Origin of the sequence: Pseudomonas sp. CG7, from assembly GCF_023701885.1 — a bacterium.
GTDB classification, from domain to species: Bacteria; Pseudomonadota; Gammaproteobacteria; order Pseudomonadales; family Pseudomonadaceae; genus Aquipseudomonas; species Aquipseudomonas zanjanensis.
The window spans coordinates 1-43,088 of record NZ_JABAEE010000061.1; the positions used below are offsets into that span (position 1 = coordinate 1).

38 protein-coding genes are annotated in these 43,088 nt (G+C 61.1%); 10 read left to right on the forward strand and 28 right to left on the reverse strand.

What is annotated here, in order from left to right; translation table 11 throughout:
• Positions 1–313: 313 nt before the first annotated feature.
• The 8 genes from HGO40_RS22030 to HGO40_RS22065 all read right to left on the reverse strand — a co-directional run bounded on the left by HGO40_RS22030 (position 314) and on the right by HGO40_RS22065 (position 6,663).
• Positions 314–1,351 carry an AI-2E family transporter gene (locus tag HGO40_RS22030; protein WP_186708104.1) on the reverse strand — a complete coding sequence of 346 codons (1,038 nt, stop codon included), beginning with the start codon at positions 1,349–1,351 and terminating at the stop codon, positions 314–316.
• 64 nt (positions 1,352–1,415) lie between these two features.
• The gene (locus HGO40_RS22035; RefSeq protein WP_250964733.1) at positions 1,416–2,234 is read right to left on the reverse strand and encodes a DUF4892 domain-containing protein; all 819 of its coding nucleotides are present in this window, start codon (positions 2,232–2,234) and stop codon (positions 1,416–1,418) included.
• 129 nt (positions 2,235–2,363) lie between these two features.
• The gene (locus HGO40_RS22040) at positions 2,364–3,215 is read right to left on the reverse strand and encodes an alpha/beta hydrolase (protein WP_250964734.1); all 852 of its coding nucleotides are present in this window, start codon (positions 3,213–3,215) and stop codon (positions 2,364–2,366) included.
• Positions 3,212–4,006, reverse strand: coding sequence for an alpha/beta fold hydrolase (locus HGO40_RS22045; protein ID WP_057451981.1), 795 nt, complete (start codon positions 4,004–4,006; stop codon positions 3,212–3,214). Before HGO40_RS22045 ends, HGO40_RS22040 begins: the two co-directional genes overlap by 4 nt.
• A gap of 274 nt (positions 4,007–4,280) precedes the next feature.
• Positions 4,281–4,724 carry a hotdog fold thioesterase gene (locus HGO40_RS22050; protein ID WP_186708110.1) on the reverse strand — a complete coding sequence of 148 codons (444 nt, stop codon included), beginning with the start codon at positions 4,722–4,724 and terminating at the stop codon, positions 4,281–4,283.
• 96 nt (positions 4,725–4,820) lie between these two features.
• A complete protein-coding gene (gene sixA / locus HGO40_RS22055) occupies positions 4,821–5,264 on the reverse strand; it encodes a phosphohistidine phosphatase SixA (RefSeq protein WP_250964735.1) in 444 nt (147 codons plus the stop codon).
• The gene (locus tag HGO40_RS22060) at positions 5,261–5,608 is read right to left on the reverse strand and encodes a DUF4389 domain-containing protein (protein ID WP_046063632.1); all 348 of its coding nucleotides are present in this window, start codon (positions 5,606–5,608) and stop codon (positions 5,261–5,263) included. Before HGO40_RS22060 ends, sixA begins: the two co-directional genes overlap by 4 nt.
• A 29-nt stretch (positions 5,609–5,637) precedes the next feature.
• On the reverse strand, positions 5,638–6,663 hold the full coding sequence (locus HGO40_RS22065; RefSeq protein WP_250964736.1) for an NAD(P)H-dependent glycerol-3-phosphate dehydrogenase: 1,026 nt from the start codon (positions 6,661–6,663) through the stop codon (positions 5,638–5,640).
• A gap of 199 nt (positions 6,664–6,862) precedes the next feature.
• On the opposite strand from HGO40_RS22065, the gene HGO40_RS22070 reads away from it, so the two are divergent.
• The 5 genes from HGO40_RS22070 (at position 6,863) to fabB (ending at position 13,819) form a co-directional block, all read left to right on the forward strand.
• Positions 6,863–8,986 (forward strand): TonB-dependent receptor plug domain-containing protein, encoded by a 2,124-nt coding sequence (locus HGO40_RS22070; protein ID WP_250964737.1) that lies wholly within the window; start codon positions 6,863–6,865, stop codon positions 8,984–8,986.
• Positions 8,987–9,919 (forward strand): ABC transporter substrate-binding protein, encoded by a 933-nt coding sequence (locus HGO40_RS22075; RefSeq protein ID WP_250964738.1) that lies wholly within the window; start codon positions 8,987–8,989, stop codon positions 9,917–9,919. It begins immediately after the preceding gene.
• Positions 9,916–11,823: an ATP-binding protein gene (locus tag HGO40_RS22080; protein WP_250964739.1), complete on the forward strand. Its 1,908-nt coding sequence runs from the start codon at positions 9,916–9,918 to the stop codon at positions 11,821–11,823. Before HGO40_RS22075 ends, HGO40_RS22080 begins: the two co-directional genes overlap by 4 nt.
• A gap of 248 nt (positions 11,824–12,071) precedes the next feature.
• Positions 12,072–12,587 carry a 3-hydroxyacyl-[acyl-carrier-protein] dehydratase FabA gene (fabA, locus tag HGO40_RS22085; RefSeq protein ID WP_250964740.1) on the forward strand — a complete coding sequence of 172 codons (516 nt, stop codon included), beginning with the start codon at positions 12,072–12,074 and terminating at the stop codon, positions 12,585–12,587.
• A gap of 11 nt (positions 12,588–12,598) precedes the next feature.
• Positions 12,599–13,819 (forward strand): beta-ketoacyl-ACP synthase I, encoded by a 1,221-nt coding sequence (gene fabB, locus HGO40_RS22090; RefSeq protein WP_250964741.1) that lies wholly within the window; start codon positions 12,599–12,601, stop codon positions 13,817–13,819.
• Between the two features lie 281 nt (positions 13,820–14,100).
• Here the strand turns inward: fabB and HGO40_RS22095 are convergent, their stop codons facing one another.
• Together HGO40_RS22095 and HGO40_RS22100 are read right to left on the reverse strand one after the other, a co-directional pair.
• Positions 14,101–14,565 (reverse strand): DUF3859 domain-containing protein, encoded by a 465-nt coding sequence (locus HGO40_RS22095; RefSeq protein ID WP_018610122.1) that lies wholly within the window; start codon positions 14,563–14,565, stop codon positions 14,101–14,103.
• Positions 14,566–14,839: 274 nt separating this feature from the next.
• Entirely contained in the window at positions 14,840–15,856 is a 1,017-nt protein-coding gene (locus tag HGO40_RS22100; RefSeq protein ID WP_250964756.1) for an amidohydrolase family protein, read from the reverse strand.
• Positions 15,857–15,976: 120 nt separating this feature from the next.
• Here HGO40_RS22100 and HGO40_RS22105 point away from each other — a divergent pair, with 120 nt between their 5' ends.
• Positions 15,977–16,837 carry a pirin family protein gene (locus HGO40_RS22105; RefSeq protein ID WP_250964757.1) on the forward strand — a complete coding sequence of 287 codons (861 nt, stop codon included), beginning with the start codon at positions 15,977–15,979 and terminating at the stop codon, positions 16,835–16,837.
• A 125-nt stretch (positions 16,838–16,962) separates the two neighbouring features.
• Here HGO40_RS22105 and HGO40_RS22110 read toward each other — a convergent pair whose 3' ends face one another.
• From HGO40_RS22110 to HGO40_RS22125, 4 genes are all read right to left on the reverse strand, one after another.
• Positions 16,963–17,691: a dienelactone hydrolase family protein gene (locus tag HGO40_RS22110; RefSeq protein WP_250964742.1), complete on the reverse strand. Its 729-nt coding sequence runs from the start codon at positions 17,689–17,691 to the stop codon at positions 16,963–16,965.
• A 146-nt stretch (positions 17,692–17,837) separates the two neighbouring features.
• Positions 17,838–19,742: a molecular chaperone HtpG gene (htpG, locus tag HGO40_RS22115; protein ID WP_250964743.1), complete on the reverse strand. Its 1,905-nt coding sequence runs from the start codon at positions 19,740–19,742 to the stop codon at positions 17,838–17,840.
• 87 nt (positions 19,743–19,829) lie between these two features.
• A complete protein-coding gene (locus tag HGO40_RS22120; protein WP_250964744.1) occupies positions 19,830–20,291 on the reverse strand; it encodes a PaaI family thioesterase in 462 nt (153 codons plus the stop codon).
• Positions 20,288–20,764 (reverse strand): PaaI family thioesterase, encoded by a 477-nt coding sequence (locus HGO40_RS22125; protein WP_250964758.1) that lies wholly within the window; start codon positions 20,762–20,764, stop codon positions 20,288–20,290. The genes HGO40_RS22120 and HGO40_RS22125 overlap by 4 nt, the downstream gene beginning before the upstream one ends.
• A 157-nt stretch (positions 20,765–20,921) precedes the next feature.
• Here HGO40_RS22125 and HGO40_RS22130 point away from each other — a divergent pair, with 157 nt between their 5' ends.
• Positions 20,922–21,176 carry a hypothetical protein gene (locus HGO40_RS22130; protein ID WP_250964745.1) on the forward strand — a complete coding sequence of 85 codons (255 nt, stop codon included), beginning with the start codon at positions 20,922–20,924 and terminating at the stop codon, positions 21,174–21,176.
• Positions 21,177–21,249: 73 nt separating this feature from the next.
• Here HGO40_RS22130 and HGO40_RS22135 read toward each other — a convergent pair whose 3' ends face one another.
• The 11 genes from HGO40_RS22135 to sdhC all read right to left on the reverse strand — a co-directional run bounded on the left by HGO40_RS22135 (position 21,250) and on the right by sdhC (position 35,331).
• Entirely contained in the window at positions 21,250–21,987 is a 738-nt protein-coding gene (locus HGO40_RS22135; protein WP_250964746.1) for a DUF599 domain-containing protein, read from the reverse strand.
• A 285-nt stretch (positions 21,988–22,272) separates the two neighbouring features.
• Positions 22,273–23,586, reverse strand: coding sequence for a branched-chain amino acid transport system II carrier protein (brnQ, locus tag HGO40_RS22140; protein ID WP_250964747.1), 1,314 nt, complete (start codon positions 23,584–23,586; stop codon positions 22,273–22,275).
• Positions 23,587–23,945: 359 nt separating this feature from the next.
• Positions 23,946–24,830, reverse strand: a complete 885-nt coding sequence (gene sucD / locus HGO40_RS22145; RefSeq protein WP_014339581.1) for a succinate--CoA ligase subunit alpha — start codon at positions 24,828–24,830, stop codon at positions 23,946–23,948.
• Complete coding sequence (gene sucC, locus HGO40_RS22150; protein ID WP_003179235.1) at positions 24,830–25,996, reverse strand: ADP-forming succinate--CoA ligase subunit beta; 1,167 nt, start codon at positions 25,994–25,996, stop codon at positions 24,830–24,832. Before sucC ends, sucD begins: the two co-directional genes overlap by 1 nt.
• A 196-nt stretch (positions 25,997–26,192) precedes the next feature.
• Entirely contained in the window at positions 26,193–27,629 is a 1,437-nt protein-coding gene (gene lpdA / locus HGO40_RS22155; protein WP_250964748.1) for a dihydrolipoyl dehydrogenase, read from the reverse strand.
• A 111-nt stretch (positions 27,630–27,740) separates the two neighbouring features.
• Entirely contained in the window at positions 27,741–28,964 is a 1,224-nt protein-coding gene (gene odhB, locus HGO40_RS22160) for a 2-oxoglutarate dehydrogenase complex dihydrolipoyllysine-residue succinyltransferase (RefSeq protein WP_250964749.1), read from the reverse strand.
• Positions 28,965–29,008: 44 nt separating this feature from the next.
• Positions 29,009–31,840: a 2-oxoglutarate dehydrogenase E1 component gene (locus HGO40_RS22165; protein WP_250964750.1), complete on the reverse strand. Its 2,832-nt coding sequence runs from the start codon at positions 31,838–31,840 to the stop codon at positions 29,009–29,011.
• Positions 31,841–32,102: 262 nt separating this feature from the next.
• A complete protein-coding gene (locus HGO40_RS22170; protein ID WP_207964740.1) occupies positions 32,103–32,807 on the reverse strand; it encodes a succinate dehydrogenase iron-sulfur subunit in 705 nt (234 codons plus the stop codon).
• Positions 32,808–32,818: 11 nt separating this feature from the next.
• Positions 32,819–34,591 carry a succinate dehydrogenase flavoprotein subunit gene (gene sdhA / locus HGO40_RS22175; RefSeq protein WP_053123969.1) on the reverse strand — a complete coding sequence of 591 codons (1,773 nt, stop codon included), beginning with the start codon at positions 34,589–34,591 and terminating at the stop codon, positions 32,819–32,821.
• Positions 34,592–34,594: 3 nt separating this feature from the next.
• Entirely contained in the window at positions 34,595–34,963 is a 369-nt protein-coding gene (sdhD, locus tag HGO40_RS22180; RefSeq protein ID WP_030138327.1) for a succinate dehydrogenase, hydrophobic membrane anchor protein, read from the reverse strand.
• The gene (sdhC, locus tag HGO40_RS22185; RefSeq protein WP_003179220.1) at positions 34,957–35,331 is read right to left on the reverse strand and encodes a succinate dehydrogenase, cytochrome b556 subunit; all 375 of its coding nucleotides are present in this window, start codon (positions 35,329–35,331) and stop codon (positions 34,957–34,959) included. Before sdhC ends, sdhD begins: the two co-directional genes overlap by 7 nt.
• A gap of 365 nt (positions 35,332–35,696) precedes the next feature.
• Here sdhC and gltA point away from each other — a divergent pair, with 365 nt between their 5' ends.
• Positions 35,697–36,986 (forward strand): citrate synthase, encoded by a 1,290-nt coding sequence (gltA, locus tag HGO40_RS22190; protein ID WP_003204440.1) that lies wholly within the window; start codon positions 35,697–35,699, stop codon positions 36,984–36,986.
• Positions 36,987–37,273: 287 nt separating this feature from the next.
• Here gltA and HGO40_RS22195 read toward each other — a convergent pair whose 3' ends face one another.
• From HGO40_RS22195 to HGO40_RS22205, 3 genes are all read right to left on the reverse strand, one after another.
• Positions 37,274–38,932 carry a cation acetate symporter gene (locus tag HGO40_RS22195; RefSeq protein WP_250964751.1) on the reverse strand — a complete coding sequence of 553 codons (1,659 nt, stop codon included), beginning with the start codon at positions 38,930–38,932 and terminating at the stop codon, positions 37,274–37,276.
• Complete coding sequence (locus HGO40_RS22200) at positions 38,929–39,240, reverse strand: DUF485 domain-containing protein (RefSeq protein WP_250964752.1); 312 nt, start codon at positions 39,238–39,240, stop codon at positions 38,929–38,931. Before HGO40_RS22200 ends, HGO40_RS22195 begins: the two co-directional genes overlap by 4 nt.
• A gap of 317 nt (positions 39,241–39,557) precedes the next feature.
• On the reverse strand, positions 39,558–40,412 hold the full coding sequence (locus HGO40_RS22205; RefSeq protein ID WP_250964753.1) for a glycine betaine ABC transporter substrate-binding protein: 855 nt from the start codon (positions 40,410–40,412) through the stop codon (positions 39,558–39,560).
• Positions 40,413–40,835: 423 nt separating this feature from the next.
• Between HGO40_RS22205 and mlaY the strand changes: the two genes are divergently transcribed.
• Positions 40,836–42,134: a lipid asymmetry maintenance lipase MlaY gene (gene mlaY / locus HGO40_RS22210; protein WP_250964754.1), complete on the forward strand. Its 1,299-nt coding sequence runs from the start codon at positions 40,836–40,838 to the stop codon at positions 42,132–42,134.
• Positions 42,127–42,915 (forward strand): MlaA family lipoprotein, encoded by a 789-nt coding sequence (locus HGO40_RS22215; RefSeq protein ID WP_250964755.1) that lies wholly within the window; start codon positions 42,127–42,129, stop codon positions 42,913–42,915. The genes mlaY and HGO40_RS22215 overlap by 8 nt, the downstream gene beginning before the upstream one ends.
• The last annotated feature ends 173 nt before the right edge of the window (positions 42,916–43,088 follow it).

Below are 43,088 nucleotides of genomic sequence, written 5' to 3' on the forward strand. Positions count from 1 at the left end.
TCGCGAAGGGGCCCGGACAGTCAATATCAATGTTGACTGACATACCGCTATCGCGAGCAAGCTCGCTCCCACAGGGGTTGGGGTTGATCTGGAGGCTTTGTGGAGCTTGATGGGTCGGCATTGATCTGGAGGCTTTGTAAAGCCTGATGGGTCGGCGATCACCCTGTGGCGAGGGAGCTTGCTCCCGCTGGGCTGCGCAGCAGCCCTGAAACCAGGCACTGCGGAGTGTCAGGCTGACCGAGGTAATGGTTTGGGGTCGCTTCGCAACCCAGCGGGAGCAAGCTCCCTCGCCACAAGGTACTCGACACTCAAACTACCGCGCCTGGCTTTTGCTCCAGTCCGTCAACAGGCTGTACGCCACCGCCAGCAGGGTCGGGCCGATGAACAGGCCGATGAAACCGAAGGCGATCAACCCGCCAAACACCCCCAGCAACACAATGACCAGGGGCAAGTTGCCGCCACGGCTGATCAGGTAGGGTTTGAGCACGTTGTCCACGCCACTGATGATGAACGTGCCCCAGATGCCGAGGAACACCGCCATGCCGTATTCGCCCTTCCACGCCAGCCACGCCGTGGCGGGGATCCAGACCAGGGGTGGGCCCATGGGAATCAGGCTCAGCAGGAACGTGACGATCCCCAGCACCAGTGCTCCCGGCACCCCGGCGATCAGGAAGCCGATCAGCGCCAGCACGGCCTGGGCCGCCGCAGTGCCGATCACGCCGTTGACCACCCGTTGCACCGTACCGGCCACCAATTCGATGTAGTAACCGGCACGGTCGCCGATCAGACGCTCCAGCAGCCCATGGACGAACACCGCCAGCCGTGGGCCATCGCGATAGAAAAAGAACACGAACACGATGCTCAGGGTCAGCTCGAGTATGCCGCCGCCAATCTGCGCACTGCGCGCCAGCAGCCAGTTACCGACTTGTCCCAGGTACGGCCTGATGGACACCATCATGGCCGCGCCCTGCTGGTCGATGCTGTTCCAGATGCCAACCAGCCGCCCGCCCACCAACGGCACGCCGGCCAGCCAGTCGGGCGCTTCCGGCAAGCCATCGACTTGTGCGTCCTTGATGAACGCAGTGGCATCGCGCACGTGGTCGGCGAGGTTGAAACCCAGCCACACCAGCGGCACCGCCACCAACAGCATCCAACCCACCGTCAGCAACGCCGCCGCCAGGGATTCGCGGCCATTGACCCAGCGGGTCAGCAGGCGCATCAACGGCCAACTGGCGAACGCCAGCACCGCGCCCCAGAACAGCGCCGACCAGAACGGCGCCATGACCCAGAGGCTTGCGCCGAACAACACCAGGAGCAGGATCTGCACCAACAGCCGATCGTTATTGAGCATGTAGGGTCTCGAAAAAATGAACAGGACCGAGACAGCGGCGTGAAACCCGCTGCCCCGACACAGCTTAGCGCAGCAGTTCCAGGCGCAAGCCCGCCGCCTCGCCGCTGGCGGCCTCCATGCGCGCCGCCCGGACCCCCTGGCCCGCCAGTGCCTCACGCCAGTCCTCGGCCCGGGGACCGGCGATACTGACCCGCAGGCCCGTGTCCAGGTTCAGCGCCCGGGACAACAGGCGCAACCAGGTGTCGTCCGGCTCACCGGCAAGACGCGGCAAGTCCAGGACCCCGGTGTCCTTGAGCTGGCGCAACAGCGTGGCCGATGTCGGCAGCAAGTCCCCCAGCGCTGCGTTCGCCTCGAACTGCTCGACATGCAGGTAGGCCTTGCGATTGCCGCGAGTGATGGAATAAAGCGCGATCAGCGTGTTGTCCGCCGGCGGCGCCAGGCGCAGCAGCAGGAAAGCCTGGCCGTTGTCGGCGCCGTAGAGCTTGGCATTGCCGAAGACGTCGTTGGCCCACAGGCTGCTTTCGCCACAATCGCGGGCCTGGCACCAGAACAACAGCTCGGCGCCCTGTTTCTGCAACGCTTCGCGAGCCGCGGTAAAGGCCTGGGTGGCGGAATGTTCCGGCGGCAGTTCATAAGTGACCGACGTGACATTCCCACGGGCATCGACCTGGCCGTCAAAGCGCAACTGGCCGCTGATCTTGCGGATCGAGCCCATGGGGTAGACGCGGTCCAGGTCGCTGCCTTGCCGGTAATCGACGATCTGGGCATCGGGCATGCGCGGCACGCGTTCCAGGTCGCGACTGCCCGGCACATCGACGGCGAACGACGCCGGGCTGAGGCAGGCCAGCGCCAGCAGGACGAGTGAGTAAACGGATAATTTCATCGGATCGGCTTGGCCTGGGACGCGTGAACGCAACGGGCGTCGTCGATGCACTGCGAAGCTGGCAAACAGAGGTCTGTCATGGTTGTCTCCTTTTCAACCCGCCCAGCCTCGACAGTTGCCCGGCGCAAGTCAAGGAACGGTGAAGAACCGATTGAAACAGTCTGCTACAAGCCCGGCACCGACCTCGTCGTTCAGGTGCAAATGATGGCCACCGGGCAACTGCTCATGACTGAAGGGTAGACGCTCCAGCAGCTCCGGGTGTTGGCCAAGCATGCCGTCGGCCGCCACCACCAGATGCGCCGGACAAGCGACCCGGGCAACGAACGCCATGGCCTGCTCTTCGGTCAGGCGCAGGGGCGATGGCAGGGTCAGGCGGTTGTCGGTGCGCCAGGTGTACCCCCCCGGCACCGGCATCAGGCCGCGCTGGGCCAGCAACTCGGCAGCCTCACGGCTGACCGCCACCAGCCCCTTCATGCGCGCTTCGATGGCCCGGTCGAGGGTTTTGTAGACCGGCTTGCGTTTTTGCTGCAACTCCAACTGGGCTTGCAGGGCCATGCCCATGCGTTCGGCCGCGTTATCGCCTTTGGCGGTCGGAGGAATCACCCCGTCGATCAGCCCCAGGTGCGTCACCCGTTCCGGCAGGGAACCGGCCAGCACCAGCGACACGATAGCGCCCATGGAATGCCCCAACAGGGCGAAGCGCTTCAAGCCCAGTTGTTCGGACACTTGCAGCACATCGTGGGCGTAGTCCCACAAGGCATAGCCGGCACCCGGCGGCCGGTGCCCGGAATGACCGTGGCCGGCCATGTCCAGGGCGATCACCCGCAGCCCTTCGAGCCTGGGCGCCAGACGGGCGAAGCTGTTGGCGTTGTCCAGCCAACCGTGCAGGGCAATCACCGGCAGCCCGTCTTCCGGGCCGAACAAGTGAGCCGCCAGTTCGATGTGAGGCAGGCTCAGGCGGACCTCTTCGACCACACTCATGCGCTGCGCCCTTCCCAACGCTGGAAGAGGTTCTTGAGCAGGTTCGCCGTGTCTTGTGGACGTTCGAGGGGGAACATGTGACCGCCGGGCATGCTCAGGGATTCGCCATGGAGCATGCGTCCCACCGAACGGGTGTGATGGCGCATCACCACGCGACTCTGCCGGCCGCGCACCACGGCCAATGGCACCTTGAGCTTACGGGGCCGACCCGGGCTGGTGTGCGGCACGCCGCGGTAAATGCTGATTTCCGTGGCCGGGTCGAAGCGCAGCCGCAGCCGGTCGCCGACTTGTTGCAGGCCGTGTTGCAGGTAGGCGTCGAAGCAATCCGGGTCAAAACCGCGAAACAGTGTCTTGCCGGCAAAATACTGCCGGGCCGACGCCAGGTCGGCAAACTCCTCGCGCCGTCCCAGGGTCCGGCCGGCCGGGGTCAGGCGATCGATGAACCCCAGGCGCTTGGCCGCCAGGATGACCCACTGGTCGGTACGGGTCAGCACTGGCGAATCGAGCATGACCACGCCGCGATACAGCTCGGGGCAGCGCAACGCCGCGTGCAGGTGCAGCACGCCGCCCAGGGAGTGGCCGACGCCCCACACTGGCGCCGGTTGCTGTTCCAGGTGATGGATCAGTTCGTCCACCAGGTTGTGCCAGTTGTCGTCTACCGGAAAGCGCGGGTCATGGCCGTGCAATTCCAAATGCGCGACCTGGTACTGCGGCGCCAGCGCGGCGAATAACTTGCCGTAGGTGGCCGAGGGAAAACCATTGGCGTGGGCGAAAAAAATCTGTTGCGACATGACAGCCGATCCATTGGAGAACTGCGGCAGATTGTCCGCAGAACCCGACGGCGCGGCAATGACCGTAACTGACAGGAATGATGACAGTCGGGCTTGGGCTATGGGGTTGTATGAGCGATGAAACCTGTGGCGAGGGAGCTTGCTCCCGCTGGGCCGCGAAGAGGCCCCCAAAACATCTGCCTGATAAACCGCAGCGCCTGGTCTTGGGCCTGCTGCGCAGTCCAGCGGGAGCACGCTCCCTCGCCACAAGGGCCTTTCACCCGCCATAAGGGTTTCAACGCGCCGGTGGTTGCTCACCCAGCGGCACCACGGCCATGGTCAGGCGCGACACGCAATTGAGCTTGCCCTCGTCATTGACCAGGCGAATGTCCCAGACCTGGGTGGTACGGCCCAGGTGAACCATCCGGGCCGTGGCCGTTACCCGTCCGCTGCGCACGCCGCGCAGGTGGTTGGCATTGATCTCCAGGCCGACGCAATAGAACTTGCTGGCATCCACACACAGGTAGGCGGCCATGGACCCGACCGTTTCGGCCAGGACCACCGAAGCACCGCCATGCAACAGGCCGAACGGCTGGTGGGTACGCTGATCGACCACCATGCTGGCGGTCAGGGACTCGTCGTCGAACGATTCGAAACGGATATCCAGCACTTCGCTGATGGTGTTTTTACCGGCGGCGTTCAGTTGCTCGATGTTGGGGGTGGTGCGCCATAGACTCATCGCTGCCCTTCCTTTTTGGTTTTTATTACATTCAATCCTGCACAGCACTGAAGGAGCAAGGCTTGCCCGCGACGCAGAGCTGGGGTGGATCAGGTATTACAGGCGCTTGAGGCTCATCGCCCCGGCCAGCGGCATATCGCCTTCCAGCTCGGCCAGCCCAGCCGTTTGCACTTGCGCGGGCTGTTGCAGGTGGCCGTGCTGCAGGAGGCCCAGCAGGCTGCCCACCAACGGGTTGTGGCTGACCAGCAGCACATCGTCCTGGTCCTCCAGATGCCTTAGCACCTCCGTCGGCCGGGTCTCCGGCGTGAGCCAATCGACGGTAATCAGTTCAGGTTCGAAACCCAGTGCTTCGCGCACCAGTTGCGCGGTCTGCTGGGCACGCACATAAGGGCTGGCATAGATGGCCCGCAATGGCTCACCCATCAACCGGCCGGCACTGAGCAACACTTCCTCGCGGCCATGCACCGTCAAGACCCGCTCCGGATCGGGACGCACACCATGAGGCTCTGCCTCTCCGTGACGCAATACCCACAATTTCATAGCTTCGGCTCCTCGTCCCGGACTGGGTGCGGCGCCGGCGCCACGGCGTGAGGCGCTTCACCTTCCGGCGTGCGTGGAGTCGGCCAGTCCGCGAACGGCCAGGGCTTCTGGTCGCTGTGAAAGGTGCCAAAACGGCCGATCTGCGCCAGGAACTGGCTCAGGCTGTCACCGAAATTCATCAGGCTCGCGCTGGGCGCGCCGTAGATCAGCCGATAGATCAATTGCACCAGCACCACGGCGCCGAGGATGAATTGCGCCACCTGCCAGACCAGCAGGTAAATCACCATCCACAGCACACGCAGCAGGATGGATTCGTATTGGGGTTGCCCTTGCGGATCGTTCATGGCTCGCTCCTGCTTGCGTCAATAGCGGTTCAGTTGAAACCGCTGGTGGAAATGAAATCAACGTCGGTCTTCGGTTCACCACGCATCAACAGCTCGATCACCTGTTCAAGCGTGCGCCCTTCGAACAGGATCGCGTGCAGCCCGGCGACCAGCGGCATGTACACCCCTGCCTCCTGGGACTTGGCCTTGAGTACCTTGAGGGTATTGACCCCTTCGGCCACTTCACCCAGGCGCGACACAGCCTCATCAAGGCTCAAGCCTTGGCCAAGGGCAAAGCCGACCTGATAGTTGCGACTCTTGGGCGAGGAACAGGTGACGATCAGGTCGCCCACCCCGGCCAACCCCAGGAAGGTCATCGGGTTGGCGCCCTGGCTGACGGCGAAGCGGGTCATTTCCGCCAGCGCGCGGGTGATCAGCATGCTCTTGGTGTTCTCGCCCATGTCCAGCGCCACCGCCATGCCGGCGATGATGGCATAGACGTTCTTCAGTGCACCGCCCAACTCCACTCCATAACGGTCAGCACTGGCGTAGACCCGAAAGGTGCGGCCATGGAGCGCGGCCTGGACCTGTTGGCACAGTTGCTCATCCTCACTGGCGACCACCGTGGCGGTCAGCGCGTGCTCGGCGATTTCCCGCGCCAGGTTCGGGCCGGAAATCACACCGATCCGCGCCTTGGGGGCGATTTCTTCGAGAATTTCGCTCATCAGCTTGAAGGTCTGGGCTTCGATGCCCTTGGTCAGGCTCACCAACAGTTTGCCGCTCAGGCGCTCGGCATGGGGTGCCAACACCGAACGCAAGGCGCTGGACGGCAAGGCGACGAAGAACAGGTCGCTACCCTCCAGCGTGGCCTGCAAGTCAGTCACCGGCACCACTTCCGGGCGGATCTTGATGCCCTTGAGGTAACGTGGGTTCTCGCGGTTGACCCGGATGGCCTCGGCCTGTTCCGGGTCACGCATCCACTGGCGCACCGGGTGGCCATTCTCGGCCAGCAGGTTAGCCACGGCGGTACCGAAACTCCCGCCCCCCAGGACCGCAATCGGGCGCTGTTCAGTCATATGCAATCCGTTCATCCATACCAAGTGGCAATGCGGGGCATTATACGGAGCGGCCGGATGGCGACCAGCCCCGGCAACAATTACCGCCAGCTGTAGGAAGCTGACCACCAATTCCTAGGAAAATGCTGTCAACGTGAATGGAAAAGTCGTTCAGCTCAGTTAACATGCCCGTCATCCGTCCATTCTCATAGGCTGTGCCGTGTCCGTTGGCCCTTCCCGCTCAGGTTCGTCCCTGCTCTTGGCACTGATCATCAGCCCGCCAGTGCTGGCCGACGACTTGTTCGTCGACAGCCAGCCCCTGCCCCAGGTACTGACGGCCACGCGCCTGAAGCAATCGCCGGCGGCGGTGCCAGGCAGCATGACCGTGCTCGACAGCGAGCTGATCAAGGCCAGCGGCGCCCGGGACATCAGCGAATTGCTGCGCCTGGTACCGGGCATGATGGTCGGCAACATCACCGGCAACCAGGCCGCCGTGAACTACCACGGCACCAACGCCAGCGAAGCGCGGCGCATGCAAGTGCTGATCGACGGCCGCTCGGTGTACCGCGCCGGCCTGGCCACCGTGGACTGGAGCGATATTCCGGTGGCCATGGAAGACATCGAGCGGATCGAAGTCTTCCGCGGCCCCAACACCGTCAGCTATGGCGCCAACGCGCTGATGGCGGTGGTCAACATCATCACCCGCGCCCCGGCCGACAGCCATGGCACCCGGTTGAAAATCACCCGGGGCCAGCGTGGCATCAGTGACTGGTACGCCAGCCAGGGCAGCGGCTGGGAAGGCGGCGACCTGCGGTTGTCGCTGTCCGGCCAGGAGGACGATGGCTTTGACAGCGACCGCAACGGTGCCGACTACCGCGACAGCCGCCGCCTGAATCGCTTCAATCTGTCCGTCAGCCAGACCCTGGACGAACGGCAGAGCATCGACTGGCAATTGAACGCCAAGGACGGGACCAACCAGCGACCTTATACCTACCGTCCTGTGTTCGCCGGGATTACCGCCGCTGGGGATAATTCCGACGTCATCGCCAAGGACTATGCCGGCTCACTGCGCTGGAACCTGGACCTGAATCCCGATCACAGCCTTTATGTACAGGGCTCGATCCAGCACTGGGATCGCCAACAGACCTGGCGCGCCTGTGACGCCGAGGTGTCTTTCAGCCCGCAACTGACCGACCTGTGGCAGCTCAACCCCAACTATGCCGAGAAGCTGGCGCGCAATATCCCCAGCTATACCAGCATCGGCGCGCCACCCGGCACGCCACGGGAACAGGCGTTGGCCAATCAGGTGCTCGATCAGTGGCGCAACGGCGCCTCGCGGACCCTGTGCGGCGATATCGACCAGAGCGCCCGGGAATCGCGCTACGACCTGGAGATCCAGGACACCCTGAGCCTGTCCGACAGCCTGCGACTGGTCACCGGCGCCAATTATCGCTACGACCGGGCCGACTCGGAGACGTACTTCAACGGCACCCTGGACGACACCACCTGGCGCCTGTTCGGCCAGCTCGAATGGCGGGCTACCGAGCATTGGCTGTTGCAGGGTGGCGCGATGTTCGAGGACACCCGCCTGACCGGCAGCTCGCTGACCCCGCGGGTCGCGGTCAACTACCTGATCACGCCGCGCCACGGCCTGCGGGCGGTGTACTCCGAAGCCGTGCGCTCGCCGGACATGTTCGAGAACAACGTCAACTGGAGCTACCAGGTCACCAACCTGCAGCCTGCCGCCTTCGGCCAGAACAGTGCCCGTTATTTCGTCCGGACCCGCGGCCCGGGCAACCTGGAGCAAGAGCACATGCGCTCTCGGGAACTGGGCTACAACGGTTATTTCGTGGACGTGGGCTTGGCGGTCGACGTGAAGCTGTTCCATGACGAAATCACCGGCATGATCAGCGAGCCGCTGCGCAACAATCAGTACATCGCCAGCAATGCCAACGAATCACAGTTCTCCGGGATCGAGACCCAGTTCGACTGGCGCATGACCAGCGCCGACCGTCTGCGCCTGACCTATGCCTATGTCGACGCCCAGGCCAGCAACCCCCTCGACGAACAACTGACCGCCCGCAACAGCGGTTCGGCCGGCTGGCTACGGGACTGGGGCCAGGGCTGGAACAGTGCGCTGTTCTACTACGCCGCCGACGACCTCAACGGTTATCGCTTCGAACGGGTCGACACCCGCCTCGCCCGGCGCATTCCCCTGGGCAAGGCCAGCCTGGAACTGGCGGGCGTGCTGCAACAGCGCCTGGACAACCAGCCCATGACCTTCGTCGACAACCGCTACGACTCCCGCCATGTGGTGTACTTCAGCGCGGAGCTATCGTTCTAGATGTCCCGGCGCCGTCCCCGCAAGACGCCATTTCATGGCCGCCTGACGCTGGCCCTGTGCCTGGTGTTTGCCGGCTGGCTGGCAACCCTCCAGGCCCGGGCCGCCGAGATCCTGTTGACCGGCGCCGAGGACAGCCCCGGCGTACAGTCTTTCACCCAGGCCCTGAAAACCTTGCGCCCCGAAGACAGCGTACGTTTTACGCCACTGGCCAACCTGCCGACGCCGGACAAGTTGCCGGACACTGTGCGCCTGGTCCTGCTTGACCTGCCCAGCCTGGAGTGGCGCCTGCAAGACGCACGGGGCCCGGCCACCCTGGTCCTGCGCATCAGCCGCCAGCAAGCCCGCGACCGCCTGGGCGATGCGACGCCCGCGCACCTCAGCCTGCTGTGGAGCGATCCACCGATGGCGCGGCAACTGCGGCTGATCCGCACCATCCTGCCGCAAGTGCGACGGGTCGGCGTGTTGTACGACGCCCACAGTGAGTTCCTGCTCAAGGACCTCCAACAAGCCGCGACACCGCTGGGCCTGGTCATCGTCAGCGAACGTTGGGACGACACCAGCGACAGCCGTCCCCTGCAAAACCTGCTGGGCCAAAGCGATGTGCTGCTGGGCCTGGATGACCCCGACTTGTACAACCCCAAGACCGTGAAGAACCTGTTGCTCAGCAGCTATGCCCGGCAACGCGCGCTGATCGGGCCCAGTGCCGCATTCGTCAAGGCCGGCAGCCTGGCCAGCACCTACAGCGACCAACAAGACTGGCTGGCGATTCTCGACGACCTGCTTGACCGCCCCGCCACGACCTGGCCGCGCACATTGTATCCGGACCGCTTCAAAGTCCTGGGCAACCGGCAGGTCTCCCGCTCGCTGGGGATCGAACCGATTGACGCCGAATCCGTCGCGGCAACGTTGGCCGAAGGAGAACACCGCCCATGACCTTGCGTCGCCGTTGGGACATCAACACCCGCACCCAGCTCATCGCCCTCGGCCCGGCGTTGCTGCTGACCTTGTTGCTGATCACTTTCTTTACCTTCGTGCGGATCCAGGACTTGCGCCAGGAGCTCAATCACACTGGGCAACTGATCGCCAACCAACTGGCCCCCGCCACGGAATACGGAGTGATTTCCGGCAACAAAGAGGTGCTCGAAAGCCTGCTCACCGCAACCCTGGCGACCCCACACGTGCGCTTCCTGGAAGTCCAGGACAGCGCCGACAAGGTCCTGGTGTATGTCGAACAACCCGAGCAGGTCCACAGCCGTGCCCAGCAGATCGACGTCTTCCAGGCCCCGGTGCGCCTGCAGCGCATTGCCCTGAACAATGATTTCCTGCAAGGCAACAGCACCGCCATGGAGGCGTCCGGCGAGGATTACCTGGGCCGCGTGATCGTCGGTATGTCCAGCGACGCCTTCAGCCAGCGGCAACAGGAAATCCTGTTCAAGGCCGCGATCCTGGCGTTGTTCGCCCTGCTGTTCACCTTCCTGGTGGCGCGCCGGCTGGCGACCAGCCTGTCCCGGCCGATCCGCGACATCGGCAACGCGGTCAAGGCTATCCAGCAAGGCGACTACAGCACCCCGCTGCCCATCGTCGATGACACCGAACTGGGTGCCCTGTCGCGGCACATCAACAACCTGGCCGACGGCCTGGAACAAGCCAGCCGCGAACAGCAGCAGGCCATGGCGCAGTTGATCAAGACCCGCGAAGAGGCGGAAAAAGCCAACAGCGCCAAGTCCGAGTTCCTGGCGATGATGAGCCATGAACTGCGCACGCCCATGAACGGCGTACTGGGCATGTTGCAGTTGCTGGAAACCACCCGCATGACCGACGAGCAGCACGAGTACACGGCGTTGGCTTCGGAATCCACCGAACACCTGTTGAAGGTGATCAACGACATCCTCGACTTCTCGCGCATCGAGCGCTCGGCCCTGGAACTGGAGCACATCCCGTTCAACCTGGCCGAACTGGTGGGCAGTTGCGCGCAGTCTTTCCAGCACAGCGCCGCGCAGCGCAAGCTGGGCCTGGACCTGCTGGTCCCGGACGACATGCAGGCCTTGCAGGTCCAGGGCGATCCGACGCGGATCCGGCAGATCCTGGTGAACCTGATCGGCAACGCGCTGAAATTCACCGAGCAAGGCCGTGTCACCGTGCAATGCCAATGGCAGGCCCTGGACCACGAACTGCTGTGGTTCACCTGCACGGTGCGCGACAGTGGCATCGGCATCCCCGCCGAGAGCCTGGAGCGCATGTTCGATGCCTTCCAGCAGGCCGACAATTCGATTTCCCGGCGCTACGGCGGCACAGGCCTGGGCCTGCCGATCGCCCGCACCCTGGCCGAACGCATGGGCGGGACGCTGCGGGCCCAGAGCGAAGAAGGCCAAGGCTCGGTGTTCACTCTCGAGATTCCGCTGGCCCTGTCGCGCCAGACACCAGCGACCCTGGTGCCGCGCCTGCCTATCGGCAGCGGCAGCGGCGATGGCGAAGGCCGCAACGTGTTGCTGGTGGAAGACAATCCGGTCAACCAGACGGTGGTCGAAGCCATGCTGCGCAGCCTGGGCTTCACCGTCAGCATCGCCACCGATGGCGCCCAGGCCGTACGCAGCGCCGAGAGCCTGATTTTCGAAGCGATCCTCATGGATTGCCGGTTGCCCATCATCGATGGCTACGAAGCCACGCGGCAGATCCGCCAGTTGCCGGGTTGCGACCAGGTGCCGATCATCGCCCTGACGGCCAACGCCTTGCAGGGCGACCGCGAAGCCTGCCTCGCGGCGGGCATGAACGATTACCTGGCCAAGCCGTTCAAAAGGAACGAACTGCAACAGATTCTGCAGCGCTGGGTGAATTAGAACAGCTCGCCAGACCATCTGTGACTGGCGTGAAAGGCGAAAGTGCGGCAGTCTTAGGCACCCGAACGAGCCTCGATTGGGGCTTGAATAAAAATTTCAGTGCACAGGTGTACATTCATTTCCCGTGTGCTGTGACTTTCACTACAACGCAATAGTCTATGAGTAGGCTGTCGATTCGAGGCATGAACGCTTCGATCGGCCGGGAAGATTTGCCCCACCCTGCCGCATGGGACTATTGAGGAGCTCGCATGACCAAACAAAACGCCTTTACCCGGGAAGATCTGCTGCGCTGCAGTCGCGGTGAGCTGTTCGGCCCAGGTACCGCGCAACTGCCCGCCCCGAACATGCTGATGGTGGATCGCATCACCCATATCAGCGAAGAGGGTGGCAAGTACGGCAAAGGTGAATTGGTCGCCGAGCTGGATATCACTCCGGACCTGTGGTTCTTCGCCTGCCACTTCGAAGGCGATCCGGTAATGCCGGGCTGCCTGGGCCTGGACGCCATGTGGCAACTGGTCGGTTTTTTCCTCGGCTGGCAAGGCCTGCCAGGTCGCGGTCGCGCCCTGGGTTCGGGCGAAGTGAAGTTCTTTGGTCAGGTCCTGCCGACCGCCAAGAAAATCACCTATAACATTCATATCAAACGCGTCCTCAAGGGCAAGCTGAACATGGCCATTGCCGATGGTTCGGTTGCCGTGGACGGTCGCGAGATCTACACCGCCGAAGGCCTCCGGGTCGGCGTTTTCACCTCCACTGACAACTTCTAAGGGTTATCCGCATGCGCCGCGTCGTTATCACTGGTCTGGGCATCGTTTCGTGCCTGGGCAATGACAAAGAGACCGTCTCCGCTAACCTGCGTGCAAGTCGCCCTGGCATCCGGTTCAACCCGGAATATGCCGAAATGGGTCTGCGTAGCCAGGTTTCCGGCTCCATTGACCTCAACCTCGAAGAACTGATCGATCGCAAGATCTACCGTTTCGTCGGCCATGCGGCGGCCTACGCCTACCTGGCCATGAAGGACGCCATCGCTGACTCCGGCCTGACCGACGAGCAGGTGTCCAACGTGCGGACCGGCCTGGTCGCCGGCTCCGGCGGTGCCTCCACCTTGAACCAGATGGAAGCGCTGGACATCCTGCGCGAAAAAGGCGTCAAGCGTGTCGGCCCGTACCGCGTCACCCGGACCATGGGCAGCACCGTTTCGGCCTGCCTGGCCACGCCATTCAAGATCAAGGGCCTGAACTACTCGTTCTCCTCCGCTTGCGCCACCAGTGCCCACTGCATTGGTACCGCTGTCGAGCAGATCCAGATGGGCAAGCAGGACATCGTGTTCGCCGGCGGCGGTGAAGAAGAACATTGGAGCCAGTCGTTCCTGTTCGACGCCATGGGCGCCCTGTCCAGCAAGCGCAACGACACGCCAGAAAAAGCTTCCCGTGCCTACGATGCCGACCGTGACGGCTTCGTCATCGCTGGCGGCGGCGGCATGGTCGTGGTCGAGGAGCTGGAACACGCCCTGGCCCGTGGTGCGAAGATCTACGCGGAAATCGTCGGCTACGGCGCCACGTCCGATGGCTACGACATGGTCGCGCCAAGCGGCGAAGGTGCGGTGCGCTGCATGCAAATGGCCATGTCCACCGTCGACGCACCGATCGCCTACCTGAACACCCACGGCACCTCGACCCCGGTCGGCGACGTCGCGGAAATGAAGGGTGTGCGCGAAGTGTTTGGCGACAAGGCCCCGGCCATCAGCTCCACCAAGAGCCTGTCGGGTCACTCCCTGGGCGCCGCCGGCGTTCACGAAGCGATCTACTGCATGCTGATGATGGAAGGCAACTTCATGGCCGGTTCGGCCAACATCGACGAACTGGACCCGGAGGTGGCCGACCTGCCCATCCTGACCAAGACTCGCGAAAACGCCACCATCAATACCGTGATGAGCAACAGCTTCGGCTTCGGTGGCACCAACGCCACCCTGGTGATGAAGCGCTGGCAGGGCGCGTAGGAGCTGCCGCAGGCTGCGATCTTTTAAAGCGAAAGATCGCAGGCTTCGCCAGCTCCTACAGGAGCCGACAAAAAAACGCCCCGACTGGTTCGGGGCGTTTTTTTGCCTGCTCACATAAAAAAGTTCTGTGGGTATGCCCTTGTGGGAGCGAGCTTGCTCGCGATAGCGGTTCGACAGTCAATGACAGTGTTGAATGTCACTCCGCCTTCGCGAGCAAGCTCGCTCCCACAGGTTTTTCTGACCTCACTCCTACACAAGCCGGCTCCCACAGTTGACGCCATTCAGCGCACGACAAACCGCTGCTGCGTCAGCAGCCGATCACCCTGGAACACCATGAACCGCCACTCTCCCGGCACCACTTCGTGGCTTTCGGTGAATTCGTAGGCCATGACATCCTGGGGTGCACCGGGTACCAGTTTCTGGATGACCTCGAACTTGTCGTGGCGCACGCCATCGGGGGTGCGGATACCGGGGGTGAAGTACAACAGGGTCAACGGCTGGTCGTCAGCAACCTTGCCAGCCAACTGATAGCGCATGCCGAATTTGGTGCCCAGCTTCGCCGGTACGCTCTCGGTCTGGCGAATCTGCTCGTTGCTGCGCCGCAGGACCCGCTCGCCCGACTGCAACTCAGCCTGGGGCCCTTCAAAGACACCGTATTCCACCGGGCCTTCGACACGAACTTCCGCCTGGGCCAGGCCGCAGGTCAACAACAGCGCGACCAGTGCGCTTGAACGGGTGAGGTGCATAGTGCGCTCCTTGATTGAGATGAGCGCGAGGGTATGACGCGGGAGTGACAGGCTGATGACAAAGCGATGTGGGCCACGCCACCGACGCCCGAGGATAGGGTTGGCCCGTGGCGAAGGAGCTTGCTCCCGCTCGACTCTGTAGGAGCTGGCGAAGCCTGCGATCTTTTGATCTTTCACTTGAGACTCAAGTGACCGGGAAAAGATCGCAGCCTCGCTCTGCTCGACAGCTCCTACAGGCCCAGCGGGAGCAAGCTCCCTCGCCACAACAGCGGGCTTAGCGGGCCACTGAGCGCGGCAACACCGCCAGGAAGTTATCCCGCGCGACTTTCCTCGCCACGTCTTCCGGCAAGGCATCGAGGAACGGATCGAAGCTGCGCAGTTCCTCACCCAACTTGTTGAAACGCCCAACCACATCCGACCCCACCATGAAACGCTCAGGAAAGCGCTCCACCAGCTTTACCCACTCGTCCCGGGGCTTGCCCGCCTCATCCAGCAAGTAGGGTGTGAGTACGCTCCAGGACAGGTCGACGTAGAGATTGGGGTAGGCCTCGAGCAGGCGGGTCAGGGTCGGCAACAGAAAATCCAACTGCGTCTGGTGGCGATGGATCTCCATGCTGGTGCCGGCGTGGGCCCAGATGAAGCGCGTGTGCGGGTGATTGCGCAACGGTTCCTCGATTTCCGCCAGGTACAGCGGATTTTTCTCACGCTTGGACGTGATGTTGGAATGCAACATCACCGGCAGGTCGTTCTCCGCCGCCAGGTGATAGATCCGCGTCATGGCTTCGTTGTTGGCCCGTGGCGTGTCGCCCGAGGTCAGCGCCGTCAGGTCGTCATGGCGGGTGAAGACTTCACCGATGCCTTGCCACAAACCCGGATAGAGATCGAGCATGCGCTGGATGTGGGCGGCGGAGTTCTTGTCGTTGGGATTGAAGCCCGACAAGAACGGATGGAAGTGCTGGCGCTGTTCGTCGGTCAGCTTGCTCACTGCCGCGGCGACAATCACATCGGTGGCACTGTACCAATAGGCGTCCGCGTCATCACCGGCGTAATAACGCGGACGCTTGGGCTCGTCCTCATGCCATTTCTTGGCCACCGGCACGCCGGAAATCATCACATGCTCGATGCGATTGTCCGCCATCGCCTGGAGCAAGCTGGGCATGCCGGCGCTTTCCTGGAAGAAATCGACGTAATGCAGGTGCGCATCGCTGTAGGTATATTCGCGGGCCATGGCGGCGGCGCTCGAAACGACCAACAGCCAGGCAAGGATCAAACGGGTCAAAGGCACGGGCAGTCTCCAGAAGCCATGAACAGCGTAGACCCTCGCCGTCCCGCCTGGGTTCAAGGCGCATGTGCAGTGTCTGCCGGCGGCGGGTTATGCTTCGGCCAACCGTTGTTCAACCTGGAAGACACCATGACCACCCTCCTGACCGTTCGCCCCCGCGCCGAAGACGTCGAAGGCCAGCCGATCCTTCGCCCGCTGCCGTCCGCCAAATGCCGCAGTGTCGGGCCTTTCGTGTTTTTCGATCACATGCTGCCAACCACCTACCCGGCCGGCAACGGCATGAACATCCGCCAGCATCCCCACATTGGCCTGTCCACCCTCACCTACCTGTTCGAAGGCAAACTCCAGCACAAGGACAGCCTGGGCTCCGACCAGGTGGTGGACGCTGGCGATGTCAGCTGGATGACCGCCGGCAGCGCCATCGCCCACGTCGAGCGCACCCCGGAGTCATTGCTGGGCAGCCCTTTCGCCATGCACGGGTTGCAAGTCTGGCTGGCCTCGCCCAAGTCCCACGAACAGGGCCCGGGGCACTACAGCCATCACCCCGCCCAGAGCCTGCCGGTCAGTGAGAACCTGGGGATCAGCATCCGCATGATCGCCGGGGCAGGCTTTTGCCTGGAATCCCCGGTACCGGTGCTGTCGCCAACGCTGTACGCCGAGTTGAACCTGCAGACCGCAACGACCTTGCTGATTCCCACCGAGCATGAAGAACGGGCGCTGTATGTGCTCAGTGGCGAGGCGTTATTGGAGGGTGAGCCGGTAGAAGCCCATTCCCTGGTGATATTGCCAGCCGGGGAAGAAATGACACTGTTTGCCGACAGCGATTGCCATGCCGTGCTGCTCGGCGGCGCGCCCCTGGACGGGCCGCGGCGGATGAACTGGAATTTCGTTTCCAGCGACCCGGCCCGGATCGATGAAGCCCGCCGGCGCTGGGCGGCTGGGGACTGGCCGACAGTGCCGGGGGAAAGCGAGCGGATCGAGCTGCCCTAGCTTCATGACACCCTGTGGCGAGGGAGCTTGCTCCCGCTCGGTTGCGCAGCAACCGCAGAAACAGAGGGGCCGCTGCGCAGCCCAGCGGGAGCAAGCTCCCTCGCCACAGGTTCTACTTGAAGCATTCAGCCCTTGAACACTTCATCCAACAAGTTATGCATCGCGCGGAACGCCCGTCCGGCAACCTTGGCGTCGTACATCATCTTGCCCGGCACATTGGCCTGCGGATCGGTGAACGAGTGCACCGCACCGCCGTAGCTCAGCAACTGCCAATCCACCCCGGCGGCGTTCATTTCCTCTTCAAAGGACGGTAGCTGCTCTTTCGGCACCAGCGGGTCGGAAGCGCCATGCATCACCAGCACCGCGCCCTTGATGTTCTGCGCATCGGCCGGGTTCGGTGTATCCAGGGTGCCGTGGAAGGAAATCGCGGCCTTGAGCGGTGCGCCGGTGCGAGCCAGTTCCAATGAACAGCAACCACCGAAGCAGAAGCCGAACGTGGCCAGTTTCGCTGTATCGACCTCGGCTTCGCGCTGGCTTTGCAACTGCTCGACCGCGGCCTGCATGCGCTTGCGCAACAACGCCCGGTCGTTCTTGAGAGGCATCATCGCCGCCCCCGCCTCATCGGCATTGGTCGGGCGCACCGTTTGCCCATACAAGTCGGCGATCAGCACCACATAACCGTTGGCCGCCACTGACTTGGCAATGTCCTCGGCACCCGCCCCGACCCCCATCCAGTTCGGCGCCATCAACAAACCCGGGCGCGGGCCCTGCTGGTTAATGTCGAAGGCCAGGCGCCCTTCATAACTTTGACCATCGATCTGATAGACCAGCGAACGAACCGTAACCTGACTCATGACGGACTCCTCTCGATGAAACATTCAAGAAGCCCTTGTGGGAGCGAGCTTGCTCGCGATTTCGGTCCAACATTCAACAGATGCGTTGACTGCTCTACCGTCATCGCGAGCAAGCTCGCTCCCACAAGGGACTTTCCAGCGTCAGATCAAGCTGACAGCTCAACCAACAGCTTGTTCAGGCGACGCACATACGCCGCCGGGTCCTTCAGGCTGTCACCGGCCGCCAGGGCCGCCTGGTCGAACAGGATGTGCGACAGATCGCCGAAACGCTCTTCGCTCTGCTCGTTGTCGAGTTTTTCCACCAGCGGGTGGGCCGGGTTGAATTCGAAGATCGGCTTGGAGTCCGGGACTTTCTGGCCGCTGGCTTCGAGAATCTGGCGCATTTGCAGGCCCAAGTCCTGCTCACCGAAGGCCAGGATCGCCGGGGAGTCGGTCAGGCGGTGCGAGACACGCACTTCGCTGACAGCGTCGCCCAGGGCGGTCTTGATCCGCTCGACCAGGCCTTCCTTGCTCTTGGCGACTTCTTCGGCGGCCTTCTTGTCTTCTTCCGAATCCAGGTTGCCAAGGTCCAGGTCACCACGGGCCACATCGACGAAGCTCTTGCCGTCGAACTCGTTGAGGTAGCTCATCAGCCACTCGTCGATGCGGTCGGTCAGCAGCAGCACTTCGATGCCTTTCTTGCGGAAGACTTCCAGGTGCGGGCTGTTCTTGACCTGCGCATAGGTTTCACCGGTCAGGTAGTAGATCTTGTCCTGGCCTTCCTTGGCGCGGGCCAGGTAATCGGCCAGGCCAACAATCTGCTCGCCATCGTCACCCTGGGTCGACGCAAAGCGCAGCAGGCCGGCGATTTTCTCTTTGTTGGCGAAGTCCTCGGCCGGACCTTCCTTCATCACTTGGCCGAAGTTTTTCCAGAAGCTCTTGTACTGCTCGGGCTCGTTCTTCGCCAGTTTTTCCAGCATGTCCAGCACGCGCTTGGTCAGTGCCGACTTCATGGAATCGATGATCGGATCTTTCTGCAGGATTTCCCGCGAAACGTTCAGCGACAAATCGTTGGAATCCACCACGCCCTTGATGAAGCGCAGGTACAGCGGCAGGAACGATTCGGCCTGGTCCATCACGAACACGCGCTGCACGTACAGCTTCAGGCCCCGTGGCGCTTCGCGCTGGTACAGGTCGAACGGTGCACGGGCTGGCACGTACAACAGCGAGATGTATTCCAGCTTGCCTTCGACCTTGTTATGGCTCCAGCTCAGCGGGTTCTCGTAGTCGTGGGCGATGTGCTTGTAGAACTCCTGGTATTCCTCGTCTTTCACCTCAGTGCGTGGACGGGTCCACAGGGCACTGGCGCGGTTGACGGTTTCCCACTCCACTTCAGGCTTTTCTTCGCCTTCGGCGGCGGTGACTTCCTTCGGCAGCTCGATGGGCAGCGCGATATGGTCGGAGTACTTCTTGATGATGTTGCGCAGGCGCCAACCATCGGCGAACTCGTCTTCGCCGGACTTGAGGTGCAGCACGATGCGGGTACCGCGATCGGCCTTGTCGACGGTGGCGACTTCAAACTCGCCTTCGCCCTTGGACGACCAATGCACGCCTTCGCTCGCAGCGAGGCCGGCACGGCGGCTGAACACTTCGACCTGGTCGGCCACGATGAACGCCGAATAGAAGCCGACGCCGAATTGACCGATCAAGTGGGAATCTTTCTTCTGGTCGCCGGACAGGTTCTTCATGAAGTCGGCGGTGCCGGACTTGGCGATGGTGCCCAGGTGCGTGATCACCTCTTCGCGGCTCATGCCGATGCCGTTGTCTTCGAGGGTGACGGTTTTCGCGTCCTTGTCGAAGCTCACACGGATTTTCAGCTCGGCGCCGCCTTCCAGCAGTTCAGGCTTGGAAAGGGCTTCGAAACGTAATTTGTCGACAGCGTCAGAGGCGTTCGAAATCAGCTCGCGAAGGAAAATTTCCTTATTCGAATACAGCGAGTGAATCATCAGGTGCAGCAGTTGCTTCACCTCGGTCTGGAAGCCCAGGGTTTCCTTTTGAGTTTCCACGCTCATGGTCATCAAACTCCAAGTGGATGGTGGTGTCCGCCTCGCTGAGATTGGCGGCGGGATGTCCTCAAGGTGGGGGCGACGCGGATGATTTCAAGGGCGATCGGGTTTTGAGGGCTCCTGGATCTTGAAATGCGCCCGGGCGGTGGCGATGGGTTCGGCCTCGACGTCTTGCCAAGCGGTGATCGCGACGTTGGCGACCCGTCGGCCCTGACGCCAGACCTGGCATTTGGCGTAGGTGTCGCGAAAGTGCCCGGCGCGCAGGTAATCCAGGGAAAAGTCGATGATTTTCGGTATGCCCGGCGTGCCGGTGGCAATCAATAGATGCACCGCAGCGGCCAGCTCCATGAATCCGGCGATGACCCCGCCGTGGATGGCCGGCAGCAAAGGGTTTCCAATGTTGTCTTTGTTGGCCGGCAGGCGAAACAACAAGTCGCCGCCCTGGCGCGTGCATTCGACACCGATGAGTAGGGCATAGGGGATCGAGGCGAGCAGCAGCGCGTAGTCACCCTGCTCGCAGGCGCGGCGCAGTTGTTCCTGGGTGGTATCGGTCATGGTTGGCCCACTCTGGTTATCGGACTGGCCTTGCCCATTCCCCTGGCATGCTGGCCCAGGCGCATGAACGTGCCCACCACATGGGCGATGGGTTGTTCTGGATCGTCCTGATAGGCGAACCCCCGGGTGAAAATCACGTCCGGGGTCACCCGATAGCATTGAGCGAAGCCGTAGACGTCCTTGTGGGGCTCGGCGGCGTGCATGTAGTCGATGCGCAGGTCGAGGGTGGGGCAGACTTCGAATTGCGGCAGCACGCATAAGGTCGACATGCCGCACGCGGTGTCCATCAATGAGGTCAACGCCCCGCCGTGGATGATGCCCGTCAGGGGATTACCAACGATTTGCGGGCTGAACGGCAGGATAACCGTTAGTCCATCACGGCTGGCACTGTGCAACTTCACACCTAGCACCTGGCAATGCCGCAGCGCGGACAGGAAGCGCGTCGCACGCTCAAAAACGGGATCTTCAACCACTTCATCAACGCCTTTCATAGGTGGGAGGCTCTACAGCAGGTGCGTGTCATAAAGTTCCGCTGCTGCGCAAAGTTATATATCTGTAGCAAAAGAGGAACTTAACCTGAAGGGGCGCGCTCAAAAGGCCAGTAGTTATATCCATAAGGAGAAACACCCCATGCGTAAGACTTTTGCTATTGCCGTGATGTTGGCCGCCTCCCTCGGTCTCGCTGCCTGCGATAAAAAATCCGAGGACACAGCTCAAGATGCCCAACAACACGCTGAGCAAGCTCAGCAAGACATGAACAAAGCACAGGATAAAGTGAACGACGCGGCGAAAGAAAACGCCGAAGCCGCCAAAGCTCAGTCTGAATCGAACAGTGCCGCGCAGCAGGAACAAGCTCCTGCTACTGAAGCGCCTAAAACCAACTGATACGGTTTTAGCAGTAAAAGAAAACCCGCCTGGCGCGGGTTTTCTTTTGCCTGTGATTTGGAGGCGGCGCCTGTCAGGCCGCTTCCTTGCCAACCTCGGGCGCTGGCGCTTCGGTGGGGGTATAGACCATCACATCCAGCACATCGGAGTGAAACTCGCGCTGATACAACACGAACACCACGCCAGCACTCATCAACATGAATAACCAGGGGCTGACAAACCACGCCAACATGGTCATGCCGAAGTAATAGGCACGCAGGCCGAAGTTGAACTGGTTGGCCGCCATGGAAATCACCCGCGCCGCCCTTAGTGCGAAGGCTTTGCGCTCTTGCTCCGAGACATGGCGCTCGCCGATCATCGGTGCCGAGCCAATCAGCACCGCGGCGAAGTTGTATTGGCGCATGCACCAGCTGAACGTGAAGAACGCATACACGAACACCAGTGCCAGGCACAGCAACTTGACCTCCGCCATGCCCTGGGAAGCCTGTTGCACCAAGGGGATGTCCGCCAGCAACGCCACCGCCCGATCCGAGGCCCCGAGCACTGTCAGGATGCCCGCCAGGATGATCAGCGTGCTGGAAGCGAAGAATGACGCGTTGCGCTCCAGGTTGCCGATCACGCTGGCATCGGCGATGCGGTTCTCGCGCAACAGCATGCGGCGCATCCAGTCTTCGCGGTACAGGTGCATGACACTGGCCAGGCAGGCCGTGTCGCGGGCCTTCCAGGTGGCATAACGGGTATAGCCCGCCCAGCAGATGATGAACCAGGCGGCGGCAAGCAGATGGATCAGGTTGGCTTGGATGAATGACATTCGATTTCCTGTGTGTCTAAAAACATGACGTCTAAAGCCAGACTTGTCTTGAAATGCAGACCTGTGGGAGCGAGCTTGCTCGCGATAGCAGTTTATCAGCCACCTCATCGCTGACTGATCCGACGCTATCGCGAGCAAGCTCGCTCCCACAGGGTTCTGTGCAGGTTTTTCAAGACACTGCTTCGACGTTAGTCCACGAAAAAAGACACCACACTCAAAAAAAATGCCCCGTATCGATTGATACGGGGCATTTCGGTTCTTGCCGGTGGATCTGCCTGTTGTCGCTTACGCCAACGCTTCGCTGCGCTTGCCCAGCAGGCGATCACACACCACCGCGACCGCCAGGGTCATCACCGAAGGCACCAGCCAGGCCAGGCCTTGCTCGCTCAGCGGCAAGTGAGCCAGTTGCGTCGGCATCCAGTCCGCCAGCCCCGCGCCCTTGAGCGCATCGATCAAGCCAAACAGGAACGACACCAGCATCACCGGGCCAACGATGCGCCCCTGCTCGTGCCAGAAATCCTTGCAGAAACTCAGGGCCACCAGGGCGATGCACGGTGGGTAGATCGCGGTGAGGACAGGAATCGAGAACGCGATCAGCTTGGTCAGGCCCAGGTTGGACACCAACAGCGAAAAGGCCGCCAGGAGCACCACCAAGGTCTTGTAGGACAGCGGCAACACCCGGCTGAAGTACTCGGCGCAGGCGCAGGTCACGCCGACCGCGGTCACCAGGCATGCAAGGGAGAGCAGCACCGCCAGGAAACCGCTGCCCAGGCTGCCGAAGGTGTGTTGCACATAGGCGTGCAGCACGGCGGCGCCATTGGGTGCGCCCGCGGCCACTTCATGGCTGCCCGAACCCAGGCGGAACAGGCTGACGTAGACCAGCGCCAGGCCCACCCCGGCAATCAACCCGGCGATGATCGCGTAGCGGGTGATCAGGGCCGGCGACTCGACGCCCCGGGAGCGGATCGCATTGACGATGACAATGCCGAACACTAAGGCGCCCAGGGTATCCATGGTCAGGTAGCCATTGATGAAGCCTTGGGAAAACGGCGCCGCCACATATTCGGGCGTGGCCACGCCGATATCGCCGGCCGGCAAGGCAAACGCAGCGATGCCGAGCACGGCCAGGGCGATGATCTTCAGGGGAGCAAGGAAGCGTCCGACGGTGTCCAGCAGGCGGCCCGGGTAGAGCGAGATGAAAAACACCAGCAGGAAATACCCCGCGCTGTAGAGGAACAGCGCCAGCGGGCTTTCGCCAGTCAGAGGCGCCAAGCCGACTTCGAACGAAACGGTGGCGGTACGTGGCGTGGCGAACAGCGGGCCGACTGCCAGGTAGCACACCGCCGCCAGCAACCCACCGGCGATTTTACCGATGGGGCTGCTCAGGGCATCCATCGCGCCACCGACCTTGGCCAACGCAACGACCGTGATGACCGGCAGCCCGACCGCGGTGATCAAGAAGCCCAGCGCCGCCATCCAGACATGGGGCCCGGACTGCAAACCGACGATAGGCGGGAAGATGATGTTGCCAGCCCCGACGAACAGGGCAAATGTCATGAAACCAAGCGCCAGGATGTCCTGGCCTTTCAACACTTTCATTAAGGAAACCACACTACTGAATCGGAATTTAGAGAGGGATTTCCCCGAGGGTAGAGGGAAATGCTGCCGATCCGTATGGGACCGACCCGTTTAGCGCGGCGCTTCCTTTTGGGCAGCGATCGCAAAAATGGCTGCTAGCCTAACGAATTTGGCGATAAAACGCACTGTAAAGGGGCAAACTATCCGATGCACGACGCTCCCGTGTCGCGTTTTTGCATCTAAATGGTTGACGACTGTAATTCCGTCATCGCGAGCAAGCTCCCTCGCCACAAAGGCAGGTCAGCAGTTCCCAAGGCCAGAAACGACAAAGGCCACCCGGAGGTGGCCTTTGTTGCTGGAACGAAAAGGTCAGCCGAAGCTTACTTCTTCATTTCCCAGCCAGTCAGCTCGGCCAGGGCCTTGCCGATGTCTGCCAGCGAACGCACGGTTTTTACGCCTGCGTCTTGCAGCGCAGCGAACTTCTCGTCTGCAGTGCCTTTGCCGCCAGAGATGATTGCGCCAGCATGGCCCATGCGCTTGCCCGGAGGAGCAGTCACACCAGCAATGTAGGAAACAACCGGCTTGGTCACGTTGGCCTTGATGTAGGCAGCCGCTTCTTCTTCAGCCGAACCGCCGATCTCACCGATCATGACGATCGCTTCGGTCTTTGGGTCTTCCTGGAACAGCTTCAGGATGTCGATGAAGTTCGAGCCTGGGATCGGGTCACCGCCGATGCCGACGCAAGTCGACTGACCGAAACCGGCGTCAGTGGTCTGCTTGACGGCTTCGTAGGTCAGGGTGCCGGAACGGGACACGATACCGACCTTGCCTGGCAAGTGAATGTGACCTGGCATGATGCCGATCTTGCATTCGCCTGGAGTGATCACGCCTGGGCAGTTAGGGCCGATCAGGGTGATACCCAGCTCGTCGCACTTGACCTTGGCTTCCAGCATGTCGATGGTCGGGATGCCTTCGGTGATGCAGACGATCAGCTTGATGCCACCGAACGCTGCTTCAAGGATGGAGTCCTTGCAGAAAGGTGCTGGAACGTAGATCACGCTGGCGGTGGCGCCAGTGGCGGCTACAGCGTCTTTCACGGTGTTGAACACGGGCAGGCCCAGGTGCTCGGTGCCGCCTTTGCCCGGAGTTACGCCGCCAACCATCTTGGTGCCGTATTCCAGGGCTTGCTGGGTGTGGAAACTACCTTGCGAACCGGTAATGCCCTGGCAGATAACCTTGGTGTCTTTGTTGATCAGGACGCTCATTATTTGCCCTCCGCAGCTTTAACGACTTGTTGAGCAGCGTCGGTCAGGCTGGTAGCAGCGATGATGTTCAAACCGCTTTCTGCCAGTACTTTAGCGCCCAGCTCAGCGTTGTTGCCTTCAAGGCGAACAACAACCGGGATTTTCACGCCGACTTCTTTCACGGCGCCGATGATGCCTTCGGCAATCATGTCGCAGCGAACGATGCCGCCGAAGATGTTGACCAGTACTGCAGCGACGTTGGTGTCGGACAGGATGATCTTGAACGCTTCGGTAACACGTTCCTTGGTAGCACCGCCGCCCACGTCGAGGAAGTTGGCTGGCTTGCCGCCATGCAGGTTGACGATGTCCATGGTACCCATGGCCAGGCCGGCACCGTTGACCATGCAGCCGATGTTGCCTTCCAGGGCTACGTAGTTCAGTTCGAACTTGGCAGCGTGCGCTTCGCGCGGATCGTCTTGCGACGGATCGTGGAAAGTCTTCAGCTTAGGCTGACGGTACATGGCGTTGGCGTCGATGTTGATCTTGGCATCGAGGCAGTGCAGGTCGCCGTCGGCCTTGATCACCAGCGGGTTCACTTCCAGCAGGGCCAGGTCGTGGTCCTGGAACAGCTTGGCCAGGCCTACGAAGATCTTGGCGAACTGAGTGACCTGCTTGCCTTCCAGACCCAGCTGGAATGCCAGCTCGCGACCCTGGAATGGCTGTGCGCCAACCAGTGGATCGATGGTGGCCTTGAGGATTTTCTCAGGGGTATCGTGAGCGATTTTCTCGATGTCCACGCCACCTTCGGTGGAAGCCATGAACACGATGCGGCGGCTCGAACGGTCAACGACAGCGCCCAGGTACAGCTCTTTAGCGATATCAGTGCACGATTCAACCAGGATCTTGGTGACTGGCTGGCCGTTGGCGTCAGTCTGGTAAGTCACCAGACGCTTGCCCAGCCACTGCTGTGCGAAGGCTTTGGCGTCTTCTTTGCTGCGAACCAGCTTGACGCCGCCCGCTTTACCGCGACCACCGGCGTGAACCTGGGCTTTGACAACCCATTCGCTGCCGCCGATTTTGTCGCAAGCTTCTGCTGCCGCTTCCGGGGTGTCTACCGCGTAGCCGGTGGATACTGGCAGGCCGTACTCAGCGAACAGCTGCTTACCCTGATACTCGTGAAGATTCATGCTTATTACCGTCTTCGTTAGGTACTGCGCATTCGGTGCTGCACCGTTGTGGTGCCGCACCACCTGTGACTGCTGCTTGCGTAGCGTTCCGGTGAACCGGTGTCGCTACGCAAGGCTGCGTCCAGCGGATATTCCGCGGTGAGTCTTGCTCGCAAGGCTCACGACGGGCCATACCGCCGTGGTTTCTTATTGTCTATTAACGCTTCTTGCGGTTGGCCACGTGGATGGCGCCGCCATTTACGGCCAGGGCCGCTTCGTGCAAGGCTTCGGACAGGGTCGGATGGGAGAAGACCATCATGCCCAGCTCCTCAGCGCTGGTGCCGAATTCCATACCGATCGCGCCTTGCTGTACCAGCTCGGCAGCGCTTGGGCCAATGACGTGAACGCCCAATACGCGATCCGTCTTGGCGTCGGCGATGACTTTCACGAAACCACCGGTATCGTTGGCTGCCATGGCACGGCCACTGGCGGCGAACGGGAAGGTGCCGACGTTAACTTCAACGCCTTCGGCTTTCAAGGCCTGCTCGGTCTTGCCAACCCATGCGATTTCCGGGTGGGTGTAGATAACCGATGGGATCAGGTCGTAGTTCATCTGGGCTTTGTGGCCCTTGATGCGCTCGACAACCATGATGCCTTCTTCGGATGCCTTGTGGGCCAGCATCATGCCGCGATCCACGTCACCGATGGCGAACACGCCCGGTACGGCGGTAGCGCAATGGTCATCGACCGCGATGAAGCCGCGCTCGTCGATTTCCACGCCGCTGTCGGCAGCCAGCAGGTCGGTGGTCACCGGACGACGGCCGACCGCAACGATCAGTTTGTCGAAGGGGATGGTCTGTTCGCCCTTGGCGTCGGTGTAGGTCACCACGACTTCTTCGCCGTTGACCTTCGAACCGGTCACGCGAGCGCCCAGCTTGATGTCCAGGCCCTGTTTGGTCAGGGTTTTCAGCGCTTCCTTGGATACCGCGGTGTCAGCGGCCATCAGGAAGGTGTCGAGGGCTTCGAGCACGGTCACTTCAGCGCCCAGGCGCGACCATACCGAACCCAGTTCGAGGCCGATCACGCCAGCGCCGATCACACCCAGGCGCTTTGGCACGGTCTGGAATTCCAGGGCGCCGGTGGAGTCGACGATCACATTCTGGTCGACCGGAGCCGGTGGAATGTCGATTGGACGCGAGCCGGGTGCCAGGATGACGTTTTCGGCTTCGATCACTTCAACCGAGCCGTCTGGCTTGGTCACTTCGACTTTCTTGCCCAGCAGCAGCTTGCCGTGGCCTTCGATGGAGGTCACGCCGTTGGCCTTGAACAGGGTGGCGACACCGCTGGTCAGGTTCTTGACGATGCCAGCCTTGCGGCCAACCATCGCGGCGACGTCCATCTTCACTTCACCGGTAGAGATACCGTGAACGTTGAAGCTTTCTTTCGCTTCCTTGTATTTCCAGGAGCTGTCCAGCAGCGCCTTGGACGGAATGCAACCGACGTTCAGGCAAGTACCGCCCAAGGCCTGTTTGCCTTCCTTGTCGGTGTATTTCTCGATGCAGGCAGTGGAGAGGCCCAGTTGCGCAGCCTTGATGGCCGCTACGTAGCCGCCAGGGCCCGCACCAATCACTACCACGTCGAATTTCTGAGTCATGAGTCATTCCTTTTCGAATCAAACCGGACGATCACTTGGGGTGACCGTCGAGGGACGAAACCGGTTGTTTCAGCAAGAGGCCGGTCGACAGACCGGCCCTCGCGGCGAAAATCAGATATCCAGCAGCAGACGAGCCGGATCTTCAAGCAGGTTCTTGATGGTGACCAGGAACGTCACGGCTTCTTTGCCGTCGATCAGGCGGTGATCGTAGGACAGAGCCAGGTACATCATCGGACGAATCACGACCTGACCGTTGATCGCCATCGGACGCTGCAGGATGTTGTGCATGCCCAGGATAGCCGCTTGCGGCGGGTTGACGATCGGGGTCGACATCATCGAACCGAATGTACCACCGTTGGTGATGGTGAACGTACCGCCGGTCATCTCTTCGATGGACAGCTTGCCGTCACGGGCTTTCTTGCCGAAGGTGGCGATGCCGCCTTCGATTTCGGCCAGGCTCATCAGTTCGGCGTTGCGCAGTACCGGAACCACCAGGCCACGGTCGCTGGAGACCGCGACACCGATGTCGGCGTAGCCGTGGTAGACGATGTCGGAACCGTCGATCGAGGCGTTGACGGCAGGGAAGCGTTTCAGCGCTTCGGTGGCAGCCTTGACGAAGAACGACATGAAGCCCAGGCGTACGCCGTTGTGGGACTTCTCGAACAGATCCTTGTACTTCGAACGCAGCGCCATGACTTCGGTCATGTCGACTTCGTTGAAGGTGGTCAGCATCGCCATGTTCGACTGGGCTTCAACCAGACGCTCGGCAACCTTGGCACGCAGGCGGGTCATCGGAACGCGTTTTTCACCGCGGTCACCGGCAGCGAACACTGGCGCGGAAGCGGCAGGCGCGGCTGGCTTGGCCGGTGCGGCGGCGGGCGCGGCTTTCTTGGCGGCAACAGCAGCCACCACGTCTTCCTTGGTCACACGACCGCCCTTGCCGGTGCCGGCAACGGAGGCGATGTTGATGCCGTTCTCTTCAGCCAGCTTGCGAGCAGCCGGAGCGGCGACTGGATCGTCTTCGCCCGAAGCAGCAGGCGCAGCGGCCTGAGCGGCAGCCGGTGCAGCAGCGGCGGCTGGAGCGGCGGCAGCAGCGCCGCCCTCTTCGAGCGAGCCCAGGACCTGGTTCGACAGAACGGTAGCGCCCTCTTCGGCAACGATTGCGCCCAGCACGCCGTCAGCTTCGGCCAATACTTCCAGCACGACCTTGTCGGTCTCGATGTCGACGATCAGGTCGTCACGCTTGACGGCCTCGCCTGGTTTCTTGTGCCAGGTGGCAACGGTGCCATCGGCAACCGATTCCGGGAATGACGGGGCTTTGATTTCGATAGCCATTATCTGTGGGTCCTTAAAATTCGGTTTCAGTCAGCGCGAAGGCGTTAAACAGTGAAGGCATCTTGCAGCAGTTTTTCCTGCTGCTCGGCGTGCATCGACGCATAACCACACGCAGGTGCAGCGGAAGCATCACGGCCGGCATATTCCAGGCCCAGGGCCTTGTTATGGTTGCCGATGCTGCGACGCAGGTGATGCTGGCTGCTGTACCACGCGCCTTGGTTCATCGGTTCTTCCTGGCACCACACCACATGGGTGAGGTTGGTGTAAGGCGCGATGGCCTCCATCAGGTCTTCTTCCGGGAACGGGTAAAGCTGCTCGATACGCACGATGGCGATGTCTTCGCGGCCTTCGGCACGACGTTTTTCCAGCAGGTCGTAGTAGACCTTGCCGCTGCACAGGACCAGGCGAGTCACTTTCGCCGCGTCCAGGGTGTCGATTTCCGAAATGACCGTCTGGAACGAGCCTTCGGCCAGGTCCTCGAGCGTGGAAATCGCCAGCTTGTGACGCAGCAGGGACTTCGGTGTCAGCACGATCAGCGGCTTGCGCAGCGGACGGATGACCTGGCGACGCAGCAGGTGGTAGATCTGCGCTGGAGTCGTCGGTACGCAAACCTGGACGTTGTGCTCGGCGCACAGCTGCAGGTAGCGTTCCAGACGTGCCGACGAGTGCTCCGGCCCCTGCCCTTCATAACCGTGTGGCAACAGCATGGTCAGACCGCAGAGACGGCCCCACTTGTGCTCGCCGCTGGTGATGAACTGGTCGACAACCACCTGGGCACCGTTGGCGAAGTCGCCGAACTGCGCTTCCCAGATCACCAGGGCATTTGGCTCGGTGGTGGAATAGCCATATTCGAACGCCAGGACGGCTTCCTCGGACAGCAGCGAATCGTACAGGTCGAAACGTGGCTGGCCCTTGTACAGGTGTTGCAACGGGATATAGGTGCTGGCGTCTTTCTGGTTGTGCAGCGCCGCGTGGCGGTGCGAGAAAGTGCCGCGGCCTACATCCTGGCCGGTGCTGCGAATCGGGTGACCTTCGAACGCCAGGGTCGCGTACGCCATGGTTTCGGCGTAACCCCAGTTGATCGGCAGGCCACCGGCTTGCATCTTCTGCCGGTCTTCGTAGATTTTCGCAACCTGGCGCTGGACCACGAAGCCTTCCGGGATGTCCAGCAGCTTGGCGGACAATTCCTGCAGGGTCTTGAGGTCGAAACGCGTGTCGTGACGAGCGGTCCAGGCGTGGCCCAGATACGGACGCCAGTCCACGAACAGCTCTTTGTTCGGCTCCTTGACCAGGCTTTTTACAACGTGCAGGCCGTTGTCCAGGGCGTTGCGATATTCATCGACTTTTTCCTGGACGCGGCCGGCATCCAGCACGCCGCTCTGGGTCAGGCGCTCGGCATACAGCTCACGGGTGGTGCGCTGCTTGGCGATCTGCTGGTACATCAGCGGCTGGGTGCCGCTTGGCTCGTCGGCCTCGTTGTGGCCGCGACGACGGTAGCAGACCAGGTCGATCACCACGTCGCGCTTGTATTGCATGCGGTAGTCGATGGCCAACTGGGTCACGAACAGCACGGCTTCCGGGTCATCGCCATTCACATGGAGAATCGGCGCCTGGATCATTTTCGCGACGTCGGTTGCGTACTCGGTGGAACGCGAGTCCAGCGGGTTGCTGATGGTGAAACCGACCTGGTTGTTGATCACGATGTGCACGGTGCCGCCGGTCTTGAACCCGCGGGTCTGCGACATCTGGAAGGTTTCCATGACCACGCCCTGACCGGCGAATGCCGCGTCACCGTGGATGGAGATCGGCAGCACCTTCTCGCCGGTCGGATCGTTGCGACGATCCTGGCGGGCACGGACCGAACCCTCGACCACCGGGGAAACGATTTCCAGGTGGGACGGGTTGAAAGCCATGGCCAGGTGGACTTCGCCACCGGTGGTCATCACGTTGGACGAGAAGCCCTGGTGGTATTTCACGTCACCGGAGCCCAGCTCGACCTTCTTCTTGCCTTCGAACTCGTCGAACAGCTCGCGCGGGTTCTTGCCGAAGGTGTTGACCAGAACGTTCAGGCGGCCACGGTGGGCCATGCCGATGACGACTTCCTTGGTGCCGTAGGAACCGGAACGCTGGATCAGTTCGTCGAGCATCGGAATCAGGCTTTCGCCGCCTTCCAGGCCGAAACGCTTGGTGCCCGGGTATTTGGTACCCAGGTATTTTTCCAGGCCTTCACCGGCGGTGACGCGCTCGAGCAAGTGGCTCTTGATGTCGGCGGAGTACGTCGGACGGCCACGAACGCTTTCCAGACGCTGCTGGAACCACTGGCGCTGCTCGGAATCGGTGATGTGCGTAAATTCAGCGCCGATGGTGCGGCAATATGTCTGCTGCAACGCTTCGTGAATTTCGCGTAGGCTCGCTTCCTCTTTGCCGATGAACAGGTCGCCGGCACGGAAGGTCGTATCAAGGTCGGCATTGGTCAAGCCGTAGTGAGTGATCGACAGGTCTGCAGGTGCAGGACGCTGCCACAGCCCCAGCGGGTCAAGCTGGGCTGCCTGGTGGCCACGCATCCGGTAGGCCTGGATCAGTCGCAGCACTTCAACTTGCTTCTTCTCGTGCTCGGAGCTCACGCTGCCGGCAGACACCGGTTGAGCGCGGCGCTGGTTCTTTGCCAGCAGCACGAAATGATCGCGAATCGTCGAGTGCGAAACATCGGTGGCAGAGTTACCGTCAGCGGGCAACTTCTGAAAGTAGGTGCGCCATTCTTCTGGCACAGCGTTAGGGTCGTGCAGGTAGAGCTCGTAGAGCTCTTCCACATAGGCAGCGTTACCACCGGAGAGGTGGGCACTGTTCCACATGCGCTGCATCACGCTTTCTTGCATGCTTGGTCACCCTCGATTAGGGGAACACCACCGGCGAAAACACCGAGCAAACTTGCAGAAGTCCGAGTGCAGCGACTAAAACAAGCCACTTAGGATCACGCTGATAGTCCGGGTACCAGCCCGGATGCCCCTGCTTGTCTCATTTCTTCAAAATAAGAACCGCCGCTTTGTAAGCGGCTGTTCTGGTTATAGCCATGACGCGGGTTGAAGCCCGCGCCCTGGCCTTTACGGGTACAGCGGTTCTACGGGTACAGCAGCTGAATCACACGCCGTTTTGCAGCAGCATGTTACGTACGTGACCGATGGCCTTAGTCGGGTTCAGGCCTTTCGGACAGACGTTGACGCAGTTCATGATCCCGCGGCAGCGGAATACGCTGAACGGGTCATCCAGTGCAGCCAGACGCTCGGACGTCTTGGTGTCACGGCTGTCTGCCAGGAAGCGGTACGCTTGCAGCAGGGCGGCCGGGCCCAGGAACTTGTCCGGGTTCCACCAGAACGATGGGCATGAGGTCGAGCAGCAAGCGCACAGGATGCACTCGTACAGACCGTCGAGCTTCTCACGCTCTTCCGGAGACTGCAGACGTTCGATGGCCGGAGCCGGCGTGTCGTTCTGCAGGAATGGCTTCACCTTCTCGTATTGCTTGTAGAAGATGCTCATATCGACGACCAGGTCACGGATAACCGGCAAACCTGGCAACGGACGCACCACCAGCTTGTTGCCCTTGACCACGGCCGACAACGGCGTGATGCAGGCCAGGCCGTTCTTGCCGTTGATGTTCATGCCGTCGGAGCCGCAAACGCCCTCGCGGCAAGAGCGACGATAGGAGAAACCCTCGTCCTGCTCTTTGATCAGGGCCAGCACATCCAGCACCATCAGGTCTTTACCACCGGTGTCGACCTGGAAGTCCTGCATGAACGGCGCAGCGTCCTGATCAGGGTTGTAGCGATAAACACTGACTTGCAACATAGCGGTCACCCTTAATAAGTCCGGACTTTTGGTTCGAAAGTCGGAACAGTCTTCGGCGAGAAGTTCACGGCACGCTTGGCGACGCGTTTTTCACCCGGGAAGTACAAGGTGTGGCACAGCCAGTTTTCGTCGTCACGGTCTTCGAAGTCTTCGCGGGCGTGGGCGCCACGGGACTCTTTACGCACTTCTGCGGCGATGGCGGTGGCTTCGGCCACTTCCAGCAGGTTCTGCAATTCCAGCGCTTCGATACGGGCAGTGTTGAACGCCTGCGACTTATCGTTGATCTTCACGTTGGCGATTCGTTCACGCAATTGCGCCAGCTGGGCGATACCCTTCTGCATGTATTCGCCGGTACGGAACACGCCGAAGTAGTTCTGCATGCAGTTTTGCAACTCGCGACGCAGGGTTGCCACGTCTTCGCCTTCGGTACGCTCGTTCAGAGCGGACAGACGCGCCAGGGCGGCTTCGATGTTGGCGTCGGTGGCATCGTCATACTCGATACCGTCGGACAGCGCCTTCTCCAGGTGCAGGCCGGCAGCACGACCGAAGACCACCAGGTCGAGCAGCGAGTTGCCGCCCAGGCGGTTGGCACCGTGGACCGATACGCAAGCCACTTCACCCACTGCGAACAGGCCAGGGATGATTTCGTCCACGCCTTCGCCGTTCTGGGTGATCGCCTGGCCGTGGATGTTGGTGGCAACGCCGCCCATCATATAGTGGCAGGTTGGAACCACTGGAACCGGCGCGACGACCGGATCGACGTGAGCGAAGGTCTTGGACAGTTCGCAGATCCCTGGCAGGCGGCTGTGCAGCACTTCCTCGCCCAGGTGATCGAGCTTGAGCATCACGTGGTCGCCGTTCGGGCCACAGCCGTTGCCGGCGATGATCTCTTTAACCATCGAACGAGCCACGACGTCACGACCGGCAAGGTCCTTGGCGTTCGGCGCATAACGTTCCATGAAACGCTCGCCGTGCTTGTTGATCAGGTAACCACCTTCACCACGGCAACCTTCGGTCACCAGTACACCGGCGCCGGCGATGCCGGTCGGGTGGAACTGCCACATTTCGATGTCTTGTACCGGCACGCCAGCACGCAGGGCCATGCCGACGCCGTCACCGGTGTTGATCAGGGCATTGGTGGTGGATGCGTAGATACGGCCTGCACCGCCGGTCGCCAGTACGGTGGCCTTGGCGCGGATGTAGGTGGTTTCGCCGGTTTCGATGCAGATCGCGATCACACCGACGAAGGCGCCGTCCTGGTTCTTCACCAGGTCGACCGCGTAGTACTCGTTCAGGAACGTAGTACCGGCCTTCAGGTTGCCCTGGTACAGGGTGTGCAGCAGTGCGTGACCGGTACGGTCGGACGCCGCGCAAGTACGCGCAGCCTGGCCGCCCTTGCCGTAGTCCTTGGACTGCCCGCCGAACGGACGCTGGTAGATACGACCTTGCTCGGTACGGGAGAACGGCATGCCCATGTGGTCCAGCTCGAACACCGCGGCCGGGCCTTCCTGACACATGTATTCGATAGCGTCCTGGTCACCGATGTAGTCGGAACCCTTGACGGTATCGTACATGTGCCAGCGCCAGTCATCGTTCGGGTCGGCCGAAGCGATGGCGCAGGTGATGCCACCCTGGGCGGAAACGGTGTGCGAGCGCGTCGGGAAAACCTTGGTGATCACGGCAGTCTTGTGACCGCCCTGTGCCAGTTGCAGCGCCGCGCGCATGCCGGCACCGCCACCACCAATGATGATGGCGTCGAAAGAAATCGTTGGAATGTTAGCCATGAATCAGATACCCCAGAGAATCTGCACACCCCAGACGAAGTAAGCGAACATCGCAACGCCGCATACTGCCTGGAAGAGGAAACGTACGGCAGTCGCCGACTTGCCGAACGCCATTTGCGTCAGGTAGTCGGTCGCGATGGTCCACATGCCGACCCAGGCGTGGGCGCCCAGTGCGACAAGTGCCAGCAGACTGAAGATACGCATCCAGTTGTTTGCGAACAGTTCATGCCATTGGGCATAGCCAATGCCAGGGTTTGCCACGACATATCCGATCAGGAAAATGAAGTAAGCCGCGAGAACGACCGCAGACACACGCTGGGCCATCCAGTCGTAGAGGCCCGAACGCGAAAGGTTCGTGACGTTGGTTACCATATCCAGACTCCTGCCAGAACGATCAGCACCGCAGACACGGCGATAATGATTTTCGAGCCCAGCTTGCCGCCTTCCAGCGTCTCACCGATGCCCATGTCCATGATCAAGTGGCGCACACCGGCAACCAAGTGATACAGCAAGGCGGACAGGATGCCCCAAATCACTAGCTTGGCTAGCGGACTGGTCAGACACGCTTTCACCTGACCGAAGCCTTCTTCCGAATCGAGCGACTTGTCCAATGCATAAAGCATGATGGCCAGGCTGACGAAGAGGATGACACCGGAAATACGGTGAAGAATGGACGTGTAAGCAGTGACTGGGAGTTTGATGGTCCTTAGGTCTAGGTTTACAGGTCGTTGGCTTTTCACGGCTTTTTTTTCACACTGAAGAGCCCCTAACAATCAGGGCAAAGTTGTTGGGGCGCGCACTGGTCAGGTACTCACCACCCAGGGAGTGACGACCCCCAAGAAAGCAGGCCCAAAAGCCCCTGGCGGTCGGTGGCCGAGTATAGACAGTTAGGCTACTAATGACAACGCGTTCACCTTCCCCTAATAGCGCATTGCACATATGGCGCAAAAGGCGTAAACGGCAGGCAATTTCGCGGAAAAAGTCCGGTTAAAGCCTTCTGGAGCAAGACTTTAGGCAAATTGACATTCGGATTTATCTCACTATAGTGGTGCGGGCCCTGCGTGGGGGGTCTGTCTGATGATTCCAAGCATTAATAGGAGGCCACATGGCTGACAAAAAAGCGCAGTTGATCATCGAGGGCGCAGCCCCCGTCGAGCTGCCCATTTTAACCGGCACCGTTGGTCCCGATGTAATCGACGTACGGGGCCTGACGGCCACGGGCCGTTTCACCTTTGACCCAGGTTTCATGTCGACCGCCTCGTGCGAGTCGAAAATCACCTACATCGACGGCGACAACGGCATCCTGCTGCACCGCGGCTACCCGATCGAGCAACTGGCTGAGAAATCGGACTACCTGGAAACCTGCTACCTGCTGCTCAACGGCGAGCTGCCAACCGCAGAGCAAAAGGCCCAGTTCGTCAGCACGGTGAAGAACCACACCATGGTTCACGAGCAGTTGAAGACCTTCTTCAACGGTTTCCGTCGCGATGCCCACCCGATGGCCGTCATGTGCGGCGTTGTCGGCGCCCTTTCGGCCTTCTACCACGACTCCCTGGACATCAATAACCCCCAGCATCGCGAGATTTCCGCGATTCGCCTGGTGGCGAAGATGCCGACCCTGGCAGCCATGGTCTACAAGTACTCCATGGGCCAGCCCATGATGTACCCGCGCAACGACCTGACCTATGCAGAGAACTTCCTGCATATGATGTTCAACACCCCGTGCGAGATCAAACCGATCAGCCCGGTGCTCGCCAAGGCCATGGACCGGATCTTCATCCTCCATGCCGACCACGAGCAGAACGCCTCCACGTCCACCGTGCGCCTGGCCGGCTCGTCGGGCGCCAACCCGTTCGCCTGTATCGCCGCCGGTATCGCCGCGCTCTGGGGCCCTGCCCACGGCGGTGCCAACGAAGCGGTACTGACCATGCTCGATGAAATCGGCGATGTCTCGAACATCGACAAGTTCATCGCCAAGGCCAAGGACAAGAACGATCCGTTCAAGCTGATGGGCTTCGGTCACCGGGTCTACAAGAACCGCGACCCACGCGCCACGGTGATGAAGCAGACCTGCGACGAAGTGCTCAAGGAACTGGGGATCAAGAACGATCCGCAACTCGAACTGGCCATGCGCCTGGAAGAGATCGCCCTGACCGACCCGTACTTCATCGAGCGCTCGCTGTACCCGAACGTCGACTTCTACTCGGGGATCATCCTCAAGGCGATCGGCATTCCAACCAGCATGTTCACCGTGATCTTCGCCCTGGCGCGGACCGTCGGCTGGATCTCCCACTGGAAGGAAATGCTCTCCAGCCCGTACAAGATCGGCCGCCCGCGCCAGTTGTACACCGGCTACGAGTCGCGTGACATTACCCAGCTGGAAGACCGCAAGTAAGGCCTGCCTTGCGCTAGTCCCAAGCGGCACTGAAACAGCCCCTGCTTCTTATAAAGAGCAGGGGCTGTTTTGTTTATATCTCCAAAGACTCAGTGTCTGGACCGGCGCCTTCGCGAGCAGGCTCGCTCCCACATCTGGAATCCATGCCCCCTCCCCTGTGGGAGCGAGCCTGCTCGCGAAGACATCCTCACAAACGACCACAAATATCGCCTGCAAAAAAATACCCCGGCCTCTCGACCGGGGTATTTCTTCAAACACAACGCTTCAACTTGAAGCTTGCAGTTGCCTCAGTGATTCACCGCCCCACTCGCCCCCAGACCCGTCTGCGAACGCACGAACTGCGGGAAGAACAGCGCCCGCTCGTTTGCACCTTCAGCCGACTTGTCGGTGATGGAGAAGAACCAGATGCCGACGAACGCAATGGCCATCGAGAACAGCGCTGGGTATTCGTACGGGAAGAGCGCCTTCTCGTGACCCATGATCTGCACCCAGATGGTCGGGCCGAGGACCATCAGGCCCACGGCACTGACCAGGCCCAGCCAGCCGCCGATCATCGCGCCACGGGTGGTCAGCTTCTTCCAGTACATCGAAAGCAGCAGTACCGGGAAGTTGCACCTCGCCGCGATGGAGAATGCCAGGCCCACCATGAACGCGATGTTCTGCTTCTCGAACAGGATGCCCAGTCCGATCGCCAGCACCGCCAGACAGATGGTGGTGATTTTCGAAACCCGAATCTCATCCTTCTCGTTGGCCTTGCCTTTCTTGATCACGCTGGCATACAGGTCATGGGACACCGCCGAGGCACCGGCCAGGGTCAGGCCCGCTACTACCGCCAGGATGGTAGCGAACGCCACCGCCGAGATGAAGCCCAGGAAGATGCTGCCGCCAACGGCGTTGGACAGGTGCACCGCCGCCATGTTGTTGCCGCCCAGCAAGGCACCTGCCGCGTCCTTGAAGGCCGGGTTGGTGCTGACCAGCAGGATCGCGCCGAAGCCGATGATGAAGGTCAGGATGTAGAAGTAGCCGATGAAGCCAGTGGCGTACAGCACGCTCTTGCGCGCTTCCTTGGCGTCGCTCACGGTGAAGAAGCGCATCAGGATGTGTGGCAGGCCAGCGGTGCCGAACATCAGCGCCAAGCCGAGGGAGAAGGCCGAGATCGGATCCTTCACCAGGCCGCCGGGGCTCATGATCGCCTCGCCTTTAGGGTGAACCTTGACCGCTTCGGCAAACAACATGTTGAAGTCAAAGTTGACGTGCTTCATGACCATCAGGGCCATGAACGAAGCCCCCGACAGCAACAGCACCGCCTTGATGATCTGCACCCAGGTGGTGGCCAGCATGCCGCCGAACAACACGTAGAGGCACATCAGGATGCCGACCAGGATCACCGCGACGTGGTAGTCCAGGCCGAACAGCAGCTGGATCAGCTTGCCGGCACCGACCATTTGCGCGATCAGGTAGAACGCCACCACCACCAGCGAGCCGCAGGCGGACAGACTGCGGATCTGGGTTTGCCCGAGGCGATAGGACGCCACGTCGGCAAAGGTGTATTTACCCAGGTTGCGCAGGCGTTCGGCGATCAGGAACAGAATGATCGGCCAGCCCACCAGGAAGCCGATGGAGTAGATCAGGCCATCGTAGCCGGAGGTGAACACCAGCGCGGAAATGCCCAGGAAGGACGCCGCCGACATGTAGTCGCCAGCGATTGCCAGGCCGTTCTGGAAGCCGGTGATCTTGCCGCCGGCCGCATAGTAGTCGGCCGCCGAATTATTTTTCTTGGACGCCCAGTAGGTGATGTATAGCGTCGCGCCGACAAAGGCCACGAACATCAGGATAGCGGCGACGTTGAGGGGTTGTTTCTGCACGGCACCGGTCAGGGCATCAGCCGCCCAGGCGCCCGGTGCGAACGCTGCGACGCTCAATAGAGCCAGTAGACGCCGGATCATTGCTGAGCCTCCTTGAGAATCGCATTGTTCAGGTCGTCGAACTCGCCGTTGGCGCGCCGTACGTAGATACCGGTCAGGACGAAGGCCGAGAGGATCAGGCCGACGCCGATGGGGATACCCCAGGTGATGGTGGAATCGGGGGTCATCTTGGCCCCGAGAATGTGCGGCCCGTAGGCGATCAGAAGAATGAAGCCGGAATACAGCCCAAGCATGATCGCCGAGAGAATCCAGGCGAACTTTTCTCGTTTCTTCACCAGCTCCTTGAAGCGCGGGCTGTTTTGAATCGAGAGGTAAATGCTGTCGTTCATTGTTTTTATCCTCGCAGCACAGATTTATTTGGAACAGCTCTACTCTATGCGGCTCCAGGCCAGGTTCCAGACGACCTTAGTATTAGAACGACATGACGGCTCTGCCGGTTTTCCGCACATTTTCTCAGTTCCCTTTGTGGGAGCGAGCCTGCTCGCGAAGGCGATCTGTCAGTTAACCCTGTAATTGGCTGGCACACCGCTTTCGCGAGCAGGCTCGCTCCCACAAGGGGGATCTGCGTTGGAGCCAGGAATTGCACGCACAAAAAAACCGCATGACACAATGTCATGCGGTTTTCGGAACAGTCAAACCAGGCCGATTACTTGCCGGTCCACTCCTTCACGCGGTCCGGGTGCTTGGCGACCCAATCCTTGGCAGCAGCGTCCGGTTTGGCGCCTTCCTGGATGGCCAGCATGACCTCGCCGATCTCGTCCTTCGAAGCCCACTGGAACTTCTTCAGGAATTCCGCCACTTCTGGCGCCTTGGCCCCCAGTTCCTTGCTGCCGATGCTGTTCACAGTCTCAGCCGCGCCGTAGACGCCTTTCGGGTCTTCCAGGAAACGCAGTTTCCACTTGGCGAACATCCAGTGCGGCACCCAACCGGTGACGGCGATGGATTCGTTTTTCTTCTCGGCACGGGTCAGCTCGGCGATCATGCCGGCGCCGGAACTGGCCTTGAGTTGATAACCGGTCAGGTCGTAATCCTTGATCGCCTGTTCGGTCTTGATCATCACGCCTGAACCGGCGTCGATGCCGACGATGCGCTTCTTGAACGAGTCGTCGGTCTTGAGATCCTCGAGTGACTTGGCCTTGACGTACTCCGGCACGATCAGGCCGATCTTGGCGTCCTTGAAGTTGGGGCCGTAATCGACCACGTTGTCCTTGTTCTTGGTCCAATAGTCGCCGTGAGTCACCGGCAGCCAGGCCGAGAGCATCGCGTCGAGTTTGCCGGTGGCCACGCCTTGCCACATGATCCCGGTCGCGACCGCTTGCAGCTTCACGTCATAACCGAGTTTCTGCTTGATCACTTCGGCGGCCACGTGGGTGGTCGCGACGCTGTCGGACCAGCCGTCAACGTAACCGATGCTCAGGGTTTTGGTTTCGGCGCTGGCCAAGGTGGAACTGATGGCCAGTACCAGTGCGGCACCTGCGCCCAAGAGTCGTCGCATCTTCATCGTTACTTCCCCGAAAGTGCTGCGCCCGACGGATGCCGGGCGGCGTCAACGTATAGTTATGATGCTCAGCGCCCCCATCACGCTCGCCCTCAAACCGGTCTGAACGCCAGTGGAGTACTGACAGGATCGATCATCAACCTGTGCCGTTCTGGAACCTGCTCTGCCTGCGACGTCGAAGCAACGAGAAACGACATCAGAACGCCAGCTAATGATTTCGCGCAATTGGCGCCCCCTCACAGTGAGGTTCGCAGGCGAAATACGGTAAATACCAGATAACTAGCCGCTACTGCGCATGACCGTGTATCGTCCCGCTACTATCGCGCCCCGTCCGTGCCTGTTTTGTGCCCGTCATGGCACTTGGCTCCGCTTCGGTGGTCATAGGCTGCGAACCTCATTCGGCACCTTCCTCTAAGGGATCTAGTCATGCTCCGTTCCTTGCGCTTCGCTGCCCTCCTCGGCGGCCTTATCCTGAGTGCGTCCGCGCTGGCGGCAGATATTGACGCCGCCAGCTATGGCTACCCCTTGACCAACCCGTTCGAGGCGACCATCGCCACCACGCCGCCGGACCTGCGTCCGGAGCTGCCACTGATCGAAGACATCAATCAGGCGGACCACAGCCTGACCCTGCGCCCGGAACGCGAGTTCATCCTGCCGGACAACTTCTGGCCGGTAAAAAGCCTCACCTACCGCATGGCCACCCAGGACAAGCCCGCGCCGCTGATTTTTCTGATCGCCGGCACCGGTGCACGCTACGACAGCACCCTCAACGAGTACCTCAAGCGCCTCTACTACAAGGCCGGCTACCACGTGGTGCAGCTGTCCTCGCCCACCAGCTTCGACTTCATGAGTGCCGCTTCGCGCTTCGCCACGCCGGGCATCACCAAGGAAGACGCCGAGGACATGTACCGGGTGATGCAGGCGGTACGCGCCCAGAACCCGAAAGTCCCCGTCACCGAGTACTACCTTACCGGCTACAGCCTCGGCGCCCTGGACGCGGCCTTCGTCGCCCACCTGGACGAAACCCGGCGCAGCTTCAACTTCAAGAAGGTGCTGCTGCTGAACCCGCCGGTGAACCTCTACACCTCGATCACCATCCTGGACAAAATGGTCCAGACCGAGGTCAAGGGCATCAACAGCACCACGACTTTTTATGAACTGGTGTTGAACAAGCTGACCCGCTACTTCCAGCAAAAAGGCTACATCGACCTCAACGATGCGTTGCTATATGACTTCCAGCAGTCCAAGCAACACCTGAGCAACGAGCAAATGGCGATGTTGATCGGCACCTCGTTCCGCTTCTCGGCGGCCGACATCGCCTTCACCTCGGACCTGATCAACCGCCGCGGCCTGATCATCCCGCCGAAATTCCCGATCACCGAAAGCACCAGCCTCACGCCATTTCTCAAGCGCGCGCTGCAATGCGATTTCGACTGCTACCTCACCGAGCAGGTGATCCCGATGTGGCGCGCGCGCACCGACGGCGGCAGCCTGCTGCAACTGGTCGACCAGGTGAGCCTGTACGCACTGAAGGATTATTTGCAGGCCAGCACGAAGATTTCGGTCATGCACAACGCCGACGACGTGATTCTCGGCCCGGGCGACCTGGGCTTCCTGCGCAAGACCTTTGGCGATCGCCTGACGGTTTATCCACTGGGCGGCCACTGCGGCAACCTTAATTACCGCGTCAACAGCGACGCCATGCTGGAGTTTTTCCGTGGCTAAATATCTGCTGCTTATCGCTGCGTTAATCAGTGCGGGCATGGTCCAGGCCGACAACAGCAAGGCCGATGCACCTGTGGTGGTGGATTCGGACGGTTTCAAGGAACCGCTGACCAAGCTCAAGTTCAACCCGGGGCTGGATCAACGCGAGTTCGAGCGTTCGACCCTTAACGCATTGAACGTCTATGACCCGCTGGAATCCTGGAACCGCCGGGTCTATCACTTCAACTACCGCTTCGACCAATGGGTCTTCCTGCCCGTGGTCGACGGCTATCGCTACATCACCCCCGGCTTCGTGCGCACCGGGGTCAGTAACTTCTTCAATAACCTGGGAGACGTGCCGAACCTGATGAACAGCCTGCTGCAATTCAAGGGCCAGCGTTCGATGGAAACCACGGCGCGCCTGCTGCTCAACACCACCGTTGGCATCGCCGGCCTGTGGGACCCGGCCACCGCCATGGGCCTGCCGCGCCAGAGCGAAGACTTCGGCCAGACCCTGGGCTTCTACGGCGTGCCGGGCGGCGCGTATTTCGTGTTGCCAATCTTCGGCCCCTCGAACCTGCGCGACACCTCGGGCTTGCTGGTGGACTACACCGCCGAATCGGCAATCAACTTCCTGAACGTCTCGGAAGTCAGCTCCAACCACCCGGAGCTCTTGCTCCTGCGCGGTGTGGACAAGCGCTACCAGACCAGTTTCCGCTACGGCCAACTGAACACGCCGTTCGAATATGAAAAGGTGCGCTACGTGTACACCGAGTCGCGCAAATTGCAGATTGCCGAGTAACTTTCGGCCACCCAAAATCCTCGGTGGGAGCGAGCTTGCTCGCGATGGCGTCGGTTCAGCTACATTTGCATTGGCTGATACACCGCTATCGCGAGCAAGCTCGCTCCCACAGTTGTTTTGTGTTGCCAGGTTCAGCCTTTCAGCGCTTTCCAAACCTTGCCCACTGCCAGCAC

What these genes read in the sequence shown, in the direction of transcription:
- HGO40_RS22135 (WP_250964746.1), bottom strand. Translation starts at nt 21,987, where the DNA reads ATGTCATTCATCCAAGCCAACCTGATCCATCTGCTTGCCGCCGCCTGG.
- HGO40_RS22170 (WP_207964740.1), bottom strand. Translation starts at nt 32,807, where the DNA reads ATGTTGCAAGTCAGTGTTTATCGCTACAACCCTGATCAGGACGCTGCG.
- lpdA (WP_250964748.1), bottom strand. Translation starts at nt 27,629, where the DNA reads ATGACTCAGAAATTCGACGTGGTAGTGATTGGTGCGGGCCCTGGCGGC.
- sdhA (WP_053123969.1), bottom strand. Translation starts at nt 34,591, where the DNA reads ATGGCTAACATTCCAACGATTTCTTTCGACGCCATCATCATTGGTGGT.
- HGO40_RS22105 (WP_250964757.1), top strand. Translation starts at nt 15,977, where the DNA reads ATGACCACCCTCCTGACCGTTCGCCCCCGCGCCGAAGACGTCGAAGGC.
- HGO40_RS22050 (WP_186708110.1), bottom strand. Translation starts at nt 4,724, where the DNA reads ATGAGTCTATGGCGCACCACCCCCAACATCGAGCAACTGAACGCCGCC.
- odhB (WP_250964749.1), bottom strand. Translation starts at nt 28,964, where the DNA reads ATGGCTATCGAAATCAAAGCCCCGTCATTCCCGGAATCGGTTGCCGAT.
- sucC (WP_003179235.1), bottom strand. Translation starts at nt 25,996, where the DNA reads ATGAATCTTCACGAGTATCAGGGTAAGCAGCTGTTCGCTGAGTACGGC.
- sixA (WP_250964735.1), bottom strand. Translation starts at nt 5,264, where the DNA reads ATGAAATTGTGGGTATTGCGTCACGGAGAGGCAGAGCCTCATGGTGTG.
- HGO40_RS22035 (WP_250964733.1), bottom strand. Translation starts at nt 2,234, where the DNA reads ATGAAATTATCCGTTTACTCACTCGTCCTGCTGGCGCTGGCCTGCCTC.
- HGO40_RS22060 (WP_046063632.1), bottom strand. Translation starts at nt 5,608, where the DNA reads ATGAACGATCCGCAAGGGCAACCCCAATACGAATCCATCCTGCTGCGT.
- HGO40_RS22200 (WP_250964752.1), bottom strand. Translation starts at nt 39,240, where the DNA reads ATGAACGACAGCATTTACCTCTCGATTCAAAACAGCCCGCGCTTCAAG.
- HGO40_RS22080 (WP_250964739.1), top strand. Translation starts at nt 9,916, where the DNA reads ATGACCTTGCGTCGCCGTTGGGACATCAACACCCGCACCCAGCTCATC.
- HGO40_RS22040 (WP_250964734.1), bottom strand. Translation starts at nt 3,215, where the DNA reads ATGAGTGTGGTCGAAGAGGTCCGCCTGAGCCTGCCTCACATCGAACTG.
- gltA (WP_003204440.1), top strand. Translation starts at nt 35,697, where the DNA reads ATGGCTGACAAAAAAGCGCAGTTGATCATCGAGGGCGCAGCCCCCGTC.
- HGO40_RS22205 (WP_250964753.1), bottom strand. Translation starts at nt 40,412, where the DNA reads ATGAAGATGCGACGACTCTTGGGCGCAGGTGCCGCACTGGTACTGGCC.
- HGO40_RS22120 (WP_250964744.1), bottom strand. Translation starts at nt 20,291, where the DNA reads ATGACCGATACCACCCAGGAACAACTGCGCCGCGCCTGCGAGCAGGGT.
- mlaY (WP_250964754.1), top strand. Translation starts at nt 40,836, where the DNA reads ATGCTCCGTTCCTTGCGCTTCGCTGCCCTCCTCGGCGGCCTTATCCTG.
- HGO40_RS22130 (WP_250964745.1), top strand. Translation starts at nt 20,922, where the DNA reads ATGCGTAAGACTTTTGCTATTGCCGTGATGTTGGCCGCCTCCCTCGGT.
- fabB (WP_250964741.1), top strand. Translation starts at nt 12,599, where the DNA reads ATGCGCCGCGTCGTTATCACTGGTCTGGGCATCGTTTCGTGCCTGGGC.
- HGO40_RS22195 (WP_250964751.1), bottom strand. Translation starts at nt 38,932, where the DNA reads ATGATCCGGCGTCTACTGGCTCTATTGAGCGTCGCAGCGTTCGCACCG.
- fabA (WP_250964740.1), top strand. Translation starts at nt 12,072, where the DNA reads ATGACCAAACAAAACGCCTTTACCCGGGAAGATCTGCTGCGCTGCAGT.
- sdhD (WP_030138327.1), bottom strand. Translation starts at nt 34,963, where the DNA reads ATGGTAACCAACGTCACGAACCTTTCGCGTTCGGGCCTCTACGACTGG.
- HGO40_RS22065 (WP_250964736.1), bottom strand. Translation starts at nt 6,663, where the DNA reads ATGACTGAACAGCGCCCGATTGCGGTCCTGGGGGGCGGGAGTTTCGGT.
- htpG (WP_250964743.1), bottom strand. Translation starts at nt 19,742, where the DNA reads ATGAGCGTGGAAACTCAAAAGGAAACCCTGGGCTTCCAGACCGAGGTG.
- HGO40_RS22075 (WP_250964738.1), top strand. Translation starts at nt 8,987, where the DNA reads ATGTCCCGGCGCCGTCCCCGCAAGACGCCATTTCATGGCCGCCTGACG.
- HGO40_RS22110 (WP_250964742.1), bottom strand. Translation starts at nt 17,691, where the DNA reads ATGAGTCAGGTTACGGTTCGTTCGCTGGTCTATCAGATCGATGGTCAA.
- HGO40_RS22095 (WP_018610122.1), bottom strand. Translation starts at nt 14,565, where the DNA reads ATGCACCTCACCCGTTCAAGCGCACTGGTCGCGCTGTTGTTGACCTGC.
- HGO40_RS22030 (WP_186708104.1), bottom strand. Translation starts at nt 1,351, where the DNA reads ATGCTCAATAACGATCGGCTGTTGGTGCAGATCCTGCTCCTGGTGTTG.
- HGO40_RS22045 (WP_057451981.1), bottom strand. Translation starts at nt 4,006, where the DNA reads ATGTCGCAACAGATTTTTTTCGCCCACGCCAATGGTTTTCCCTCGGCC.
- brnQ (WP_250964747.1), bottom strand. Translation starts at nt 23,586, where the DNA reads ATGAAAGTGTTGAAAGGCCAGGACATCCTGGCGCTTGGTTTCATGACA.
- HGO40_RS22165 (WP_250964750.1), bottom strand. Translation starts at nt 31,840, where the DNA reads ATGCAAGAAAGCGTGATGCAGCGCATGTGGAACAGTGCCCACCTCTCC.
- sucD (WP_014339581.1), bottom strand. Translation starts at nt 24,830, where the DNA reads ATGAGCGTCCTGATCAACAAAGACACCAAGGTTATCTGCCAGGGCATT.